At 51.0% G+C, this 56919-nt stretch carries 58 protein-coding genes and 1 tRNA gene (1 of these 59 only partly in view); 29 read left to right on the top strand and 30 right to left on the bottom strand.

Annotated elements, in window-relative coordinates; genetic code table 11:
* Both rpiA and ACJHW7_RS17255 read right to left on the bottom strand, forming a co-directional pair.
* A protein-coding gene (gene rpiA / locus ACJHW7_RS17260) for a ribose-5-phosphate isomerase RpiA (RefSeq protein ID WP_000189743.1) crosses the window boundary here: on the bottom strand, positions 1-557 show its 5' portion. The gene continues 103 nt to the left of window position 1, outside the view; the window shows 557 of its 660 coding nt (coding positions 1-557); it begins with the start codon at positions 555-557; its stop codon lies off the left edge, out of view.
* Between the two features lie 55 nt (positions 558-612).
* The gene (locus ACJHW7_RS17255) at positions 613-1509 is read right to left on the bottom strand and encodes a LysR substrate-binding domain-containing protein (protein ID WP_021557186.1); all 897 of its coding nucleotides are present in this window, start codon (positions 1507-1509) and stop codon (positions 613-615) included.
* A 100-nt stretch (positions 1510-1609) separates the two neighbouring features.
* On the opposite strand from ACJHW7_RS17255, the gene ACJHW7_RS17250 reads away from it, so the two are divergent.
* From ACJHW7_RS17250 to scpC, 8 genes are all read left to right on the top strand, one after another.
* Positions 1610-2239 (top strand): FMN-dependent NADH-azoreductase, encoded by a 630-nt coding sequence (locus tag ACJHW7_RS17250; protein ID WP_021557187.1) that lies wholly within the window; start codon positions 1610-1612, stop codon positions 2237-2239.
* A 16-nt stretch (positions 2240-2255) separates the two neighbouring features.
* Complete coding sequence (locus ACJHW7_RS17245) at positions 2256-2516, top strand: DUF1471 domain-containing protein (RefSeq protein WP_021557188.1); 261 nt, start codon at positions 2256-2258, stop codon at positions 2514-2516.
* Positions 2517-2578: 62 nt separating this feature from the next.
* Positions 2579-3904, top strand: a complete 1326-nt coding sequence (locus tag ACJHW7_RS17240) for a ferric reductase-like transmembrane domain-containing protein (RefSeq protein ID WP_021557189.1) — start codon at positions 2579-2581, stop codon at positions 3902-3904.
* A gap of 70 nt (positions 3905-3974) precedes the next feature.
* Positions 3975-4868, top strand: a complete 894-nt coding sequence (gene argP, locus ACJHW7_RS17235) for a DNA-binding transcriptional regulator ArgP (protein ID WP_000828351.1) — start codon at positions 3975-3977, stop codon at positions 4866-4868.
* Positions 4869-5071: 203 nt separating this feature from the next.
* Entirely contained in the window at positions 5072-7216 is a 2145-nt protein-coding gene (scpA, locus tag ACJHW7_RS17230; RefSeq protein WP_021557190.1) for a methylmalonyl-CoA mutase, read from the top strand.
* Positions 7209-8204, top strand: coding sequence for a methylmalonyl Co-A mutase-associated GTPase MeaB (gene meaB / locus ACJHW7_RS17225; RefSeq protein ID WP_000606515.1), 996 nt, complete (start codon positions 7209-7211; stop codon positions 8202-8204). Before scpA ends, meaB begins: the two co-directional genes overlap by 8 nt.
* A 10-nt stretch (positions 8205-8214) precedes the next feature.
* The gene (gene scpB, locus ACJHW7_RS17220) at positions 8215-9000 is read left to right on the top strand and encodes a methylmalonyl-CoA decarboxylase (RefSeq protein WP_000122080.1); all 786 of its coding nucleotides are present in this window, start codon (positions 8215-8217) and stop codon (positions 8998-9000) included.
* Between the two features lie 23 nt (positions 9001-9023).
* Positions 9024-10502, top strand: a complete 1479-nt coding sequence (gene scpC / locus ACJHW7_RS17215) for a propionyl-CoA:succinate CoA transferase (RefSeq protein ID WP_000449941.1) — start codon at positions 9024-9026, stop codon at positions 10500-10502.
* Here the strand turns inward: scpC and srsR are convergent.
* The 14 genes from srsR to tkt all read right to left on the bottom strand — a co-directional run bounded on the left by srsR (position 10499) and on the right by tkt (position 25858).
* The gene (srsR, locus tag ACJHW7_RS17210; RefSeq protein WP_000350806.1) at positions 10499-11395 is read right to left on the bottom strand and encodes a LysR family transcriptional regulator SrsR; all 897 of its coding nucleotides are present in this window, start codon (positions 11393-11395) and stop codon (positions 10499-10501) included. The two genes, scpC and srsR, sit on opposite strands and share 4 nt — an antisense overlap.
* 167 nt (positions 11396-11562) lie before the next feature.
* Complete coding sequence (locus tag ACJHW7_RS17205) at positions 11563-12303, bottom strand: oxidative stress defense protein (protein ID WP_000669834.1); 741 nt, start codon at positions 12301-12303, stop codon at positions 11563-11565.
* Between the two features lie 92 nt (positions 12304-12395).
* Entirely contained in the window at positions 12396-13031 is a 636-nt protein-coding gene (gene argO / locus ACJHW7_RS17200; protein WP_000493346.1) for an arginine exporter ArgO, read from the bottom strand.
* 138 nt (positions 13032-13169) lie between these two features.
* Positions 13170-14030: a small-conductance mechanosensitive channel MscS gene (gene mscS, locus ACJHW7_RS17195; protein WP_000389818.1), complete on the bottom strand. Its 861-nt coding sequence runs from the start codon at positions 14028-14030 to the stop codon at positions 13170-13172.
* Between the two features lie 357 nt (positions 14031-14387).
* On the bottom strand, positions 14388-15467 hold the full coding sequence (gene fbaA, locus ACJHW7_RS17190) for a class II fructose-bisphosphate aldolase (RefSeq protein ID WP_000034372.1): 1080 nt from the start codon (positions 15465-15467) through the stop codon (positions 14388-14390).
* A gap of 214 nt (positions 15468-15681) precedes the next feature.
* A complete protein-coding gene (gene pgk, locus ACJHW7_RS17185) occupies positions 15682-16845 on the bottom strand; it encodes a phosphoglycerate kinase (RefSeq protein WP_000111269.1) in 1164 nt (387 codons plus the stop codon).
* Positions 16846-16894: 49 nt separating this feature from the next.
* Positions 16895-17914: an erythrose-4-phosphate dehydrogenase gene (epd, locus tag ACJHW7_RS17180; protein ID WP_021557191.1), complete on the bottom strand. Its 1020-nt coding sequence runs from the start codon at positions 17912-17914 to the stop codon at positions 16895-16897.
* 284 nt (positions 17915-18198) lie between these two features.
* Complete coding sequence (locus ACJHW7_RS17175) at positions 18199-18912, bottom strand: nucleoside/nucleotide kinase family protein (RefSeq protein WP_072847842.1); 714 nt, start codon at positions 18910-18912, stop codon at positions 18199-18201.
* On the bottom strand, positions 18909-19418 hold the full coding sequence (gene fumE, locus ACJHW7_RS17170) for a fumarase E (RefSeq protein ID WP_000224123.1): 510 nt from the start codon (positions 19416-19418) through the stop codon (positions 18909-18911). The genes ACJHW7_RS17175 and fumE overlap by 4 nt, the downstream gene beginning before the upstream one ends.
* 21 nt (positions 19419-19439) lie before the next feature.
* Positions 19440-20405, bottom strand: a complete 966-nt coding sequence (glpX, locus tag ACJHW7_RS17165; protein ID WP_001625898.1) for a class II fructose-bisphosphatase — start codon at positions 20403-20405, stop codon at positions 19440-19442.
* Positions 20402-21679, bottom strand: coding sequence for a zinc-binding dehydrogenase (locus ACJHW7_RS17160; protein ID WP_021557193.1), 1278 nt, complete (start codon positions 21677-21679; stop codon positions 20402-20404). The genes glpX and ACJHW7_RS17160 overlap by 4 nt, the downstream gene beginning before the upstream one ends.
* A gap of 14 nt (positions 21680-21693) precedes the next feature.
* The gene (gene cmtA, locus ACJHW7_RS17155; RefSeq protein WP_000428802.1) at positions 21694-23082 is read right to left on the bottom strand and encodes a PTS mannitol transporter subunit IICB; all 1389 of its coding nucleotides are present in this window, start codon (positions 23080-23082) and stop codon (positions 21694-21696) included.
* 27 nt (positions 23083-23109) lie between these two features.
* Positions 23110-23553 (bottom strand): PTS mannitol transporter subunit IIA, encoded by a 444-nt coding sequence (cmtB, locus tag ACJHW7_RS17150; RefSeq protein WP_001625902.1) that lies wholly within the window; start codon positions 23551-23553, stop codon positions 23110-23112.
* A 313-nt stretch (positions 23554-23866) separates the two neighbouring features.
* The gene (tkt, locus tag ACJHW7_RS17145) at positions 23867-25858 is read right to left on the bottom strand and encodes a transketolase (RefSeq protein WP_000098609.1); all 1992 of its coding nucleotides are present in this window, start codon (positions 25856-25858) and stop codon (positions 23867-23869) included.
* A 277-nt stretch (positions 25859-26135) separates the two neighbouring features.
* Here tkt and loiP point away from each other — a divergent pair, with 277 nt between their 5' ends.
* On the top strand, positions 26136-26894 hold the full coding sequence (gene loiP, locus ACJHW7_RS17140) for a metalloprotease LoiP (RefSeq protein WP_000701842.1): 759 nt from the start codon (positions 26136-26138) through the stop codon (positions 26892-26894).
* A gap of 205 nt (positions 26895-27099) precedes the next feature.
* On the opposite strand, the gene speB is transcribed toward loiP, so the two are convergent.
* From speB to yqgD, 6 genes are all read right to left on the bottom strand, one after another.
* Positions 27100-28020, bottom strand: coding sequence for an agmatinase (speB, locus tag ACJHW7_RS17135; protein ID WP_000105566.1), 921 nt, complete (start codon positions 28018-28020; stop codon positions 27100-27102).
* A gap of 135 nt (positions 28021-28155) precedes the next feature.
* Entirely contained in the window at positions 28156-28887 is a 732-nt protein-coding gene (locus ACJHW7_RS17130; protein WP_000758914.1) for a lipoprotein, read from the bottom strand.
* A gap of 145 nt (positions 28888-29032) precedes the next feature.
* Positions 29033-31009 carry a biosynthetic arginine decarboxylase gene (gene speA, locus ACJHW7_RS17125; RefSeq protein ID WP_001295380.1) on the bottom strand — a complete coding sequence of 659 codons (1977 nt, stop codon included), beginning with the start codon at positions 31007-31009 and terminating at the stop codon, positions 29033-29035.
* Positions 31010-31017: 8 nt separating this feature from the next.
* Complete coding sequence (yqgB, locus tag ACJHW7_RS17120) at positions 31018-31149, bottom strand: acid stress response protein YqgB (RefSeq protein ID WP_001297406.1); 132 nt, start codon at positions 31147-31149, stop codon at positions 31018-31020.
* Between the two features lie 93 nt (positions 31150-31242).
* Positions 31243-31386 carry a protein YqgG gene (gene yqgG, locus ACJHW7_RS17115; RefSeq protein ID WP_001297404.1) on the bottom strand — a complete coding sequence of 48 codons (144 nt, stop codon included), beginning with the start codon at positions 31384-31386 and terminating at the stop codon, positions 31243-31245.
* Positions 31387-31496: 110 nt separating this feature from the next.
* Positions 31497-31748, bottom strand: coding sequence for a protein YqgD (gene yqgD / locus ACJHW7_RS17110; protein WP_001303651.1), 252 nt, complete (start codon positions 31746-31748; stop codon positions 31497-31499).
* A 55-nt stretch (positions 31749-31803) separates the two neighbouring features.
* On the opposite strand from yqgD, the gene metK reads away from it, so the two are divergent.
* The 8 genes from metK (at position 31804) to ruvX (ending at position 39027) form a co-directional block, all read left to right on the top strand.
* Positions 31804-32958, top strand: coding sequence for a methionine adenosyltransferase (gene metK, locus ACJHW7_RS17105; RefSeq protein WP_001062128.1), 1155 nt, complete (start codon positions 31804-31806; stop codon positions 32956-32958).
* A 436-nt stretch (positions 32959-33394) separates the two neighbouring features.
* The gene (galP, locus tag ACJHW7_RS17100; protein ID WP_001112301.1) at positions 33395-34789 is read left to right on the top strand and encodes a galactose/proton symporter; all 1395 of its coding nucleotides are present in this window, start codon (positions 33395-33397) and stop codon (positions 34787-34789) included.
* A gap of 76 nt (positions 34790-34865) precedes the next feature.
* The gene (locus ACJHW7_RS17095) at positions 34866-35363 is read left to right on the top strand and encodes a SprT family zinc-dependent metalloprotease (protein ID WP_000858396.1); all 498 of its coding nucleotides are present in this window, start codon (positions 34866-34868) and stop codon (positions 35361-35363) included.
* 94 nt (positions 35364-35457) lie between these two features.
* The gene (gene endA, locus ACJHW7_RS17090; RefSeq protein WP_000286497.1) at positions 35458-36165 is read left to right on the top strand and encodes a deoxyribonuclease I; all 708 of its coding nucleotides are present in this window, start codon (positions 35458-35460) and stop codon (positions 36163-36165) included.
* 79 nt (positions 36166-36244) lie between these two features.
* Positions 36245-36976, top strand: coding sequence for a 16S rRNA (uracil(1498)-N(3))-methyltransferase (rsmE, locus tag ACJHW7_RS17085; protein ID WP_001222509.1), 732 nt, complete (start codon positions 36245-36247; stop codon positions 36974-36976).
* A gap of 12 nt (positions 36977-36988) precedes the next feature.
* Positions 36989-37939 carry a glutathione synthase gene (gene gshB, locus ACJHW7_RS17080; protein ID WP_000593273.1) on the top strand — a complete coding sequence of 317 codons (951 nt, stop codon included), beginning with the start codon at positions 36989-36991 and terminating at the stop codon, positions 37937-37939.
* A gap of 108 nt (positions 37940-38047) precedes the next feature.
* Positions 38048-38611 (top strand): YqgE/AlgH family protein, encoded by a 564-nt coding sequence (locus ACJHW7_RS17075; RefSeq protein ID WP_001053178.1) that lies wholly within the window; start codon positions 38048-38050, stop codon positions 38609-38611.
* The gene (gene ruvX, locus ACJHW7_RS17070) at positions 38611-39027 is read left to right on the top strand and encodes a Holliday junction resolvase RuvX (protein ID WP_000017106.1); all 417 of its coding nucleotides are present in this window, start codon (positions 38611-38613) and stop codon (positions 39025-39027) included. Before ACJHW7_RS17075 ends, ruvX begins: the two co-directional genes overlap by 1 nt.
* A 190-nt stretch (positions 39028-39217) precedes the next feature.
* On the opposite strand, the gene ACJHW7_RS17065 is transcribed toward ruvX, so the two are convergent.
* Positions 39218-40198 carry a PilT/PilU family type 4a pilus ATPase gene (locus tag ACJHW7_RS17065; RefSeq protein ID WP_021557194.1) on the bottom strand — a complete coding sequence of 327 codons (981 nt, stop codon included), beginning with the start codon at positions 40196-40198 and terminating at the stop codon, positions 39218-39220.
* Positions 40199-40215: 17 nt separating this feature from the next.
* Here ACJHW7_RS17065 and yggS point away from each other — a divergent pair, with 17 nt between their 5' ends.
* The 5 genes from yggS to hemW are packed head-to-tail and all read left to right on the top strand — an operon-like array spanning position 40216 to position 43521.
* On the top strand, positions 40216-40920 hold the full coding sequence (gene yggS, locus ACJHW7_RS17060; protein WP_000997795.1) for a pyridoxal phosphate homeostasis protein: 705 nt from the start codon (positions 40216-40218) through the stop codon (positions 40918-40920).
* Between the two features lie 17 nt (positions 40921-40937).
* Complete coding sequence (gene yggT, locus ACJHW7_RS17055; protein ID WP_001094831.1) at positions 40938-41504, top strand: osmotic shock tolerance protein YggT; 567 nt, start codon at positions 40938-40940, stop codon at positions 41502-41504.
* The gene (yggU, locus tag ACJHW7_RS17050) at positions 41501-41791 is read left to right on the top strand and encodes a DUF167 family protein YggU (protein ID WP_001277222.1); all 291 of its coding nucleotides are present in this window, start codon (positions 41501-41503) and stop codon (positions 41789-41791) included. Before yggT ends, yggU begins: the two co-directional genes overlap by 4 nt.
* A gap of 7 nt (positions 41792-41798) precedes the next feature.
* The gene (locus ACJHW7_RS17045; RefSeq protein WP_001174746.1) at positions 41799-42392 is read left to right on the top strand and encodes an XTP/dITP diphosphatase; all 594 of its coding nucleotides are present in this window, start codon (positions 41799-41801) and stop codon (positions 42390-42392) included.
* Positions 42385-43521: a radical SAM family heme chaperone HemW gene (hemW, locus tag ACJHW7_RS17040; protein ID WP_000239930.1), complete on the top strand. Its 1137-nt coding sequence runs from the start codon at positions 42385-42387 to the stop codon at positions 43519-43521. The genes ACJHW7_RS17045 and hemW overlap by 8 nt, the downstream gene beginning before the upstream one ends.
* 68 nt (positions 43522-43589) lie before the next feature.
* Here the strand turns inward: hemW and ACJHW7_RS17035 are convergent, their stop codons facing one another.
* The 5 genes from ACJHW7_RS17035 to trmB all read right to left on the bottom strand — a co-directional run bounded on the left by ACJHW7_RS17035 (position 43590) and on the right by trmB (position 47884).
* Positions 43590-44597: a DUF1202 family protein gene (locus ACJHW7_RS17035; RefSeq protein ID WP_000745257.1), complete on the bottom strand. Its 1008-nt coding sequence runs from the start codon at positions 44595-44597 to the stop codon at positions 43590-43592.
* 116 nt (positions 44598-44713) lie between these two features.
* Positions 44714-45760, bottom strand: coding sequence for an L-asparaginase 2 (ansB, locus tag ACJHW7_RS17030; protein ID WP_000394107.1), 1047 nt, complete (start codon positions 45758-45760; stop codon positions 44714-44716).
* Between the two features lie 175 nt (positions 45761-45935).
* Complete coding sequence (locus tag ACJHW7_RS17025) at positions 45936-46655, bottom strand: DUF2884 domain-containing protein (RefSeq protein WP_000984796.1); 720 nt, start codon at positions 46653-46655, stop codon at positions 45936-45938.
* 183 nt (positions 46656-46838) lie between these two features.
* A complete protein-coding gene (locus ACJHW7_RS17020; RefSeq protein ID WP_001107564.1) occupies positions 46839-47165 on the bottom strand; it encodes a YggL family protein in 327 nt (108 codons plus the stop codon).
* Positions 47165-47884 carry a tRNA (guanosine(46)-N7)-methyltransferase TrmB gene (trmB, locus tag ACJHW7_RS17015; protein WP_000786911.1) on the bottom strand — a complete coding sequence of 240 codons (720 nt, stop codon included), beginning with the start codon at positions 47882-47884 and terminating at the stop codon, positions 47165-47167. Before trmB ends, ACJHW7_RS17020 begins: the two co-directional genes overlap by 1 nt.
* Positions 47885-48044: 160 nt before the next feature.
* On the opposite strand from trmB, the gene mutY reads away from it, so the two are divergent.
* From mutY to nupG, 4 genes are all read left to right on the top strand, one after another.
* Positions 48045-49097: an A/G-specific adenine glycosylase gene (gene mutY, locus ACJHW7_RS17010; RefSeq protein WP_001401208.1), complete on the top strand. Its 1053-nt coding sequence runs from the start codon at positions 48045-48047 to the stop codon at positions 49095-49097.
* Between the two features lie 27 nt (positions 49098-49124).
* The gene (locus ACJHW7_RS17005) at positions 49125-49400 is read left to right on the top strand and encodes an oxidative damage protection protein (protein ID WP_000091700.1); all 276 of its coding nucleotides are present in this window, start codon (positions 49125-49127) and stop codon (positions 49398-49400) included.
* 64 nt (positions 49401-49464) lie between these two features.
* Entirely contained in the window at positions 49465-50544 is a 1080-nt protein-coding gene (gene mltC / locus ACJHW7_RS17000; RefSeq protein ID WP_000760323.1) for a membrane-bound lytic murein transglycosylase MltC, read from the top strand.
* Between the two features lie 201 nt (positions 50545-50745).
* The gene (nupG, locus tag ACJHW7_RS16995; protein WP_001049791.1) at positions 50746-52002 is read left to right on the top strand and encodes a nucleoside permease NupG; all 1257 of its coding nucleotides are present in this window, start codon (positions 50746-50748) and stop codon (positions 52000-52002) included.
* Positions 52003-52051: 49 nt separating this feature from the next.
* Here the strand turns inward: nupG and speC are convergent, their stop codons facing one another.
* Entirely contained in the window at positions 52052-54187 is a 2136-nt protein-coding gene (speC, locus tag ACJHW7_RS16990; protein WP_001383513.1) for an ornithine decarboxylase, read from the bottom strand.
* Between the two features lie 162 nt (positions 54188-54349).
* Positions 54350-54433 (bottom strand): hypothetical protein, encoded by an 84-nt coding sequence (locus ACJHW7_RS16985; RefSeq protein ID WP_212734937.1) that lies wholly within the window; start codon positions 54431-54433, stop codon positions 54350-54352.
* Positions 54434-54585: 152 nt separating this feature from the next.
* Between ACJHW7_RS16985 and ACJHW7_RS16980 the strand changes: the two genes are divergently transcribed.
* From ACJHW7_RS16980 to ACJHW7_RS16970, 3 genes are all read left to right on the top strand, one after another.
* Entirely contained in the window at positions 54586-55293 is a 708-nt protein-coding gene (locus ACJHW7_RS16980) for a DUF554 domain-containing protein (RefSeq protein WP_021557195.1), read from the top strand.
* Positions 55294-55398: 105 nt separating this feature from the next.
* Positions 55399-55474 (top strand) — tRNA-Phe (locus ACJHW7_RS16975).
* Positions 55475-55671: 197 nt separating this feature from the next.
* Positions 55672-56919, top strand: a 1248-nt coding sequence (locus tag ACJHW7_RS16970; protein ID WP_410233567.1) for a tyrosine-type recombinase/integrase, incomplete at its 3' end; no start/stop codon positions are given.

Raw genomic sequence — 56919 nt, 5'->3', positions numbered from 1 at the left:
ATGGCGTTTTCCATCGCTATCGGGTCAAGGATTTCCATGCCGTGGACGTCGAGGATCACGTTGCCATTATCGGTCACCACGCCCTGACGGTATTCCGGACGACCGCCCAGTTTCACCAGCTGGCGCGCCACTGCACTACGTGCCATCGGGATAACTTCTACTGGCAGCGGGAATTTACCCAGAATATCAACCTGCTTGGAAGCGTCTGCAATACAGATAAATTTTTCTGCAACCGAAGCAATGATTTTTTCACGGGTCAGCGCCGCGCCGCCGCCTTTGATCATTTGCATGTGGCCGTTGATTTCATCTGCGCCATCAACGTAGATGCCAAGGCTGTCGACTTCGTTGAGATCAAAAACGTGAATGCCGAGGCTTTTCAGTTTTTCAGTGGAAGCATCTGAACTGGAAACGGCCCCTTCAATCTGGCCTTTCATTGTACCGAGCGCGTCAATAAAGTGTGCGGCGGTGGAACCTGTACCTACACCAACAATGGTGCCGGGCTGAACATACTGAAGTGCCGCCCATCCTACTGCTTTTTTCAATTCATCCTGCGTCATGATCGTTTCGCCTGTGGTATGAAATTTCACACGCATTATATACAAAAAAAGCGATTCAGACCCCGTTGGCAAGCCGCGTGGTTAACTCATCCATAAAATATCGCGCAATGGCAGGCATCCCCTTTCGCCCCGCAAATAAAGCATACAACGGTCTGGGTATGCCGCTCCACGGTGCAAACAGGCGCACCAGTTCACCGTTCGCAAGCCCCTGTTTACAGGCAAATTGAGGCAATAACGCCACGCCATTCCCACCAAGTACTGCTTGCAGCATGACGCGAAGGTTATTTGACTGCAAACGCGCCTCAGGCTGCAGCGTAATCTCCTGTTCGCCATTAATTAATTGCCACTGGCTCCCGCCATTGTTCGCCAGCCGAAGGATCCCGTCGACGTGGTTAAGATCTTCAATAGCTTTCACCTGCGGATGGCGGGCCAGCCACTGAGAACTGGCAACTAAAATATCAGCCTGGGTATGTAATTTTTTATAATGCAGCGTCGAGTCAGCAAGCGCGCCGGAAGCCGTAACCAGCGCAATATCAATGCCTTCAGCGACCATATCCACCGGGCGATTAATTGCCAGCAGTTGCACCTTCGCCAGGGGCCAACGGGCGATAAACTCACTGACAAACTCACCAAACCATGTTTCAGCCATAAATACCGGCGCGCTGACGCGCAGCATTCCCTGTGGGCTTTCCTGGGCGGCCATCACCACCGCTCTAGCCCGTTCCTCCTGCGCCATCAGCGCCCGACATTCGACAGCAAACTGTTCGCCTGCCGCCGTCAGGGCCAGACGCCGCGTAGTTCGCTGAATAAGCCGTACGCCAAGGCGCTCCTCCAGTGCAGCCATTCGTCGGCTTAATACCGATTTCGACACGCCCGCACGCAGCGCCGCCTGGCTGTAGCTGCCTTCATCGGCAATCAGGGCAAAGTAGTAATAATCATTCCAGTCGATCATGATTGTTCTATTTTCACAACAATGAAGTTCAATTATGTCTATTTAATCACCATATAAACAACAGTTAAACTTCTCTCATCGCAGAAATGAGAGCAAGCCCATGAAAATTCTTCATATCGACAGTAGCCCAATGCTTAAGCATTCAAGTTCGCGGAAATTAAGCCAGACGCTGGTAGAAGCGCTTTGCCAACACTTTCCTCAAGCCACAATTATTCATCGCGACGTTGGCCTGACGCCGCCGCCCCATTTGCGTGAAGAAACCTTTCTGGCGCTTTGCGATAAAGCAGAGTGCAAGAACGCACAAATTCAGCAGGAGGTGAATGATATCCACGCCGCTATTGATGAACTGGCATCGTGCGATGTGCTCATTATTGGCGCGCCGATGATTAATCACAGCGTTTCATCTGGCCTCAAAACCTGGATAGATCAGGTGTGTCAGGCTGGTTTAACGTTTCGTTTTAGCTCTGCAGGCGCCGTTGGGTTACTGAAGGATAAACCGACGTTTATTGTCTCGACGCGCGGCGGTATCTATTGCGATGAAGCACATCTGGCGCTGGATCATCAGGAAAGTTATCTGCAAGCCACGCTGAAATTAATGGGCATTACCAATACACATATTTTACGTGCAGAAGGTGTCGACAAAACCCAACCGGGACGCGAACTCGCCGAGCAAAATGCATTAGCGCAAATCCCTGATCTTATTACACAAGTATTTAATCATTACGTTTAATATAAAAGGAGTTATTATGTCTATTAAGCAAAATTTATTTACCGCGTTATTTCTTTGCACTCTCACAGGACATGCATTTGCAGCAACCGAGATACACAAACCGGACAATAATCTTGAACAGTTATCAAAAGTGAGCATGTCTACACACAATAGCAACCCAGCGGGCGTTGAAAGCCAAATCAAAGAGAAAGCGGAAGAGTTACAAGCCAGCAATTACTACATCAGTTCTTTCTCCGGTAAAAATTATATCCACGCCACTGTGATTTTCTATAAATAATCACTCTATTTAATGGGAGCATGGAACTGTTCTATGCTCCGCTGCCAAAATGAAATAAAAAAATGAAAAAAGCTAATCTTACAGGTACGTTGGTTTGCTTTGTCGCATGTATTATTTTTTTGTCATCCGGCGATATTTTTCGTGAAAAGCCAATCGCGCTAATATGGTTCATTCGACAAAACACACTCTTTTTTACGGGAACCCTTGCGTGGTGTCTGATGACGCTGACGATGTGCTTATCGTTGCGTTCATCATGGCTTAACAAGATGCTGGGCGGTCTGGATAAAGCATGGCGATTACATAAGTGGGCAGGAATATGCGCCATCGCTTTTGCTTTCGCCCACTGGCTGGATGAAAAATTACCCCAGTTATTCGTCGCCTTTGGCTGGCTTACTCACCCTGGTAAAATCGTTGATATTAACCTGACGCCAGTACAAGAAAATTGGCTTCATGCGGGATTGTTAGCGGGTGAATGTGCAATGTTTATTATGATAGCGATGGTTTTCGTGTCTCTAAGCAAAAAAGTTCCCTATCATTTATTTCATCTTGTTCACCGTTTGTTCCCCGTTTTTTATCTGGCAATTGCTTTTCATGTATTTACTGCACTGTTTAAATCATATTGGTGGGAAACTCCTGCTGCGTATTTATTAATTTTAATTACTATCCCAGGCGTCTTTGTGGCTTTCATTTCGCTGCTGAAATTAAACGGTAATAAAAACAAGCATCAGGCCACCATTAAAAGTATTGTTAACCATCCGGGACAAATTACCGAAGTCATACTGGAGCTGGAACATGCCATCGACTATTCTCCGGGTCAGTTTGCATTCTTAACGTTCGCACACAGTAAAGAGTCTCACCCTTTTACTATCGCTTCATATGCAATAGAGAAGAACACGTTGCGCTTTGCCATCAAAAATTTAGGGGATTATACCTCGACTCTGGCATCCTCGATAAAAATCGGCCAGTCCGCTCTCGTTGAAGGGCCATGGGGAAAGTTTGATTTTACTCTCCCTTGCTCCCGCCAGGTATGGATAGCTGGAGGCATCGGCATTACCCCCTTTATCGCCCAGCTTGAGTATCTGAACCAGCATGGCGCGTCCCGTGTTCCTGTGGATCTCTGGTATTGCGTCAGCCGAAGCGAGGATGCATGGTATGTTGATAAACTTACCTCACTTTGTGCCCAGGCCAGTGTCACACTGCATCTGCTTGATGCGCATAAAGGTGAGCGCCTACAGTCGCACTATCTTACTGATAAAATAGCAAATAAAGGTGACACCCATTTCTGGTTTTGCGGCCCACAGAGTTTTGCCAAAGCGCTCAGCAAAGGGTTATATGAAAATGGGATTGCCAGCCAAAACTTCCATTACGACCGCTTTTGTATGCGTTAAATGCTCTGTACCCAACGCAAAATTATGTCATAGTGCAGGAAAAAGCATTTACCAGGAGCAGACAACAGCAATGAAACGCCCGGACTACAGAACATTACAGGCACTGGATGCGGTAATACGTGAACGAGGATTTGAGCGCGCGGCACAAAAGCTGTGCATTACACAATCAGCCGTCTCACAGCGCATTAAGCAACTGGAAAATATGTTCGGGCAGCCGCTGTTGGTGCGTACCGTACCGCCGCGCCCAACGGAACAAGGTCAAAAACTGCTGGCACTGCTGCGCCAGGTGGAGTTGCTGGAAGAAGAGTGGCTGGGCGATGAACAAACCGGTTCGACTCCGCTGCTGCTTTCACTGGCGGTCAACGCCGACAGTCTGGCGACGTGGTTGCTTCCTGCACTGGCTCCTGTGTTGGCTGATTCGCCTATCCGCCTCAACTTGCAGGTAGAAGATGAAACCCGCACTCAGGAACGTCTGCGCCGCGGCGAAGTGGTCGGCGCGGTGAGTATTCAACATCAGGCGCTGCCGAGTTGTCTTGTCGATAAACTTGGTGCGCTCGACTATCTGTTCGTCAGCTCAAAACCCTTTGCCGAAAAATATTTCCCTAACGGCGTAACGCGTTCGGCATTACTGAAAGCGCCAGTGGTCGCGTTTGACCATCTTGACGATATGCACCAGGCCTTTTTGCAGCAAAACTTCGATCTGCCTCCAGGCAGCGTGCCCTGCCATATCGTTAATTCTTCAGAAGCGTTCGTACAACTTGCTCGCCAGGGCACCACCTGCTGTATGATCCCGCACCTGCAAATCGAGAAAGAGCTGGCCAGCGGTGAACTGATTGACTTAACGCCTGGGCTATTTCAACGCCGAATGCTTTACTGGCACCGCTTTGCACCTGAAAGCCGCATGATGCGTAAAGTCACTGATGCGTTACTCGATTATGGTCACAAAGTCCTTCGTCAGGATTAATCCATCAAATAATGCCTGATAGCACATATCAGGCGTTGTCCTCACTTCTTTTTGTATTCCTTGAATCACATCACAAAATAGACAAATCTCAGGCGGCAAAAAACGACGTCTGAATGCATTTTTTTTGCTGGCGACAAACCCACGTAAAAAGCTCACCGTAGGCGCAAATACCCTCATTTTGATTGCGTTTTACGGAGCAAATAATGTCTAACGTGCAGGAGTGGCAACAGCTTGCCAACAAGGAATTGAGCCGTCGGGAGAAAACTGTCGACTCGCTGGTTCAGCAAACCGCGGAAGAGATCGCCATCAAGCCGCTGTATACCGAAGCCGATCTCGATAATCTGGAGGTGACAGGTACCCTTCCTGGTTTGCCGCCCTACGTTCGTGGCCCGCGTGCCACTATGTATACCGCCCAACCGTGGACCATCCGTCAGTATGCTGGTTTTTCAACAGCAAAAGAGTCCAACGCTTTTTATCGCCGTAACCTGGCCGCCGGGCAAAAAGGTCTTTCCGTTGCGTTTGACCTTGCCACCCACCGAGGCTACGACTCCGATAACCCGCGCGTGGCGGGCGACGTCGGCAAAGCGGGCGTCGCTATCGACACCGTGGAAGATATGAAAGTCCTGTTCGACCAGATCCCGCTGGATAAAATGTCGGTTTCGATGACCATGAATGGCGCAGTGCTACCAGTACTGGCGTTTTATATCGTCGCCGCGGAAGAGCAAGGTGTTACACCTGATAAACTGACCGGCACCATTCAGAACGATATCCTCAAAGAGTACCTCTGCCGCAACACCTATATTTACCCGCCAAAACCGTCAATGCGCATTATCGCCGACATCATCGCCTGGTGTTCCGGCAACATGCCGCGATTTAATACCATCAGTATCAGCGGTTACCACATGGGTGAAGCGGGTGCCAACTGCGTGCAGCAGGTAGCATTTACGCTCGCTGATGGGATTGAGTACATCAAAGCAGCAATCTCTGCCGGACTGAAAATTGATGACTTCGCTCCTCGCCTGTCGTTCTTCTTCGGCATCGGCATGGATCTGTTTATGAACGTCGCCATGTTGCGTGCGGCACGTTATTTATGGAGCGAAGCGGTCAGTGGATTTGGCGCACAGGACCCGAAATCACTGGCGCTGCGTACCCACTGCCAGACCTCAGGCTGGAGCCTGACTGAACAGGATCCGTATAACAACGTTATCCGCACCACCATTGAAGCACTGGCTGCGACGCTGGGTGGTACTCAGTCACTGCATACCAACGCCTTTGACGAAGCGCTTGGTTTGCCTACCGATTTCTCAGCACGCATTGCCCGCAACACCCAGATCATCATCCAGGAAGAATCAGAACTCTGCCGCACCGTCGATCCGCTGGCCGGATCCTATTACGTTGAGTCGCTGACCGATCAAATCGTCAAACAAGCCAGAGCTATTATCCAACAGATCGACGAAGCCGGTGGCATGGCGAAAGCGATCGAAGCAGGTCTGCCAAAACGAATGATCGAAGAGGCCTCAGCGCGCGAACAGTCGCTTATCGACCAGGGCAAACGTGTCATCGTTGGTGTCAACAAGTACAAACTGGATCACGAAGACGAAACCGATGTACTTGAGATCGACAACGTGATGGTGCGTAACGAGCAAATTGCTTCGCTGGAACGCATTCGCGCCACCCGTGATAATGCCGCCGTAACCGCCGCGTTGAACGCCCTGACTCACGCCGCCCAGCATAACGAAAACCTGCTGGCTGCCGCTGTTAATGCCGCTCGCGTTCGCGCCACCCTGGGTGAAATTTCCGATGCGCTGGAAGCCGCTTTCGACCGTTATCTGGTGCCAAGCCAGTGTGTTACCGGCGTGATTGCGCAAAGCTATCATCAATCTGAGAAATCGGCCTCCGAGTTCGATGCCATTGTTGCGCAAACGGAGCAGTTCCTTGTCGACAATGGTCGTCGCCCGCGCATTCTGATCGCCAAAATGGGCCAGGATGGGCACGATCGCGGCGCGAAAGTGATCGCCAGCGCCTATTCCGATCTCGGTTTCGACGTAGATTTAAGCCCGATGTTCTCTACACCTGAAGAGATCGCCCGCCTGGCAGTAGAAAATGACGTTCACGTAGTGGGCGCATCCTCACTGGCTGCCGGTCATAAAACGCTGATCCCGGAACTGGTCGAAGCGCTGAAAAAATGGGGACGCGAAGATATCTGCGTAGTCGCCGGTGGCGTCATTCCACCGCAGGATTACGCCTTCCTGCAAGAGCGCGGCGTGGCGGCGATTTATGGTCCAGGTACACCTATGCTCGACAGTGTGCGCGACGTACTGAATCTGATAAGCCAGCATCATGATTAATGAAGCCACGCTGGCAGAAAGTATTCGCCGCTTACGTCAGGGTGAGCGTGCCACACTCGCCCAGGCCATGACGCTGGTGGAAAGCCGTCACCCGCGTCATCAGGCGCTAAGTACGCAACTGCTTGATGCCATTATGCCGTACTGCGGTAACGCCCTGCGACTGGGCGTTACCGGCACACCCGGCGCGGGGAAAAGTACCTTTCTTGAAGCCTTTGGCATGTTGTTGATTCGTGATGGATTAAAAGTTGCGGTTATTGCGGTCGATCCCAGCAGTCCGGTCACTGGCGGTAGCATTCTCGGGGATAAAACCCGCATGAATGACCTGGCGCGTGCCGAGACGGCGTTTATTCGCCCGGTACCATCCTCCGGTCATCTGGGCGGTGCCAGTCAGCGAGCGCGGGAATTAATGCTGTTATGCGAAGCGGCGGGTTATGACGTAGTGATTGTCGAAACGGTTGGCGTCGGGCAGTCGGAAACGGAAGTCGCCCGCATGGTGGACTGTTTTATCTCGTTGCAAATTGCCGGTGGCGGCGATGATCTGCAGGGCATTAAAAAAGGGCTGATGGAAGTGGCTGATCTGATCGTTATCAACAAAGACGATGGCGATAACCATACCAATGTCGCCATTGCCCGGCATATGTACGAGAGTGCCCTGCATATTCTGCGACGTAAATACGACGAATGGCAGCCACGGGTTCTGACTTGTAGCGCACTGGAAAAACGTGGAATCGATGAGATCTGGCACGCCATCATCGACTTCAAAACCGCGCTAACTGCCAGTGGTCGTTTACAGCAAGTGCGGCAACAACAATCGGTGGAATGGCTGCGTAAACAAACCGAAGAAGAAGTACTGAATCACCTGTTCGCGAATGAAGATTTCGATCGCTATTACCGCCAGACGCTTTTAGCGGTCAAAAACAATACGCTCTCACCGCGCACCGGCCTGCGGCAGCTCAGTGAATTTATCCAGACGCAATATTTTGATTAAAGGAATTTTTATGTCTTATCAGTATGTGAACGTTGTCACTATCAACAAAGTGGCGGTCATTGAGTTTAACTATGGCCGCAAACTTAATGCCTTAAGTAAAGTCTTTATTGATGATCTTATGCAGGCATTAAGCGATCTCAACCGACCGGAAATTCGCTGTATCATTTTGCGCGCGCCGAGTGGATCCAAAGTCTTCTCCGCAGGTCACGATATTCACGAACTGCCGTCTGGCGGTCGCGATCCGCTCTCCTATGATGATCCGTTGCGTCAAATCACCCGCATGATCCAAAAATTCCCGAAACCGATCATTTCGATGGTGGAAGGTAGTGTTTGGGGTGGCGCATTTGAAATGATCATGAGTTCCGATCTGATCATCGCCGCCAGTACCTCAACCTTCTCAATGACACCTGTAAACCTCGGCGTCCCGTATAACCTGGTCGGCATTCACAACCTGACCCGCGACGCGGGCTTCCACATTGTCAAAGAGCTGATTTTTACCGCTTCGCCAATCACCGCCCAGCGCGCGCTGGCTGTCGGCATCCTCAACCATGTTGTGGAAGTGGAAGAACTGGAAGATTTCACCTTACAAATGGCGCACCACATCTCTGAGAAAGCGCCGTTAGCCATTGCCGTTATCAAAGAAGAGCTGCGTGTACTGGGCGAAGCACACACCATGAACTCCGATGAATTTGAACGTATTCAGGGGATGCGCCGCGCCGTTTATGACAGCGAAGATTACCAGGAAGGGATGAACGCTTTCCTCGAAAAACGTAAACCTAATTTCGTTGGTCATTAATCCCTGCGAACGAAGGAGTAAAAATGGAAACTCAGTGGACAAGGATGACCGCCGATGAAGCGGCAGAAATTATCCAGCATAACGACATGGTGGCATTTAGCGGCTTTACCCCAGCGGGTTCACCGAAAGCCCTACCCACCGCGATTGCCCGCAGAGCTAACGAACAGCATGAGGCCAAAAAGCCGTATCAAATTCGCCTGCTGACGGGTGCGTCAATCAGCGCCGCCGCTGACGATGTACTTTCTGACGCTGATGCTGTTTCCTGGCGTGCGCCATATCAAACATCGTCCGGTTTACGTAAAAAGATCAATCAGGGCGCGGTGAGTTTCGTTGACCTGCATTTGAGCGAAGTGGCGCAAATGGTCAATTACGGTTTCTTCGGCGACATTGATGTTGCCGTCATTGAAGCATCGGCACTGGCACCGGATGGTCGAGTCTGGTTAACCAGCGGGATCGGTAATGCGCCGACATGGCTGCTGCGGGCGAAGAAAGTGATCATTGAACTTAATCACTATCACGATCCGCGCGTTGCAGAACTGGCAGATATTGTGATTCCTGGCGCGCCACCGCGGCGTAATAGCGTGTCGATCTTCCATGCAATGGATCGCGTCGGTACCCGCTATGTGCAAATCGATCCGAAAAAGATTGTCGCCGTCGTGGAAACCAACTTGCCCGACGCCGGTAATATGCTGGATAAGCAAAATCCCATGTGCCAGCAGATTGCCGATAACGTGGTCACGTTCTTATTGCAGGAAATGGCGCATGGGCGTATTCCGCCGGAATTTCTGCCGCTGCAAAGTGGCGTGGGCAATATCAATAATGCGGTAATGGCGCGTCTGGGGGAAAACCCGGAAATTCCTCCGTTTATGATGTATTCGGAAGTGCTACAGGAATCGGTGGTGCATTTACTGGAAACCGGCAAAATCAGCGGGGCCAGCGCCTCCAGCCTGACAATCTCGGCCGATTCCCTGCGCAAGATTTACGACAATATGGATTACTTTGCCAGCCGCATTGTGTTGCGTCCGCAGGAGATTTCCAATAACCCGGAAATCATCCGTCGTCTGGGCGTCATCGCTCTGAACGTCGGCCTGGAGTTTGATATTTACGGGCATGCCAACTCAACGCACGTAGCCGGGGTCGATCTGATGAACGGCATCGGCGGCAGCGGTGATTTTGAACGCAACGCGTATCTGTCGATCTTTATGGCCCCATCGATTGCTAAAGAAGGCAAGATCTCAACCGTCGTGCCAATGTGCAGCCATGTTGATCACAGCGAACACAGCGTCAAAGTGATCATCACCGAACAAGGGATCGCCGATCTGCGCGGTCTTTCCCCGCTTCAACGCGCCCGCACGATCATTGATAATTGTGCACATCCTATGTATCGGGATTATCTGCATCGCTATCTGGAAAATGCGCCTGGCGGACATATTCACCACGATCTTAGCCACGTCTTCGACTTACACCGTAATTTAATTGCAACCGGCTCGATGCTGGGTTAATGGTTTGTCCCGTCACGATCTTCAGCAATATGCTGAAGCATCGTGGCGGTATAACGATGATTTCTGATTGAATAAAGATATTCCTGCATATACATCGGCCTGTGCGGCGCATCAAAATATTTCAGCGTTGCCGGATTCACCAGTCGCCAGGCAAAATGCGGGATCACCGTCAGAAAATGTCCGCGCTCCACGGCGCTGATTTTGGCCATAAAACTGTAGGGACGATAAATAATGGTTGGATTGATCCCACAAGGTCGCATATTAGCATCAATCATTGCTTCGAAGTTAGCCCGGTTTTGAAAGCGCATTTGTAGCCAGGGCAGCTCCTGAAGCAGCTCTTGCTCTTGACGCTCTTCATAACGGCGAGAAACGAGAAAGCCCAATCGCAGCGGTGGTAGTTCACTGATAGTCAGGTTTTCCAGTTCCTGAACTCGTGCAGATACATGCTGTGGGGAGATAATAAAATCTAACTGGCGGTCAAAAAGATTATCGATAACGCCGTTTTCGCTGAACTCAACTGGCTGGGCGGTCACGCCTTCATACTTATCTCCGAGACTAATCAACTGATCGAAAATAATTGTCGGATAAGTATTATCTATGCCAATCACAATTTCTCGTGAACGACGCCCTGAGTTATGGATTTCATTATCAATCGCAGAAAGCCGTTGATAAACCGGGAACAGTTTTTGATACAGTTCCTGTCCGGCTTTATTGAGGCTGATATTATTATCTTTGCGGGTAAATAGCGTATAGCCAATTTGTTCTTCCAGCGCGGCAATGCTTTTACCAAATGGCGAAGCCGTCATATGGATTTTTTCTGCCGCCCGGGCAATATTATTGGTTTGCGCTAATAAAATGAAATTGCGCATCTTTTTCGAAATAAAAATGTCCATCCCCCCTCCCCCGCATCCTTGTCCGCTTAACCGTTTCAGTCAGCCTATCCTTGATGAAACCGCGAGCAAAGATAGGTGATTACGTCATGGTTTTACAGAAAATTACAGAAAAAGGAGGCAATATCGGGTAAAGGCATTAGCCCGACGAATACGTCGGGCTACAAGTATTATTGTGCTGCAGGTGTTTTAGCGGGTTGTTGATCCACAGGTTCTAACTGGAAGACCACATCGACCTGATCATCAAACTGAATAGCGGCCTGCTCGTAAGTTTCCTGGGCTGAGACCGGCGCGGCATCGGCTTTCATCATCCGCACCATTGGGCTGGGCTGATAGTTGGAAACATGGTAGCGCACGCTATATACCGGCCCCAGTTTACGATGAAAGCCGTTCGCCAGTTCCTGCGCCTGATGAATCGCGTTATCAATCGCTGCCTTACGTGCTTTGTCTTTATAGGCATCCGGCTGCGCCACGCCCAGCGACACAGAACGAATTTCGTTAAGACCCGCCTTCAGCGCGCCATCCAGCAAGGAATTCAGTTTGTCTAACTGACGGAGCGTGACTTCCACCGTTCTCACAGCGCGGTAGCCTTTAAGGATACTTTTACCATCCTGATAATCATAATCTGGCTGGGTGCGTAAGTTCGCTGAGCTGATATCTTTTTTCGCGATCTGATTGAGTTCAAGGAAGGAAATGTATTGTGCGACGCGCTCATCCGCCTGTTTCTTGGCAGTAGCGGCATCCTTTGCGGCCACATTGACTTCAATCGCAAGAGTGGCAATGTCTGGCACCGCATCCACGCTTGCCGTACCGGAGGTGACAATATGCGGTCCATCCGGCAATTCGTTAGCCTGCGCTGCCATCCCGCTAATACCCATTAATGCCGCCAGGGCGATAACTTTGAACTTCACGTTAGTCTCTCCGTGTTATTTGACTTGCCTAAAATTCAGGACCTCTGGAGGCAAGCTTAGCGCCTCTGTTTTATTTTTCCATCAGATAGCGCCTAACTGAACAAGGCTTGTGCATGAGCAATACCGTCTCTCGCCAGCTGCAAGGCTATAAACCACATGACACATCCCACTACCAGATTGATAATGCGCTGTGATTTTGCCGTGCGCAGGCGCGGTGCCAGCCAGGCTGCGAGAATAGCCAGACCAAAGAACCACAGGAAAGAGGCGCTAATTGTCCCGAGCGCAAACCAACGTTTTGGTTCGACGTCAAGCTGACCGCCAAGGCTGCCCAGTACAACAAAAGTATCCAGGTAAACATGCGGATTCAGCCAGGTCACTGCCAACATGGTGGCGATAATTTTCCATCTTCCTTGCTTCAGGACTTCGGCACTGGCTAACTCAATATTACTGCTCATCGCTGTTTTAAAAGCGCCAAAACCATACCAGAGCAAGAAGGCTACGCCGCCCCAGGTGACCAGCGCCAGCAACCACGGCGACTGCATCAATAACGCGCTGCCACCAAAAATCCCGGCGCAAATCAGGACCAAATCGCTGATAGCGCAAAGTAAGGCAATCATAATGTGGTACTGACGACGAATGCCCTGATTCATCACAAAAGCATTTTGTGGACCGAGCGGTAGGATCATAGCTGCGCCAAGCGCAAGACCTTGAAAGTAATAAGAAAACACGTTTGGTATTCCGAATTAAGTATCTGATGCAGAGACTATATCGCGGGATTGTTATTAGCGGAAATTGATAATATTAATTGGCAATCAGAAAAACTAATAAGAGAGAGGCCAGAGAGTATTATCTGGCCTCAGCGTTGATTACGCAGCTTTGTCTTCTTTCACCCGCTTAAAGTTCACATCCATTTGCGGGTACGGGAAGCTGATACCGGCGGCATCAAATTCACGTTTAATACGCTCCAGCACATCCCAGTACACGTTTTGCAGATCGCCACTGTTGCTCCAGACGCGGACCACGAAATTAATCGACGATGCACCAAGTTCGTTCAGGCGCACAGTCATTTCGCGATCTTTCAAAATGCGATCTTCAGACTGGATAATATTGGTCAGGATCTGCTTAACCTGATCGATATCGGAATCATACGCCACGCCAATAATAAACTCGTTACGGCGAACTGGCTCGCGGGAGAAGTTAATAATATTTCCGGCAATAATTTTACCGTTCGGAATAACGATAATTTTACCGTCTGCAGTACGCATGGTGGTGGAGAAAATCTGCACACTCAGCACAGTACCGGCTACGCCGCCGAGGTCAACATATTCTCCGGCACGGAACGGGCGGAACATGACAAGTAACACGCCAGCGGCCAGGTTAGACAGTGACCCCTGCAAAGCCAGACCAACAGCTAAGCCTGCGGCACCGAGTACAGCAATGACGGACGCGGTTTGTACACCCACGCGTCCCAGTGCAGCGATTAGCGTAAAGGCGATAATACCGTAACGGACTAATGCAGAAAGAAAATCAGCAACAGTGGCATCGATTTTACGGGAGATCATCAGGCGATTCACCGCGTTGGAAATCATCCGCGCGATAATCAAACCAACGATGATGATCGCGAGTGCCGCCACGATGTTTACTGCATAACTTAGCAGCAGCGCCTGGTTAGCCACCAGCCAGCTTCCCGCGCCGTTTATGCTATCGACAACATTCAAATCTTCCATTCAATATTCCTTTTCAACTGACTCAAAATGGAGAAATACACTCCGCCGCCTTATGACGGGCAGTCTGACAAGGGTAAACAATAAAGCATAATTTTGCCAAATAGATCACAGATTTCTCATCTGTATCACCTTGCTTTTGGCGAAAAAATCCCCGCAGAGCGGGGCTCAGACAGATATCAATGTGCGCTTTGTCATGCCGGATGCGGCGTGAACGCCTTATCCGGCCTACAAAAACCTGCGAATTCAATATATTGCAGGATACGTGTAGGCCTGATAAGCGTAGCGCATCAGGCAATTTTTCTTTTGGCGAAAAAAAGACCCGCAGAGCGGGCCTTGAGATAAGCAGAAAGGAATGACTTACAGAACGTCGATCGCGTTCAGTTCCTGGAATGCTTTTTCCAGACGAGCGATCATCGAAGTCTGACCGGCACGCAGCCATACGCGCGGATCGTAGTATTTCTTGTTCGGCTGATCTTCGCCTTTCGGGTTACCCAGCTGACCCTGCAGATAAGCTTCGTTCGCTTTGTAGTAGTTCAGAACGCCTTCCCAGGTTGCCCATTGGGTATCGGTATCGATGTTCATTTTCACTACGCCGTAGCTTACGGAGTCTTTGATTTCCTGAGCAGTAGAACCGGAACCACCGTGGAATACGAAGTTCAGGCTGTTGTGCGGCAGGTTGTGTTTCTTAGAAACATATTCCTGAGAATCACGCAGGATGGTCGGAGTCAGAACTACGTTACCCGGCTTGTAAACACCGTGTACGTTACCGAAGGACGCTGCGATGGTGAAACGCGGGCTGATTTTGCTCAGCTCGGTGTATGCGTAATCAACGTCTTCCGGCTGGGTGTACAGTGCAGAAGCGTCCATGTGACTGTTGTCCACGCCGTCTTCTTCACCACCGGTGCAACCCAGTTCGATTTCCAGAGTCATGCCGATTTTGGACATGCGCTCCAGGTATTTAGAGCAGATTTCGATGTTCTCTTGCAGAGATTCTTCAGACAGGTCGATCATGTGAGAAGAGAACAGCGGCTTGCCGGTAGCAGCGAAGTGTTTTTCACCCGCGTCCAGCAGACCGTCGATCCACGGCAGCAGTTTCTTCGCGCAGTGGTCAGTGTGCAGGATAACCGGAACACCATAATGTTCAGCCATCTGGTGAACGTGATGCGCACCAGAGATCGCGCCCAGGATAGCAGCACCCTGCGGAACGTCAGATTTCACGCCTTTACCAGCGATAAAGGAAGCACCACCGTTGGAGAACTGAACGATAACCGGCGCTTTAACTTTAGCAGCGGTTTCCAGTACGGCGTTGATGGAGTCAGTACCGACGCAGTTTACTGCTGGCAGTGCGAAGTTGTTTTCTTTTGCTACCTGGAAAACTTTCTGTACGTCATCACCAGTGATTACGCCAGGTTTTACGAAATCAAAAATCTTAGACATGTCTCTTGTCCTGTATCGTCGGGCCTTATACTCGTCATACTTCAAGTTGCATGTGCTGCGTCTGCGTTCGCTCACCCCAGTCACTTACTTATGTAAGCTCCTGGGGATTCACTCTCTTGTCGCCTTCCTGCAACTCGAATTATTTAGAGTATGAAAAAATGCGTGCTCTAAAAGCGCGCTGAAACAAGGGCAGGTTTCCCTGCCCTGTGATTTTTTACTTCTTAGCGCGCTCTTCGAGCATCGCTACTGCAGGCAGTACTTTACCTTCCACGAATTCGAGGAATGCGCCGCCGCCAGTGGAGATGTAGGAGATTTTGTCAGCAATGCCGAACAGGTCGATTGCTGCCAGAGTGTCGCCGCCGCCAGCGATGGAGAACGCTTCGCTGTCTGCGATAGCGTTAGCCACGATTTCAGTACCTTTGCGGAAGTTCGGGAATTCGAACACGCCAACCGGACCGTTCCACAGAATGGTTTTCGCATTCTTCAGGATTTCAGCCAGTTCCTGAGCGGAAGCATCACCGATATCCAGGATCTGCTCGTCAGCTTTCACGTCGTTAACAGATTTCAGGGTAGCCGGAGCGGTTTCAGAGAACTCGGTTGCTACGCGAACATCAGACGGAACCGGGATGTTGCAGGTGGTCAGCAGACGTTTTGCTTCGTCAACCAGGTCAGCTTCGTACAGGGATTTACCCACATCGTGGCCTTGTGCCGCGATAAAGGTGTTAGCGATACCACCACCAACAATCAGCTGGTCAGCGATTTTAGACAGGGAGTCCAGAACGGTCAGTTTGGTAGATACTTTAGAACCACCAACGATAGCCACCATCGGGCGAGCAGGTTCTTTCAGTGCTTTACCCAGCGCGTCCAGTTCAGCTGCCAGCAGCGGGCCTGCGCACGCAACGTCAGCGAATTTACCGATACCGTGAGTAGAAGCCTGCGCGCGGTGAGCAGTACCGAATGCGTCCATTACGAACACGTCACACAGTGCAGCGTATTTTTTGGACAGGGTTTCGTCGTCTTTCTTCTCGCCTTTGTTGAAGCGAACGTTTTCCAGAACAACCAGTTCACCTTCAGCAACGTCAACGCCGTCGAGGTAATCTTTAACCAGACGAACCGGGTTAGACAGTTTGTCTTTCAGGTAGTTAACAACCGGCAGAAGAGAGAATTCTTCGTTGTACTCGCCTTCGGTAGGACGACCCAGGTGGGAAGTTACCATCACTTTTGCGCCTTGTTTCAGGGCCAGTTCGATGGTCGGCAGAGAAGCACGGATACGCGCGTCGCTGGTTACTTTCCCGTCTTTTACTGGTACGTTCAGATCCGCACGGATAAATACACGTTTCCCAGCAAGATCCAGATCGGTCATCTTAATTACAGACATGGTGAATCCTCTCGTTGATTCTAAAAGTTTTGCAGACGCTGCTTGCGTCTTACCTGAAAGCAACAGTAGCCATAGCTAACGTCGTGTCGAGCATTCGGTTAGCAAAGCCCCATTCGTTATCGCACCAGACCAACGTTTTGATCAGGTGTGCGCCACTGACCCGGGTTTGGGTGCCATCGACAATGGCACTGTGCGGATCGTGGTTAAAATCTACAGAGACCAACGGCAATTCCGTATAGTCAACTATACCATGAAATGCACCTTGTGCTGCTTTTTGCAGCAACAGGTTGACTTCATTGGCTTTTACAGGTTTCTTCACCGTCACGCTTAAATCGATTGCCGTCACATTTATGGTTGGCACACGTACCGCAATCGCTTCAAAGCGATCGTTAAATTGCGGAAAAAATCGTGTGATACCGGCGGCCAGTTTAGTATCGACCGGAATGATCGACTGGCTGGCTGCCCGGGTGCGACGCAGGTCAGGATGGTATGCATCAATAACCTGTTGATCGTGCATGGCGGAGTGAATTGTGGTCACAGTGCCGGACTCAATACCGTACGCATCATCTAACAATTTGATGACGGGAATTATGCAATTCGTGGTACAGGAAGCGTTAGAAACGATGCGGTGTTCCGAACGAAGTTGATCCTGATTGACGCCGTAAACAACGGTCGCGTCGAGATCGTTACTGCCAGGATGTGAAAAGAGCACTTTTTTAGCCCCGGCGGCAATGTGCGCTTCGCCATGCTCGCGGGAGCCATATACGCCGGTGCAGTCGAGGACTACATCAACGCCAAGTTCACGCCAGGGGAGCGATTGCAGTGAACGTTCATGCAATACGCGGATGGCGTCATCACCAACAAAAAGTTGATCGCGTTCCTGTCGTACTTCCCATGCAAAACGGCCATGGCTGGTGTCGTATTTCAACAAATGCGCCATGCCCGCAGCATCCGCCAGTTCGTTGATTGCCACCACGGTAATTTCCGCCCGGCGTCCGGATTCATACAAAGCACGAACCACATTACGCCCGATGCGACCGAAGCCATTTATCGCTACGCGTACGGTCATAGATCTCCTGCAAGGTTTTCCCTGAGCAAATTTGCCAGACAGAGTAATCCAGCAAATCGTCCGGGGAAACCTTACCTGTCGCAAACTGCGACTGATTGGTTAATTGTCGAACATTTAATCGACTGAAACGCTTCAGCTAGGATAAGCGAAACGTGGAATAAAAGGAATGATTGTCCAGTCAAAGAAGACATTTATCTGACTCACATCACACTTTTATCCCCTTTTGTGGGAAGCTTTATTCCAGGCTGGCGTAATAATAACCCTGCAATAACTGGAATAAATTGTCAGCTTGTGAAGTGATACCGGCCTTCTTCAGTCATCTCTACTATCAGATTGGCCTGACGACTATTCATCAGCACACGCTCGACATTGGGGCCATCGGTTCGGGCATAAAATGCTTCGGCTTCTTGCCGCGATAATCCTCCCGCAATTTTACGACTAATCAAGCGCTCCCGCAGAATTTGAGCAGGTGCATGAATAAAAATAGAAAAATCGCAGAAAGATGCCAACTCCAGCCACTTTTCATCATCCAGTAATAGCCAGTTTCCTTCGACGATGACGAGTGGTGCGGTAACGTGCAACGCATCTTCAACAGGATCATGCTTTTGTCGATCATACTGCGGCCACGTACAATCCCCTTCCACGACCTGGCGCAGATTTTCCGCCAGTTTCGCTACGTCAAATGTCTCTGGTGCGCCTTTGAAGGGGCGCAATTGATGCGCATCCAGCCAGCTATTGTAATGGTGAAAACCATCCATCGGGAGCGTCTGAATAGCGGGCAGCTCCGGGTCTTGTTGCGCGAGATATGCCCAGAAGGTGGTTAGGGTAGATTTACCCGTCCCCGGCGGAGCGCAAAGAAAAACCACGGTTCGGCGCTGCGGATTTACCGTCTGTAAGGCCGCCAGCATACGCAGCAACGGTTTATGCACGCGTTCTATCTCTTCATCATGGTACTGCGCTTGCACGTTCAGCCCATTCACCGTTAATTCAATTTTCACGGCGTTAATTCCTTTAAGGTGGTCGTTACTGCCAGCGTCAGCGCCGTTTTGACCATCCCGCTAAAACGCGCCTCTGACCAGACGGCGAAATCAGCGAACTTCATCGCTTTTAACGCGTCATAGAGCATCGCATTGCGGGTTATGCTATTGACGTTGCTGATAAAATCCCAGGTCATGTCATCGGCAAATCCGGGCGCTTCATCCTGTTCGTTCAGGTAATGCCAGAACTGGGAAAAATGCGTGATATCGGCGTACAGCCATTTATCCATTTTCCCCAGCGCATAAATCAAACGCAGCGCAACATCAATATCGTCAAGCGGGCCGCTTTGGGCGAGTAACGGCTTCACTGCATATTCCACGATCTCTTCATCGTTATCGACAAACAGCGACGGCAGAAACTGGCGTATCCCCTGGAGCAAAATAGAATGCGCAGTTTTCATAAATGAAAATAAATTGTCCTGTGCATCCAGTTGCTCAAGCACATCATCTTCTGTCAGCGTCGCCATTGGTCTTCCGATAGATCACCATCAATGCAGGGAGTCTATTATATTACACGTTTGGTCCGCGCCGCCGATCAGTAATGTCTGCGTCCGCACCCCATTCGCCGTCTGTTGGATACCGTTCACCAGCTCACCGCCCGTCACGCCCGTAGCGCTAAAGAGGATATCGTTCCCCCTCACCAGTTCATCGAGCGAGTACACACGGTTAACGTCAACGCCCATTGCCTTGCAACGCTTGCGCTCCTGCTCTGCAATCTGCCGATTTTCCGTGTAATCCCCTTTAGCCTGACAAAAGTCAATCAGCTCGGCCTGCATATCCCCGCCTAATGCTTTAACGGCACAGGCAGAAATCACGCCTTCCGGCGCACCGCCGATGGTGTACATCACATCGTAAGGATTATCCTGCCAGCAGGTCAGCACGCTGGCGGCAACATCGCCATCCGGCAGGGCAAAAACCTTCACGCCCAGCTGTGTTGCTTCTTCAATCGCGGCACTCAGACGCGGTTTATCCAGCGTAACCATGCGCAGCTTGTCCAGCGGTTTACCTAACGCCCGCGCCACGTTACGCAAGTTGTCCGCCAGAGGCAAAGACAGATCAATCGCCCCGGCAGCCAGTCGATTAACAACCAGCTTTTTCATATACATATCGGGCGCATGTAACAGGCTATCTCGAGGGGCGAAAGCCATGACCGCCAACGCATTGCTCTGCCCCATCGCTACCATCCGCGTGCCTTCGATCGGGTCAACCGCGATATCGACTTCTGGCCCATCGCCTTTGCCCACCTTTTCGCCAATCCACAGCATCGGCGCATGGTCAATTTCTCCTTCGCCGATAACCACTCGTCCACGAAAAGCGACGTCGTTTAATGCCTGGCGCATCGCGGTGACCGCCAGGCCATCAATTTTATTTTTGTCGCCACATCCGGTTTGCGGCCAGGCAGCCAACGCTGCCTGTTCCGTAACGCGAAATAATGGCCACGCCAGGGACATCATTGCGCGGCCTCCCCGATATCAACGCCAAATTGTGCCAGCAGATATTTCTCGGCCTGTTCATTCCAGATGCCGTGCGTTTCCTCAACCAGCCGCGCCAACTCTTTAAACAGCGGATCGGTTTTGCCTTTTTCGGCAAAATCGGCAATGGCAGTGAGCGGCATGGTCACGCCGTTATAAATGAGTTTTTTACCGCCAGGGATATCCGGCAGATTGAGCACGGTTTCTGGCACCGCATCCAGGCCACCGATATGGGTCACCATAAACGACGGCTGTAACTGCCTAGTGGCGCTAAGGGCAATCGCCTCTTTCATGTCGTCCGTTGAACCGCCGGATGTACCGACGACGTGCGTGCTGTTGTAATGAACGTTGTAGAAATTAAACGGCACTTTGAAGTTTTTATCCGTCGGCCCGGCAAAGAAGTTCAGACAGCCATCTTCCGCCAGTAATTCATCAGCCATCTCAACGACAGCAGGCACCGCCGCATAAACAAAAATGTCATCGAACCCGGCATCTCCTGTCAGCGCCCGCAGCATCTGGACAGGATCGCTCATCCCTTTGGTATTCACATACACCAGCTCAATGCCTTTACTGGCCGCCAGTTCCACCGGCAGCAGCTTCTGTACCTGCGCCAGACGTTTGTCGTCGATATCGACCACCACCACCCGCGACGGTTGTATGCCGCCGTTAATGGCGTAATCGATAGCGCCAATGCCCATCGGACCTGCACACGCCAGCAGTGCAATATTGCCGCCAGGTTTGACGCCCATGCGATGCTCATAAACATATTGCGTGGTGTGATAATTGGCATGATAAGCACCAATAATGCAGCACATAGGCTCTGCCAGCGACGCCGCAGCAAAATAAGAGCCGTGATACGGTAATACGCAGCCCAAATTAATGGCGATTTCGGGAATAATCATATAAGTGGCATTGCCGCCAAAATATTCGTAGCTGTAGCCCGCTGAATATCCGCTTGGTAACCCCATCGCCGGTTGCAATACAAAACGCTGGCCTTTTTTATATTTGCCAGTGAGATTTTTACCCACTTCGACAATAACCCCGGCACATTCATGCCCGGTAATGACCGGATGATTTTCTAAATCGTCGGGTACGCGTTTATGTTCACTACCGAGTAACGCCGCTTTCCAGGTGGATAAACAGACGCTGTCAGAAATCACACTCACCAGTAATTCATTATCGGTAATTTCTGGCAGTTCAAATTCGCGCAGACGGACATCCCGCTTGCCATAAATAGCAGCAACTTTGGTTTTCATTTTTATCTCTGTAATCAGTGTTTATGTTCGGCGGTTAATTGATTAAATAAAGTGTCGAGTTTTGGATCGCCAATATAGTTATTAATCAATATCAGTGGTTTATCCGTCACACGTTTCACGCGCCCTTCCAGACTGGCATGAGTAACGACGATATCCGCATCCGCAGGCACGTTTTCTATGGCGTAATGTTTTACTTCAATTGCCAGCCCCGCTTTTTCCAGGCGTTTACGGAAGGTGGTCGCGCCCATCGCACTGGAGCCCATCCCCGCATCGCAAACAAAGGCGATACGCTTAACCCTGCTTAACGAGAATGCACCCTCTTGTTTCATCGCCTTAACCGCATTGGCTGACTTAGCAAACTCATCTTCGCTCTCCGTTTCCACCGTTTTTTCCATCTTCAGTATCAGCGAAGTGATAGCAAAGGACACCAGGGTACCTACCGTAACACCGGCAATTGTCGCCAGGAACGAACCTTTCGGCGTCAGCGCCAGGTAAGCAAAGATAGACCCCGGACTTGGGCCAGCCACCAGACCACCGTCCAGTAAGTTAAACATCCAGGTGCCAGACATACCGCCCGCAATCATGGCAATAATAGTCAGCGGCTTCATCAGCACATATGGGAAATACAGTTCGTGGATCCCACCGAGGAAGTGAATAATCATCGCCCCGGGCGCAGAACGTTTACTCATCCCTTTACCAAACAAGGTAAACGCCAGCAGCAGCCCCAGGCCCGGACCTGGGTTAGAGGCCACCATAAAGAAGATGGATTTACCGTTAACCGAAGCCTGTTGCATTCCCAGCGGATAATAGACGCCCTGATCGATCGCATTATTAAGGAAAAGCACTTTCGCCGGTTCATTGATGACTGACAGCAGAGGCAGATAACCCGCATGTACCAGCGCCTCGATACACTCTTTGACGAAAGTATTGGCAATTAACACCGCCGGGCCGATCACTTCAAAACCCAGCAGACAAAGGAGCATCCCCGCGATACCTAATGAGAAGTTATTGATAACCATCTCAAAACCGGCAGGTATGCGTTTTTCCAGTGCCTTATCAACATATTTTATGACCAGACCACCGAGCGGCCCCATAATCATTGAGCCAAGGAACATCGGGATCTCTGCGCCGACGATCACACCAATAGTACCTATTCCGCCCATGACCGCGCCGCGTTTACCGCCGACCAGATGACCACCGGTAGAACCAATCATCACGGGCAATAAATAGGTAATCATCGGGCCGACAATTTTGGCGAAATGTTCGTTAGGCAGCCAACCGGTGGGAATAAATAACGCAGTAATAAAACCCCAGGCAATAAAAGCACCAATATTGGGGATGACCATTGCAGTCAAAAAGCCCCCAAAAGCCTGGACCTTTGCACGAGCAGACTTGTTTTCCATAATATTATCCTGTAGAGGAGAGAGTAATTATCCGCGGCTGATAATGTCCGCTAATTGTTTTTCTGATGATGCTGTTAAGAGTTGTTCGAGTATTTCTTCTTCGCACAGTAATTCACTTAACGCCTGAATAGCGCCAATGTGCGAATCGGCATCGGCAGCAGAGAGTCCGATGAGTAATTTAATTGGTTCGTCATTCCCCGGAAAATAAACACCTTGTTCAAGTAATGTCAAAGACATCCCGGTTTTAAGCGCCCCACATTCCGGTCGCGCATGAGGCATTGCCACGCCTGGTGCGAGAATATAATAAGGGCCATTGTTAATGGTGGAATCTTTAATTGCCTGAATGTAAATCTCGCTGATATAGTTTTTATCCAACAATGATACCATCGAGAAATCGATAGCTTCCTGCCAATCTTTTGCTGAATGTATAACTGAGATTGATGATTCTGGAAAATAATCACTAAGCCGCATAAATTATCCTTATTTTATTTTTAGGGTACCGTCCGGCGGTAAAAATAAAATACTCGTGCGGTTTAATGAAAGCAATTGAGCAGGGAAACCGGTGTTTTGAAAACAGTGAATTATTAATTTCTTATATAACATTGAGTTATAGATATAACAACAAATGTCAACACGCATATCGTGATGCATATTACATAATTGATATTTATTGCATATAAATATTTGTGATCTACAACACGCTTTATCTATTGCTTGTCCGCAAACGGACATATCAAGGTAATAAAAAAGGTCGCCGAAGCGACCTTTTTACCCGAAATGCTAATTACAGCAGTTCTTTTGCTTTCGCAACGACGTTGTCGACGGTGAAGCCGAACTCTTCGAACAGCAACTCTGCCGGAGCTGACTCACCGAAGGTGGTCATACCGATGATAGCGCCATTCAGGCCAACATACTTGTACCAGTAGTCAGCAATACCCGCTTCCACCGCAACGCGTGCAGTAACCGCTTTAGGCAGTACAGACTCACGGTAAGCCGCGTCCTGCTTGTCGAATGCGTCGGTAGACGGCATGGAAACCACGCGCGCTTTCACGCCTTCGGCAGTCAGTTTTTCGTATGCAGCGACAGCCAGTTCAACTTCAGAACCAGTAGCGATGAAGATCAGTTCCGGCTGGCCGGCACAGTCTTTCAGCACATAACCACCGCGCGCGATGTTTGCCAGCTGCTCTTCAGTACGTTCCTGCTGCGCCAGGTTCTGACGGGAGAGGATCAGCGCGGTCGGGCCGTCCTGACGCTCAACGCCGTATTTCCACGCTACTGCAGATTCAACCTGGTCACACGGACGCCATGTAGACATGTTCGGGGTCACGCGCAGAGAAGCGACCTGCTCAACCGGCTGGTGAGTCGGGCCGTCTTCGCCCAGACCGATGGAGTCGTGGGTGTAAACCATCACCTGACGCTGTTTCATCAGCGCAGCCATACGTACGGCGTTACGTGCGTATTCGACAAACATCAGGAAGGTGGATGTGTACGGCAGGAAGCCACCGTGCAGGGAGATACCGTTAGCAATCGCGGTCATACCGAACTCGCGAACACCGTAGTGGATGTAGTTACCCGCAGCATCTTCGTTGATTGCTTTAGAACCAGACCACAGGGTCAGGTTAGACGGTGCCAGGTCAGCGGAGCCGCCGAGGAATTCCGGCAACAGCGGGCCGAACGCTTCAATAGCATTCTGAGACGCTTTACGGCTGGCGATTTTCGCCGGATTAGCCTGCAGTTTAGCAATGAACTCTTTCGCTTTTGCGTCGAAGTCAGACGGCATTTCGCCTTTCATACGGCGGGTAAATTCAGCGGCTTCTTGCGGATAAGCTTTCGCGTAAGCAGCGAATTTCTCGTTCCATGCAGATTCTTTCGCCTGGCCTGCTTCTTTCGCATCCCACTGCGCATAGATTTCAGACGGGATTTCGAACGGCGCGTATTTCCAGCCCAGCTGTTCGCGGGTCAGAGCGATTTCTGCATCACCCAGCGGCGCACCGTGGGAGTCGTGAGTACCGGCTTTGTTCGGGGAACCGAAACCGATGATGGTTTTGCACATCAGCAGGGACGGTTTGTCAGTCACTGCGCGCGCTTCTTCTACTGCGCGTTTGATGGATGCTGCGTCATGACCGTCGATGTCGCGAATAACGTGCCAGCCGTAAGCTTCGAAACGCATTGCGGTGTCGTCGGTGAACCAGCCTTCAACGTGACCATCGATAGAAATACCGTTGTCATCGTAGAACGCAATCAGTTTACCCAGCTTCAGCGTACCCGCCAGAGAGCAAACTTCGTGGGAGATGCCTTCCATCATGCAGCCGTCGCCCATGAAGGCGTAGGTGTAGTGGTCGACAATGTCGTGGCCCGGACGGTTAAACTGCGCCGCCAGCGTTTTTTCTGCAATCGCCATACCTACTGCGTTGGCAATACCCTGCCCCAGCGGACCGGTGGTGGTTTCCACACCAGCGGTGTAACCCACTTCCGGGTGGCCCGGAGTTTTAGAGTGCAGCTGACGGAAGTTTTTCAGTTCTTCCATCGGCAGATCGTAACCGGTGAGGTGCAGCAGGCTGTAGATCAGCATGGAGCCGTGGCCGTTGGACAGCACGAAGCGGTCACGGTCAGCCCAGGACGGATTCTGCGGGTTGTGTTTCAGGAAATCACGCCACAGGACTTCGGCAATGTCAGCCATACCCATAGGGGCACCCGGGTGACCGGATTTGGCTTTCTGTACTGCGTCCATGCTCAGCGCACGAATAGCATTGGCAAGCTCTTTACGTGAGGACATTTTGACTCCAGATCGGATGATGAAGGGCACGCCCTTAACGACTTGACGACAGCGCGTTTTGGGCTACGCCGGAAAATTTGCCAACAATTTACCGCAAGCCGCGCGTCATGTACATGGAACATCCTTTTGCCGCTTCAGAAATCTCTGGATCATGCTCGCATGTTGCGCAATCTACTCGCCCGTCCGCTGCGCTTTTCCTTATACTGAGACTGAGCGTCGGTTCACCTGCAAACGGCGCATTTATAGAATAATCCTGACCTTGTGCGGAAGAAAAAACATGAAAATTCGCGCCTTATTGGTAGCAATGAGCGTGGCAACGGTACTGACTGGTTGCCAGAATATGGACTCCAACGGACTGCTCTCATCAGGAGCGGAAGCTTTTCAGGCTTACAGTTTGAGTGATGCGCAGGTGAAAACCCTGAGCGATCAGGCATGTCAGGAGATGGACAGCAAGGCGACGATTGCGCCAGCCAATAGCGAATACGCTAAACGTCTGACAACTATTGCCAATGCGCTAGGCAACAATATCAACGGTCAGCCGGTAAATTACAAAGTGTATATGGCGAAGGATGTGAACGCCTTTGCAATGGCTAACGGCTGTATCCGTGTCTATAGCGGGCTGATGGATATGATGACGGATAACGAAGTCGAAGCGGTGATCGGTCACGAAATGGGGCACGTGGCGTTAGGCCATGTGAAGAAAGGGATGCAGGTGGCACTTGGTACAAATGCCGTGCGAGTAGCTGCGGCCTCTGCGGGCGGGATTGTCGGCAGTTTATCTCAATCACAACTCGGTGATCTGGGCGAGAAATTAGTTAATTCGCAATTCTCCCAGCGCCAGGAAGCAGAAGCCGATGATTATTCTTACGATCTTCTGCGCCAACGCGGCATCAGCCCGGCAGGTCTTGCCACCAGCTTTGAAAAACTGGCAAAACTGGAAGAAGGTCGCCAAAGCTCAATGTTTGACGACCATCCTGCATCCGCCGAACGCGCCCAGCATATTCGCGATCGCATGAGCGCGGATGGGATTAAGTAAAGCCTGGTGGTGTCGAACGTAGGTCAGATAAGGCGTTCACGCCGCATCTGACATGAATGGCACATTTGTTACCTTGTGCGCATTGCCGGATGCGATGCTGGCGCATCTTATCCGGCCTACGGGTGCCGAACGTAGGTCGGATAAGGCGTTCACGCCGCATCCGACATTAATGGCACGTTTTACCCGTGCGCATCGCATCTGGTGCTTACTCGCCCTTTTTCGCCGCCTGAATATACAGCATTTCCAGCGCCAGCGTTGCCGCTGCCAGAGCGGTGATTTCCGACTGATCGTATGCCGGAGCCACTTCCACTACGTCCATCCCAACGATGTTGAGATCTTTCAGGCCGCGTACCAGTTTAATGGCGCGATCGGAGGTCAGACCGCCAATTACCGGCGTACCGGTTCCCGGCGCAAATGCAGGATCCAGGCAGTCGATATCAAAGGTCAGGTAAACCGGCATATCACCCACAATTTGTTTCACCTGGGCGATAACGTCATCCACGCTGCGATCGTTCACCTGGCAGGCGTCCAGCACGGTAAAGCCGTTGTCTTTATCGAACTCAGTACGAATACCAATCTGCACGGAATGATTCGGGTCGATCAGACCTTCTTTCGGCGCGGTATAGAACATGGTGCCGTGGTCAAATTCACAACCGTTAGCGTAGGTATCGGTGTGGGCATCAAAGTGTACCAGCGCCATTTTGCCGAAATGCTTCGCATGTGCACGCAGCAGCGGCAACGTAACAAAGTGGTCACCACCGAAGGAGAGCATACGCTTACCGGCAGCCAGCAGCTTCTCGGCGTGTGCCTGCAGTTTTTCGCTCATCTCACGGGCATCGCCGAAGGCATATACCAGATCGCCGCAGTCCACCACGTTCAGACGCTCGCGCATGTCGAAATTCCACGGGAAGCGGTTGTGTTCCCAGGCCAGGTTAGTCGAAACCTGGCGAATCGCCGCCGGGCCGTGACGACCACCGGCACGGCCAGAGGTGGCCATGTCGAACGGCACGCCGGTGATCACCCAGTCGGCATCGCTGTCATACGGCTGGAAGTTCATCGGCAGGCGTAAAAAACCAAAGGCGTTGGAAACCAGTGAGTTATCGTATTGATGACCTAAGGTGCTCATGGATGGACTCCTATTACAAAGTCGATATAAAAAAACCCTTCCGCGTCGTTAGGCCCGACGAGGAAGGGTTGGATTTGCGAAACACAAGTTTGTGCTAATTATCGCCTTAAATGGGCGAGGCATCAAGCGAGGTTGCTATTTCCGACACGGTGGCGGCGCATAGCCATTGTTATCTGCCGGAAAGGCTTGTCCAGAGCACGGCGGCAGCGCGTTTTGCGCCTGGCCTTGTAATTCAAAGGCGGCAAAGCCTATTACACCGGTATTACGCACATCGCCTTGCGCCGAATTGGCTGCGTAGGAATCAGCAACGTTGGCGAACTGAAAAGCCGCTTCGGTATGTTTATCTTTGCGGAATCCTTTAATCGCTAACGAATCTCCGGCATTCACAATATAGCCGTTGTTATTCAGCGAACCTTGCTTGCCGTTCAGCACATCCAGGCCATCAACCGTAGCAACGATCTCGTAGTTGGTGTTACGACTGTAATTACGGACATATAATTGATAATTCATTCCGACTCTGGCATGGACAATATAGCGTGGTTCATTATTGGATGAATCATAAACACGCGTAATAGGTAGAGAATTAAAATTACCATCGCGAATAGCATATTCCAGTTCGTTAATACGAATGCTATAAACGCGGTCGTAGCCGGAAGGAACATTAGTCGAATAACTAATAACGATCATCTCCGCCGGATCGCGCCAGGCTCGCTCAGCAGATACGCCCTGAACCGTTGAGTGCACATCCCCACCCCAGGCGGTGCCGACATTGCCCGATGCACTGCTATTATACTGCGCATTACTGGAACAACCGGCCAGCAGCACGATTAATGCCACCAACGCGCTACGTACTTTCCATTTTTTCATAACCGTTCCCTCTGCATTTAATTAATGCAGCGATTGTAGGGAGATTATTTAATAAGAAAAGCAGCTAAATTATTTTTAAGAATATATAAAAAGAAAGCGGACCGATTTACGTAAATAAATCGACCCGCCAGCAGAATAATCTTAATTATTCATCTTCAAGATAGGTATAACCGTACAAACCTGCCTCGAACTCTTCAAGGAACTGTTGTTGCAGTTCAGCATCAAGATCGGTTTTCTTCACTTGATCACGGAACTGAGTTAACAGCGTTTTCGGATCGAGCTGTACATATTGCAGCATGTCCGCCACGGTATCGCCTTCGTCAGACAGTTCCACTTCTACACTACCGTCAGGGAAGACGAACACGTCAACCGCTTCGGTATCACCGAACAGGTTGTGCATGTTGCCGAGGATCTCCTGATATGCGCCGACCATAAAGAAACCGAGCATCGGCGGATTCTCTGGATCGTACTCCGGCATAGGCATTGTCGTGGCAATACCATCACCATCGATATAGTGGTCGATAGCACCGTCAGAGTCACAGGTAATATCCAGCAGCACAGCGCGGCGTTCCGGCACTTGATCCAGCCCTTCCAGCGGCAGAACCGGGAACAACTGGTCGATCCCCCACGCATCCGGCATCGACTGGAACAGCGAGAAGTTGACGTACATTTTGTCCGCCATACGTTCCTGCAGCTCGTCGATAATCGGACGATGAGCACGGTTTTGCGGATCCAGCTGCTTTTGCACTTCATGGCACATGCTCAAATAAAGCTGCTCAGCCCATGCACGTTCTTGCAGGCTAAAGGTGCCGGAAGAGTAGCCGATATGAATGTCGTGCAGATCCATCTGACTGTCGTGTAACCATTCACGCAGAGAACGGCGAGTTCCCGGTTCGTGCATCTCCTGCCAGGTTTCCCACATGCTTTGCAGCGCGCGCGGCGCATCTTCTGCAGGCGCGGTCGGCACCGTGTATTCGTTACGTTCCACGCCGATGATATTAGACACCAGCACGGTGTGATGCGCAGTCACTGCACGCCCCGATTCAGTGATTACCGTCGGATGCGGCAGACCATTTTCTTCACACGCATCACCAATCGCCCAGATGATGTTGTTGGCGTATTCATTGAGGCCATAGTTTACGGAGCAGTCAGACTGCGAACGGGTGCCTTCATAGTCCACGCCCAGACCGCCGCCGACGTCGAAGCACTGAATATTGACGCCCAGCTTGTGCAGTTCCACATAGAAACGCGCGGATTCACGAACGCCCGTGGCGATATCGCGAATATTCGCCATCTGCGAACCGAGGTGGAAGTGCAGTAGTTGCAGGCTGTCGAGACGCCCGGCTTCACGCAGGGTTTCAACCAGTTGCAGTACCTGAGTCGCAGCCAGGCCGAACTTCGATTTTTCCCCGCCGGAAGACTGCCATTTACCCGAGCCCTGCGAAGCCAGACGTGCACGCACGCCCAGACGAGGAACGACATTCAGACGTTCTGCTTCATCCAGCACAATGGCGATTTCTGACATCTTCTCAATGACCAGATAGACCTTGTGCCCCATCTTCTCGCCAATTAATGCCAGGCGGATATATTCGCGGTCTTTATAACCGTTGCAGACGATGACGCTACGGGTCATGCCAGCATGTGCCAGCACTGCCATCAACTCGGCTTTGGAACCGGCTTCCAGACCCAGCGGTTCGCCCGAATGAATCAGGGACTCAATCACGCGACGGTGCTGGTTAACTTTGATCGGATAAACAAGGAAGTAATCGCCGTTATAGCCGTAGGATTCCCGCGCACGTTTGAACGCGGCGTTAATGGAACGCAAACGGTGCTGCAGGATCTGTGGGAAACAGAACAGTGCAGGCAGACGCTGGCCCTGTGCTTCACGAGTTTTCACTAACTGCGCGAGATCGACGCGAGCTTCCGGGACGTCCGGGTCCGGGCACACGCTGATGTGGCCCAGCTCGTTAACGTCATAGTAGTTATTGCCCCACCAGGCAATATTGTAAGTACGCAGCATCTTGCTGGCTTCCTGGGAGCTCATTGCAACCTCCTGCATGGAGCGTAGTACACCGTGTTCGCCCGCTGACGAAGGCAAACCCATAGACATGTCGTCAGACATAGCGAACCTCAAATTATTTTATTAAGTGTAAAACAGTTAACGACTATCGCAGCCTGGAACTGCGATAACAACCCATAAGCACATGGATTTTCCAGCAGTGAATGCTGACGCTCCAACTGCGCAACCGGTTTCTTTTTCATAACATTATTAAGCACATAACCGAACGTAAGTGTGACAGTTCGGCGAAACCACGAGAAAACTCTTGTTTTTACAAGAGCGCCCTTGTTCAGTCCTCAGTAACTGTAACCAGCTCTTGAATCCTGAGAAGCGCCGAGATGGGTATAACATCGGCAGGTATGCAAAGCAGAGATGCAGAGTGCGGGGAACGAATCTTCACCAGAACGGTGAGACAGGTTAAGCAGCAGACAACGGTTCATTATTTCGTATCACCTCCACGGCCGCCTGTTAAGACGAACCCACAAGCCAAAACTCTGATTTCAACCCGGCTGGAAGTGGCAACACGAAAGAAACGTCGTGTGCTTTTTATTTAAGCCGCGCGCCGCGTTTTATACCCCACAATGGCAGAAAATTGCAAAAGATAAATACGCAGAATGCCGGCATTGTCAGGAAAAATTTCCAGCCACGTTTTTAACAGAATGAGACACGATTCAAAAAAAAGTGGAAATCGGGTGAAGAATTGACCTAAAATAGCCATCCAGATGTTAATCCATCCATACCGATTAACACTCAGACTGCCAGTGTTTTTAACCTGCAGAGTCGTGGTAGGATCCGCTACCACAGAAAATCCACACAACAGTTTGAGCTAACCAAATTCTCTTTAGGTGATATTAAATATGGCAAAACACCTTTTTACGTCCGAGTCCGTCTCTGAAGGGCATCCTGACAAAATTGCTGACCAAATCTCTGATGCCGTTTTAGACGCGATCCTCGAACAGGATCCGAAAGCACGCGTTGCTTGCGAAACCTACGTAAAAACCGGCATGGTTTTAGTTGGCGGCGAAATCACCACCAGCGCCTGGGTAGACATCGAAGAGATCACCCGTAACACCGTTCGCGAAATTGGCTATGTACATTCCGACATGGGCTTTGACGCTAACTCCTGTGCGGTTCTGAGCGCTATCGGCAAACAGTCTCCTGACATCAACCAGGGCGTTGACCGTGCCGATCCGCTGGAACAGGGCGCGGGTGACCAGGGTCTGATGTTTGGCTACGCAACTAATGAAACCGACGTGCTGATGCCAGCACCTATCACCTATGCACACCGTCTGGTACAGCGTCAGGCTGAAGTGCGTAAAAACGGCACTCTGCCGTGGCTGCGCCCGGACGCGAAAAGCCAGGTGACTTTCCAGTATGACGACGGCAAAATCGTTGGTATCGATGCTGTCGTGCTTTCCACTCAGCACTCTGAAGAGATCGACCAGAAATCGCTGCAAGAAGCGGTAATGGAAGAGATCATCAAGCCGATTCTGCCCGCTGAATGGCTGACTTCTGCCACCAAATTCTTCATCAACCCGACCGGTCGTTTTGTTATCGGTGGCCCGATGGGTGACTGCGGTCTGACTGGTCGTAAAATTATCGTTGATACCTACGGCGGCATGGCACGTCACGGTGGCGGAGCATTCTCTGGTAAAGATCCATCAAAAGTGGACCGTTCCGCTGCGTACGCAGCACGTTATGTTGCAAAAAACATCGTTGCTGCTGGCCTGGCCGATCGTTGTGAAATTCAGGTTTCCTACGCAATCGGCGTGGCTGAACCGACTTCCATCATGGTAGAAACTTTCGGTACCGAGAAAGTGCCTTCTGAACAACTGACTCTGCTGGTACGTGAGTTCTTCGACCTGCGCCCATACGGTCTGATTCAGATGCTGGATCTGCTGCACCCGATCTACAAAGAAACCGCAGCATACGGTCACTTTGGTCGTGAACATTTCCCGTGGGAAAAAACCGACAAAGCGCAGCTGCTGCGCGATGCTGCCGGTCTGAAGTAATCTTTCTTCACCTGCTTTCAAAGGCCAGCCTCGCGCTGGCCTTTTTCTTTTACCTCACCGCGGTGGATAGGCGTTCACGCCGCATCCGGCAAAAAAACCGCCTGCACAATAACATCATTCTTCCTGATCACGTTTCACCGCAAATTATCATCACAACTGAAACCGATTACACCAACCACAACAGACAAAGATTTGTAATATTTTCATATTATTATTCGGTTTTCACAGTTGTTACATTTCTTTTCAGTAAAGTCTTAATTGCAGATAACAGCGTTTAATCTATGATGATATAACTCAATTATTTTCATGCACTTAAATCATAACTAAGATAAATGTTAGTGTAAGCGATTACACTGATGTGATTTGCTTCACATCTTTTTACGTCGTACTCACCTATCTTAATTCACAATAAAAAATAACCATATTGGAGGGCATCATGCCTGACGCTAAAAAACAGGGGCGGTCAAACAAGGCAATGACGTTTTTCGTCTGCTTCCTTGCCGCTCTGGCGGGATTACTCTTTGGCCTGGATATCGGTGTAATTGCTGGCGCACTGCCGTTTATTGCAGATGAATTCCAGATTACTTCGCACACGCAAGAATGGGTCGTAAGCTCCATGATGTTCGGTGCGGCAGTCGGTGCGGTGGGCAGCGGCTGGCTCTCCTTTAAACTCGGGCGCAAAAAGAGCCTGATGATCGGCGCGATTTTGTTTGTTGCCGGTTCGCTGTTCTCTGCGGCTGCGCCAAACGTTGAAGTACTGATTCTTTCGCGCGTTCTGCTGGGGCTGGCGGTGGGTGTGGCCTCTTATACCGCACCACTGTACCTCTCTGAAATTGCGCCGGAAAAAATTCGCGGCAGTATGATCTCGATGTATCAGTTGATGATCACTATCGGGATCCTCGGTGCTTATCTTTCTGATACCGCCTTCAGCTACACCGGTGCATGGCGCTGGATGCTGGGTGTGATTATCATCCCGGCAATTTTGCTGCTGATTGGTGTCTTCTTCCTGCCAGACAGCCCACGTTGGTTTGCCGCCAAACGCCGTTTTGTTGATGCCGAACGCGTGCTGCTACGCCTGCGTGACACCAGCGCGGAAGCGAAACGCGAACTGGATGAAATCCGTGAAAGTTTGCAGGTTAAACAGAGTGGCTGGGCGCTGTTTAAAGAGAATAGCAACTTCCGCCGCGCGGTGTTCCTTGGCGTACTGTTACAGGTAATGCAGCAATTCACCGGGATGAACGTCATCATGTATTACGCGCCGAAAATCTTCGAACTGGCGGGTTATACCAACACCACCGAGCAAATGTGGGGGACAGTGATTGTCGGCCTGACCAACGTACTTGCCACCTTTATCGCAATCGGCCTTGTTGACCGCTGGGGACGTAAACCAACGCTAACGCTGGGCTTCCTGGTGATGGCTGCTGGTATGGGCGTACTCGGTACAATGATGCATATCGGTATCCACTCTCCGTCGGCGCAGTATTTCGCCATCGCCATGCTGCTGATGTTTATTGTCGGTTTTGCCATGAGTGCCGGTCCGCTGATTTGGGTACTGTGCTCCGAAATTCAGCCGCTGAAAGGCCGCGATTTTGGCATCACCTGCTCCACCGCCACCAACTGGATTGCCAACATGATCGTTGGCGCAACGTTCCTGACCATGCTCAACACGCTGGGTAACGCCAACACCTTCTGGGTGTATGCGGCTCTGAACGTACTGTTTATCCTGCTGACATTGTGGCTGGTACCGGAAACCAAACACGTTTCGCTGGAACATATTGAACGTAATCTGATGAAAGGTCGTAAACTGCGCGAAATCGGCGCTCACGATTAATCTCCTCAGGCTTCCTCCCGTCGCGGAGGAAGCCGCCTCTTGCAGTCATCTTTTCTTCGCTCTATCCTCTGCCGCTATGAAAACATCCCGTCTCCCTATCGCCATCCAACAGGCCGTTATGCGTCGCCTGCGGGAAAAACTCGCCCAGGCCAACCTGAAGCTAGGGCGTAACTACCCGGAGCCAAAACTCTCTTACACCCAGCGCGGAACCTCCGCCGGAACAGCCTGGCTGGAAAGCTATGAAATTCGCCTCAATCCCGTTTTGCTGTTGGAAAACAGTGAAGCCTTTATTGAAGAAGTGGTGCCGCACGAACTGGCACATTTGCTGGTATGGAAACATTTCGGCCGCGTAGCGCCACATGGCAAAGAGTGGAAGTGGATGATGGAAAGCGTGCTGGGCGTTCCCGCCCGTCGTACGCATCAGTTCGAACTGCAATCCGTGCGTCGCAACACCTTCCCCTACCGCTGTAAGTGCCAGGAGCATCAGCTTACCGTACGCCGCCATAATCGCGTAGTTCGTGGCGAAGCCGTCTATCGCTGTGTTCACTGCGGCGAACAACTGGTCGCAAAATAACCATCTGAACTATCAGGAACTTTCCTGATCTGGCTGATTGCATACCAAAACAACTTTCGCTACGTTGCTGGCTCGTTTTAACACGGAGTAAGTGATGTACCGTTATTTGTCTATTGCTGCGGTGGTACTGAGCGCAGCATTTTCCGGCCCGGCGTTGGCCGAAGGTATCAATAGTTTTTCTCAGGCGAAAGCCGCGGCGGTAAAAGTCCACGCTGACGCGCCCGGTACGTTTTATTGCGGATGTAAAATTAACTGGCAGGGCAAAAAAGGCGTTGTTGATCTGCAATCGTGCGGCTATCAGGTGCGCAAAAATGAAAACCGCGCCAGCCGCGTAGAGTGGGAACACGTCGTTCCCGCCTGGCAATTCGGTCACCAGCGCCAGTGCTGGCAGGACGGTGGACGTAAAAACTGCGCTAAAGATCCGGTCTATCGCAAGATGGAAAGCGATATGCATAACCTGCAGCCGTCAGTCGGCGAGGTGAATGGCGATCGCGGCAACTTTATGTACAGCCAGTGGAATGGCGGCGAAGGCCAGTACGGTCAATGCGCCATGAAGGTCGATTTCAAAGAAAAAGCTGCCGAACCACCAGCGCGTGCACGCGGTGCCATTGCGCGCACCTACTTCTATATGCGTGACCAATACAACCTGACACTCTCCCGCCAGCAAACGCAGCTGTTCAACGCATGGGACAAGATGTATCCGGTTACCGACTGGGAGTGCGAGCGCGATGAACGCATCGCGAAGGTGCAGGGCAATCATAACCCGTATGTGCAACGCGCTTGCCAGGCGCGAAAGAGCTAACCTACACTAGCGGGATTCTTTTTGTTAACCCCTACCCCACGCGTACAACCGCGTGGGGAGACGACGCGGATTTTTAACTATGCGTATCCCCCGCATTTATCATCCTGAACCACTGACCAGCCATTCTCACATCGCGCTTTGCGAAGATGCCGCCAACCATATCGGGCGCGTACTGCGCATGGGGCCGGGGCAGGCGTTGCAATTGTTTGACGGCAGCAACCAGGTCTTTGACGCCGAAATTACCAGCGCCAGCAAAAAAAGCGTGGAAGTGAAGGTGCTGGAAGGCCAGATCGACGATCGCGAATCTCCGCTGCATATTCACCTCGGTCAGGTGATGTCGCGTGGTGAAAAAATGGAATTTACGATCCAGAAATCGATCGAACTCGGTGTAAGCCTCATTACGCCACTTTTTTCTGAGCGCTGCGGCGTTAAACTGGATAGTGAACGTCTGAACAAGAAGCTCCAGCAGTGGCAGAAGATTGCAATTGCTGCCTGTGAGCAGTGTGGTCGTAACCGGGTGCCGGAAATCCGTCCAGCGATGGATCTGGAAGCCTGGTGTGCAGAGCAGGATGAAGGACTGAAACTGAATCTTCACCCGCGCGCCAGTAACAGCATCAATACGTTGCCTTTACCGGTTGAACGCGTCCGCCTGCTGATTGGCCCGGAAGGCGGTTTATCGGCAGATGAAATTGCCATGACTGCCCGCTATCAATTTACTGATATCCTGTTGGGACCTCGCGTTTTGCGTACAGAGACAACTGCGCTCACCGCCATTACCGCGCTACAAGTACGATTTGGCGATTTGGGCTAACGGAGAAGAATAATGATCAAGCTCGGCATCGTGATGGACCCCATCGCAAACATCAACATCAAGAAAGATTCCAGTTTCGCTATGTTGCTGGAAGCACAGCGTCGTGGTTACGAACTTCACTATATGGAGATGGGCGATCTGTATCTGATCAATGGCGAAGCCCGCGCCCATACCCGCACGCTGAACGTGAAGCAGAACTACGAAGAGTGGTTTTCGTTCGTCGGTGAACAGGATCTGCCGCTGGCCGATCTCGATGTGATCCTGATGCGTAAAGACCCGCCGTTTGATACCGAGTTTATCTACGCGACCTATATTCTGGAACGTGCCGAAGAGAAAGGGACGCTGATCGTTAACAAGCCGCAGAGCCTGCGCGACTGTAACGAGAAACTGTTTACCGCCTGGTTCTCTGACTTAACGCCAGAAACGCTGGTTACGCGCAATAAAGCGCAGCTAAAAGCGTTCTGGGAGAAACACAGCGACATCATTCTTAAGCCGCTGGACGGTATGGGCGGCGCGTCGATTTTCCGCGTGAAAGAAGGCGATCCAAACCTCGGCGTGATTGCCGAAACCCTGACTGAGCATGGCACTCGCTACTGCATGGCGCAAAATTACCTGCCAGCCATTAAAGATGGCGACAAACGCGTGCTGGTGGTGGATGGCGAGCCGGTACCGTACTGCCTGGCGCGTATTCCGCAGGGGGGCGAAACCCGTGGCAATCTGGCTGCCGGTGGTCGCGGTGAACCTCGTCCGCTGACGGAAAGTGACTGGAAAATCGCCCGTCAGATCGGGCCGACGCTGAAAGAAAAAGGGCTGATTTTTGTTGGTCTGGATATCATCGGCGACCGTCTGACTGAAATTAACGTCACCAGCCCAACCTGTATTCGTGAGATTGAAGCAGAGTTTCCGGTGTCGATCACCGGAATGTTAATGGATGCCATCGAAGCACGTTTACAGCAGCAGTAACCCACCTTAGCGAGAAGGATCTCGTTGAGACTCTGAGTGACAGCGCCCTTCTTTCCACGCATACTGGGCGCTGTTGCTTTTTTGAACCAGGAAACAGAACCTCTGACAATGAATTTACAGCATCACTTTCTTATTGCCATGCCTGCTCTCCAGGATCCGATTTTCCGTCGTTCCGTGGTCTACATTTGCGAACATAATACCAATGGTGCAATGGGGATCATCGTCAACAAGCCGCTGGAAAATCTCAAAATTGAAGGGATTCTGGAAAAGCTGAAGATCACGCCGGAGCCGCGTGATGAATCAATCCGTCTGGATAAACCGGTTATGCTCGGCGGCCCACTGGCTGAAGATCGCGGGTTTATTTTGCATACTCCGCCCTCTAATTTTGCTTCCAGCATTCGCATTTCAGACAACACAGTGATGACCACTTCCCGCGATGTGCTGGAAACGCTCGGCACCGATAAACAACCGTCTGACGTATTGGTGGCTCTGGGCTATGCCTCCTGGGAGAAAGGTCAACTGGAACAAGAAATTCTCGATAACGCGTGGCTAACCGCCCCGGCAGATCTGAATATTCTGTTCAAAACGCCGATTGCCGACCGCTGGCGCGAGGCGGCAAAACTGATTGGTGTGGATATTCTCACCATGCCTGGTGTGGCAGGACACGCCTGATGAGTGGAACCTTACTCGCCTTCGACTTCGGCACCAAAAGCATTGGCGTAGCGGTCGGCCAACGCATTACCGGCACCGCTCGCCCTTTGCCTGCAATTAAAGCACAGGACGGTACGCCGGACTGGAACATTATCGAGCGTTTACTGAAAGAGTGGCAGCCGGACGAAATCATCGTCGGTTTGCCGCTGAATATGGACGGTACCGAGCAACCATTGACTGCCAGAGCGCGTAAATTTGCCAACCGTATTCATGGTCGTTTCGGTGTTGAAGTAAAGCTCCATGACGAGCGTCTTAGCACCGTGGAGGCACGTTCCGGTCTGTTTGAACAGGGCGGCTATCGGGCGCTCAACAAAGGCAAAGTTGACTCTGCCTCTGCGGTTATTATTCTCGAAAGCTATTTCGAGCAGGGATATTAAGGCGATTTAAAAGCCTGGCGGAGTGTAAATAATATCATCGCGCCTTACGCCTTATTGCCGGATGCGGCGTGAACGCCTTATCCGGCCTACATGTGGCAGCGGTTGTAGGTCTGATAAGACGCGCAAGCGTCGCATCAGACGTTTATTGCCTTTGTAGGCCCGATAAGCTTGCACATCGGGCATGGCAACGTCACAAACGCCCTTCCCCCACTCGCTGCTGATAACTCTGCTGAAACGTTATCATCCCCACCTGCTGCCCGGTTTGAATAACATGCGGTAACTGGTGGGTTTTCCCTTCGCGAATCAAATTCCCCACCGCGGGTGTGTTAATCAGCAATTCAAACAGCGCCACGCGTCCTTCCTGTTTATCCACTTCCAGCTTTTGTGACAACACTGCCCGTAAACTACCTGCCAGTTGATTACGTACGGGGTCTTTTTCCTGCGCCGGAAATGAATCCACCAGCCGCTCAACTGCCTGCGCCGCACCACGCGTATGTAATGTTGCCAGCACCAAATGCCCGGTTTCTGCCGCCGTCAGCGCCAGACGGATTGTCTCGCTGTCACGCAGCTCTCCGAGCAAAATCACATCAGGATCTTCCCGCAATGCGGCCCGCAATCCCGATGCGAACGTCATACAATTCAAACCGATTTCCCGCTGCTGGATCAAACATCGCTGGCTGGCATAGAGATATTCAACAGGATCTTCCAGCGTCAGAATATGCGCATCGGCATGTTGATTGAGATAGCCAACCATTGCCGCCAGCGTGGTGGATTTACCACTCCCCGTCGCCCCCGTCACCAGAATCAGGCCATTCTCGCTCTTGAGTAATTCCGGCAATACCGGTGGTGCGCCAAGCTGTTCGAGCTGCGGGCAGCACGAAGGTAACAACCGTAACGCCAGAGAAATACCTTGCCGTTGTGCGAACGCACTGCCGCGCAATCGCTGGTTTTCCGCCAGCGACACGGCAAAATCCAGCTGACCATTTTCCAGCAATATTGCCCGCTGATCGTCATCCAGCCACTCCCGCAGTAGCTCTTCGACGTCCGGCGCATCAAACGGCGCAGCTTCCATTAGCCCGCGAATGCGCCATCGTGCGGGCCAGGCGCTGCACAGGTGTAGATCCGAGACGTTATGCTTTACACTAAGGGCCACAATTTCTTCCATATTCATACTAAGATCCTCGGAAAATGAACGATATTGCGCATAACCTGGCACAGGTCCGGGACAAAATCTCAGCGGCTGCAACGCGTTGCGGCCGTTCTCCAGAAGAAATTACGCTGCTTGCAGTCAGTAAAACAAAACCTGCGAGCGCCATCGCAGAAGCCATTGATGCCGGGCAGCGTCAATTTGGTGAAAACTACGTTCAGGAAGGGGTAGATAAAATTCGCCACTTTCAGGAACTGGGCGTAACAGGATTAGAATGGCATTTTATTGGCCCGTTGCAGTCTAATAAAAGCCGCCTGGTGGCAGAGCATTTCGACTGGTGTCATACCATCGACCGTTTGCGCATTGCTACCCGCCTCAACGATCAGCGCCCGGCAGAACTTCCCCCTCTTAACGTACTGATTCAAATTAATATTAGTGATGAAAACAGTAAGTCCGGGATTCAACTGGCAGAACTGGACGAGCTGGCAGCTGCGGTCGCTGAACTACCGCGTTTACGTCTGCGCGGGCTGATGGCAATCCCTGCGCCTGAGTCAGAATATGTAAGGCAGTTTGAAGTTGCACGCCAAATGGCTGTAGCATTTGCCGGACTGAAAACGCGCTACCCGCATATCGACACGCTCTCTCTGGGAATGTCGGACGATATGGAAGCCGCCATTGCGGCAGGTAGCACGATGGTTCGTATCGGCACTGCAATTTTTGGTGCGCGTGATTACTCTAAAAAATAAGGAATTAAAGGAACGCCATGAATACGTTGACTTTCCTGCTTTCAACGGTCATTGAGCTGTATACCATGGTGCTGTTATTACGCATCTGGATGCAGTGGGCTCATTGTGATTTTTACAACCCCTTCTCACAGTTTGTAGTGAAGGTAACGCAGCCAATTATCGGGCCACTGCGCCGCGTTATTCCGGCAATGGGACCCATTGACAGCGCCTCGCTGCTGGTTGCCTATATTCTCAGTTTTATCAAAGCCATTGTGCTGTTTAAAGTGGTGACCTTCCTGCCAATCATCTGGATTGCCGGTTTACTGATTCTGCTGAAAACCATCGGCCTGCTGATTTTCTGGGTCCTGCTGGTGATGGCGATTATGAGCTGGGTAAGCCAGGGTCGTAGCCCGATTGAATACGTGCTGATTCAGCTGGCCGATCCGCTGCTGCGCCCGATTCGCCGCCTGCTACCAGCAATGGGTGGGATTGATTTCTCGCCGATGATCCTCGTTCTGCTGCTGTATGTCATCAATATGGGTGTCGCAGAAGTATTACAGGCAACCGGAAACATGCTGCTGCCGGGGCTGTGGATGGCGTTATGAGTGCCGTAACAGTTAATGATGACGGTCTGGTTTTACGGCTCTATATTCAGCCGAAAGCCAGCCGTGATTCTATTGTCGGTTTACATGGCGACGAGGTAAAAGTCGCCATTACCGCGCCACCGGTTGACGGTCAGGCCAACAGCCATCTGGTGAAGTTCCTCGGTAAGCAATTCCGGGTTGCCAAAAGCCAGGTGGTGATTGAAAAAGGCGAACTTGGCCGCCACAAACAAATTAAAATCATTAATCCGCAACAAATCCCGCCAGAAATCGCGGCGTTAATTAATTAGGTATCCTATGCAAAAAGTTGTCCTCGCAACCGGCAATGCCGGTAAAGTGCGTGAGCTGGCGTCGCTGCTTAGCGACTTCGGTCTTGATATCGTGGCCCAAACAGACCTCGGCGTAGATTCCGCTGAAGAAACCGGCCTGACCTTTATCGAAAACGCGATTCTGAAAGCGCGCCATGCGGCAAAAGTGACCGGTTTACCGGCAATTGCCGACGACTCCGGTCTGGCGGTAGATGTACTTGGCGGTGCGCCGGGGATTTACTCCGCGCGTTATTCCGGTGAAGACGCGACCGATCAAAAGAATCTGCAAAAACTGCTGGAAACACTGAAAGACGTACCGGACGACCAACGTCAGGCGCGTTTCCACTGCGTGCTGGTATATCTGCGTCACGCGGAAGATCCGACTCCGCTGGTGTGCCACGGTAGTTGGCCGGGCATGATTACTCGTGAACCAGCGGGTACTGGCGGCTTTGGTTATGATCCAATCTTCTTCGTACCTTCCGAAGGGAAAACCGCTGCCGAACTGACCCGCGAAGAAAAGAGCGCCATTTCCCACCGTGGTCAGGCATTGAAACTGCTGCTGGACGCTTTACGTAATGGTTAAATTACCGCCGCTGAGTCTCTACATTCACATCCCGTGGTGCGTGCAGAAATGCCCGTACTGCGATTTCAACTCTCACGCGTTGAAAGGAGAAGTGCCGCACGACGATTATGTTCAGCATCTGCTTTGCGATCTGGACAATGATGTGGCTTACGCTCAGGGCCGTGAAGTAAAGACAATCTTTATTGGCGGTGGTACGCCGAGCCTGCTTTCCGGCCCGGCGATGCAAACGCTGCTGGACGGCGTGCGTGCGCGTTTGCCGCTGGCAGCGGATGCAGAAATTACTATGGAAGCGAACCCAGGCACGGTAGAAGCGGATCGCTTTGTCGATTATCAGCGTGCTGGTGTGAACCGCATCTCTATTGGTGTGCAGAGTTTTAGCGAAGAAAAGCTGAAACGACTTGGGCGTATTCATGGCCCGCAAGAAGCGAATCGAGCGGCAAAGCTGGCGAGCGGGCTGGGGCTGCGTAGCTTTAACCTTGATTTGATGCATGGGCTGCCGGATCAATCACTGGAAGAGGCGCTTGGCGATCTACGCCAGGCCATTGAACTGAATCCGCCGCATCTTTCCTGGTATCAACTGACCATCGAACCCAATACGCTGTTTGGTTCGCGACCACCGGTGCTGCCGGACGATGACGCGCTGTGGGATATTTTCGAACAGGGGCATCAGTTATTAACCGCAGCGGGTTATCAGCAATATGAAACTTCCGCTTACGCCAAACCCGGTTATCAGTGCCAGCACAATCTCAACTACTGGCGATTTGGTGACTACATCGGTATTGGCTGCGGCGCGCACGGCAAAGTCACCTTCCCGGATGGTCGCATTCTGCGTACCACCAAAACGCGTCACCCGCGTGGTTTTATGCAAGGAAGGTATCTGGAAAGCCAGCGTGATGTCGAAGCCGCAGATAAGCCGTTTGAGTTCTTTATGAATCGCTTCCGTCTGCTGGAGGCCGCGCCGCGCATGGAGTTTAGCCAGTATACTGGCCTTTCTGAAGAAGTTATTCGCCCACAGTTAGAAGAGGCTATCGCTCAGGGTTATCTCACAGAATGTGCGGATTACTGGCAAATAACGGAACATGGGAAGCTGTTTTTAAATTCGCTGCTGGAGCTTTTTCTGGCGGAGTAAATTTGTATTGCCGGATGCGGCGTGCGTGTACGCAGCATCCGGCCACAACTCATGCGTTATCGCAAAAATTACTTAATCACCCCATTGCGCCGCAGTTGTTCGGTATCTTTTTTCCAGCGTTCATTAGCCTGGTTGATATCGTCAATTTTCATCAAAATCGCGACTTTTTTACTGTTTATTTCTGAAACTTTCATCGTTAAAGGATATTGCCCTTTTTCGAGCGTTATCCAGTCATCCTGCAATTTACGGCTAAGTTTTTGTGATTGCAGAAAAGTCTGTCGCCGTTGTTCGTTGATATCGAAATCTCGCTTCTGCTGAATCGGCACTTCATAACACTCTTCACTCTGTTTATGACATGCCGCAATCGCCGGTTGATAAACCTCTTTGTCATATTTAACCGCGAACGCCTCGCTATCATTCTGTTTATTAAACTCATCACGCTGTTGGTGAATTTTTTTAAAGGCGTCTTCGCGGGTCATTTGCTTACCGTTTGCATCTTTTCCCCAATATGCATCCGCTGCTTTCTGCGCCGCCACCATTTGCTTATCAAGCGCTTTCACTTCCTTTTCCAGCGCAGGAATCGAGTTCTTCTGGGTATTCAACGCAGACTCAAGCTGACTAAAGCGATAATTGAAATCTTCGCTATTCACGATCAGATATTTATTATTCGTTTTGATATCGTCGACCACCCGCCCACGATCGCTGGCTGCCGCCTGAAAAGAGTAAAAGTTCACCGACCAGCCAGACGCGGGCGTTCCTTTACTGGTTAACATCGCCGAGAATTTTACCGGTTTATCTTTCGTCCAGGTCTGTTCGAGCAGTTCGTAATCTGCCAACTGACCGACCCAGGTATAGAGATCGTCACTGGAAGAGACATCGCCTTCCGCTGACCAGGTGGCCTGATTACCCTTAGCATCAAGATTTTTTAAGGTGATGGCATCAAGCTTGAGAATGCCGTGATACTGCTTTTTGAATTGAGCTTTTAAGATATTTTCAGTTGGCGGTTCGCCATCTGCCCAGACATTACCAGTCATCAACACAAGCAGCGCCGTGCCAACAATCCATTGCTTTTTCACCCGAAAACCCTCGCGCGGAATAATTTATTCCGGTGATTATCATCAGGGTAATAAAAATTGGCAATGGACGTAAGTCTGAAGTGAAAAAGCCCCGGCACGATACCGGGGCGAGGTGGTTAGTACTGATTGAAGATCTGCTGGATCTGCTGCGGATCTTTGGTTTGCGTCAGAGCCAGTTGCAGCAGAACGCGCGCTTTTTGCGGGTTCAACGTGCCAGAGGCGACGAAGCCGTATTTCGCATCATCCACTTCGGCATCCTGAGTGGTAGCGCCCGTCGGTACGCGGGAAGAACGCACGACTGCAGTGCCGTTTTTCGCGGCGGTCGCCAGAGTGTCAAATACGGTTTTATACAGGTTGCCGTTACCCACACCAGCGCTAACGATGCCATCATAGCCCGCATCTACCAGTGCTTTAGCCGGAAGATCGGATGCGTTAGCGTAGTTATAAACAATGCCGACTTTCGGCAGTTCATTCAGCTTAGAGACATCGAACGGCGTGTCGCTGGTGTGCTTACGTGCCGGGGTACGTTGGTAGTCAATCTTACCGTTGTGAATGTAACCCAGAGGACCGTAGTTAACAGACTTGAAGGTCGCTACGTCGGTGGTGTTGGTTTTGGTGACATCCCGCCCATCCAGTACGGTGTCGTTCATCACCACCAGCACGCCACGATTAGCGGAGGCTTTATCAGCTGCAGTCACTACCGCGTTATACAGGTTGAATGGACCGTCTGCGCTCATGGACGTGGACGGGCGCATTGCGCCGACCATCACCACCGGTTTGTCGCATTTCACCGTCAGGTCGAGGAAGTAAGCGGTTTCTTCCATCGTGTCGGTACCGTGAGTAATGACGAAACCGTCGGTTTTATCGCAGTCGGTGTTAATTTTTTTCGCCAGTGTCAGCCAGACATCATCGTTCATGTCCTGGGAGCCGATATTCACTACCTGCTCGCCTTTAACGTTCGCAATGTCCTTCAGTTGCGGCACCGCATTAACCAGATTTTCTACGCCAACTTTACCCGCTGTGTAGTTAGATTTGGTTGCGGAGTCACCACCACCGGCAATGGTCCCGCCGGTTGCTAAAATGGTGATATTGGGTAATGCCAATGCTGCACCACTAAAACCCATAACCAGTGCGGCAAGTGCCGTCTTTTTGAAAAACTCCATTTCATTCCTCCAGTTACGTGAACGCTACGCATTATCCCTTAGCTTTGCATGGGAAATTTGACGTTAAACAATTTACAACGTGAATATATTTTGGAGATCTACAAAGTTAGAGGCAGGTAACAAAACGAAGAATTAAACGGCATAAAAAAGTATTATACCGTCTTAAAATAGAGGATTATTTTAAATTCCCGACCAGGGCTTTGCGGCTATCTTCCAGAGTCACAACGCGGCTACAAACATCTTTGCCAAACTGCTGGAAATCTTTTTCCTGCTTTTTCCACTCGGTTTGGATTGAGGATTGCAGACCGCCCAGACTTCCCAGCACATTCTGTAATGGGTTGCCGCCGCTTTTCAGCACCGCTTTCGCGCCCATTTCATTAATGCTGTCCTGTAAAATTCCGCCCATTGCCTGATTCACTAATTGCTGGCCTTCAGCGCGAACCTGATCAATGGCTTTATAGTGGAACGTCAGGCCATCGCTGCGCGTTTCGATAATACGGTTCATCTGCTCTTTCAGCTGCGCATCAAGTTTGGTCAGACGGCTGCGCATTTTGCTGCTTTCGCCCATCTCCTGAACGATAATTTTATCCAGAGCAATACGGGCTTTCTCGACGCGGCTTTTCGCGCCTTCATCAATCCACGGCAGCGTGCTACGTAGTTCAGCCTGATAATCCTTCGCCTGCTCGCGCTGGGCGGCATTCAGGGAATATTGCTTACCGTTATACATCACGTTGCCGTCTGGCGTGATCACCAGATTGCCGTTTTCGCCCTTCACCTGCACGGTTTGCGGGCTGACAATCACATCGTCACGCGGCGTGACGCTGCACTGGTAGTCGGCGTGAGCGGTCATTGCCGTCACTGAAAGTGCTGCCGCCAGCAGCATTTTGCGCATCATAGTCTTCCCTCAAGAACAAATCAGGCCAGCATTTGCTGGCCCCAGATTGATAACAAAGTACGCGTTTTCCATGCCGGATGCGGCGTAAACGCCTTATCCCGCCTACTCGATCGTGCATCTTTGTAGGCATGATAAGCGTAGCGCATCAGGCAGTTTTGCATTTGTCATCGCCCGTATGCTTTCTTAGTCCCACCAAACGTCGAAAAGTTCGCTGGTGCGTACCTCATCCAGTTTGCGCTCTTCCAGCCACTTACGCACAATCGCCTGATGTTCTTCGGTGCATTTGCCGATTTCCTGCATGCAGATCAGACCTTCCCAGGCCAGATAACCGCTGCCGTCAAAGGCCAGTTTGTTCGGTTCGATAACCTCGTTAATAAAATCATCAACGGTTTTATCAATCTGTTCTTCCGATGTACCTTCCGGGAATCGCCATGCCACCGAAAATCCTAATTCCTGGAATTCGTCGATGTGCATTTTTTTACGCAGACGACGGCTACGGTTCTTTGCCATTATTTCACCCTCTCGAACATTAAGTCCCATACTCCGTGACCAAGACGATGACCACGTTGTTCAAATTTCGTCACCGGACGTGATGCCGGACGCGGTACGTAATCATTGCTCTCTGACAGGTTTTTATAACCGTCAATAGAAGACATCACTTCAAGCATATGTTCCGCATAAGGTTCCCAGTCGGTCGCCATATGGAATACGCCCCCCAGCTGCAGTTTGCTTTTTACCAGTTCGGCAAACGGCACCTGAACGATACGGCGTTTATTATGGCGCGCTTTGTGCCACGGGTCAGGGAAAAAGAGCTGCACCATGCGCAATGAATTGTCAGGAATCATTTTATGCAGCACTTCAACCGCATCGTGACACATCACGCGCAGGTTGCTTAAGCCCTCTTCATGCGCAGAAGCCAGGCACGCACCAACGCCCGGTGAATGCACTTCAATGCCGAGGAAGTCCTGCTCGGGGCGATCTTTAGCCATTGCCACCAGCGACGCCCCCATGCCAAAACCAATCTCAAGCGTCACCGGCGCTTCACGGCCAAAAAGCGCGGGGAAATCCAGCATATCTTCGCTGAACTCAACGCCCATCACCGGCCAGTAGTTTTCCAGCGCATGTTCCTGGCCTTTGGTCAGTCGCCCCTGGCGGCGCACAAAACTACGGATACGGCGCAGTGGGCGGCCGTTTTCATCAAATTCCGGTGAAATGACGTCGTTTTTCATAAAGATTTAGTCGCTTGTGAAAGTGTTCTGAAAACGGGCATTATCCAAAGTTAGTTGCCGGATGCAAGCATGATAAGGCCGTGGCTGCGGAAAGTTCCGGTTTACACCCTGCCGTCGCTGTGCTGCAATCTGGCCCCCAACAACAGTGAATTCGGTGACCATGCAAGCGTCGCAATTTTCAGCCCAGGTTCTGGACTGGTACGATAAATACGGGCGAAAAACTCTGCCCTGGCAAATTGACAAGACGCCCTACAAAGTATGGCTCTCAGAAGTGATGTTGCAACAAACTCAGGTTGCGACCGTTATCCCCTATTTTGAACGCTTTATGGCGCGCTTCCCGACGGTGACCGATCTCGCCAATGCGCCGCTCGACGAAGTTCTCCACTTGTGGACCGGGCTTGGCTATTACGCCCGCGCGCGCAATCTGCATAAAGCGGCACAACAAGTGGCGACCTTACACGGCGGTAAATTCCCGGAAACCTTTGAGGAAGTTGCAGCACTGCCGGGCGTCGGGCGTTCCACCGCAGGCGCGATTCTCTCGCTTTCTCTGGGTAAGCACTTTCCGATTCTCGACGGTAACGTCAAACGGGTGCTGGCGCGCTGCTATGCTGTAAGCGGCTGGTCTGGGAAAAAAGAGGTCGAGAATAAATTATGGAGTTTGAGCGAGCAGGTGACGCCCGCGGTCGGCGTGGAACGGTTTAATCAGGCGATGATGGATTTGGGCGCGATGATTTGCACGCGTTCGAAGCCGAAATGTTCGCTCTGTCCGCTACAAAACGGATGTATTGCCGCCACCAACAATAGCTGGTCGCTTTATCCGGGCAAAAAACCGAAACAGACGCTGCCGGAGCGCACCGGCTACTTTCTCCTGTTACAGCACGAAGATGAAGTATTGCTGGCGCAGCGTCCGCCGAGCGGATTGTGGGGCGGTTTATACTGTTTCCCGCAGTTTGCCGACGAAGAAAGTTTGCGGCAGTGGCTGGCGCAACGGCAGATTGCTGCCGATAACCTGACGCAGCTGACCGCGTTTCGGCATACCTTCAGCCATTTCCACTTAGATATTGTGCCTATGTGGCTTCCCGTGTCGTCATTCACCGGCTGCATGGATGAAGGCAATGCGCTCTGGTATAACTTAGCGCAACCGCCGTCAGTTGGCCTGGCGGCTCCCGTGGAGCGTTTGTTACAGCAGTTACGCACTGGCGCGCCGGTTTAGCGCGTGAGTCGATAAAGAGGATGATTTATGAGCAGAACGATTTTTTGTACTTTCCTGCAACGTGAAGCAGAAGGTCAGGATTTTCAGCTGTACCCCGGCGAGCTGGGAAAACGCATCTATAACGAGATCTCCAAAGAAGCCTGGGCGCAGTGGCAGCACAAACAAACCATGCTGATTAATGAAAAGAAACTCAACATGATGAATGCCGAGCACCGCAAGCTGCTGGAGCAGGAGATGGTCAACTTCCTGTTCGAGGGTAAAGAGGTGCATATCGAGGGCTATACGCCGGAAGATAAAAAATAAAAACAGTGCCGGAGCACGCCTCCGGCAGCTTGCTTAAAAACAAACACAACACGCACCCGGAATGATGAAAAAATATCTCGCGCTGGCTTTGATTGCGCCGTTGCTCATCTCCTGTTCGACGACCAAAAAAGGCGATACCTATAACGAAGCCTGGGTCAAAGATACCAACGGTTTTGATATTCTGATGGGGCAATTTGCCCACAATATTGAGAACATCTGGGGCTTCAAAGAGGTGGTGATCGCTGGTCCTAAGGACTACGTGAAATACACCGATCAATATCAGACCCGCAGCCACATCAACTTCGATGACGGTACGATTACTATCGAAACCATCGCCGGGACAGAACCTGCCGCGCATTTGCGCCGGGCAATTATCAAAACGTTATTGATGGGTGACGATCCGAGTTCGGTCGATCTCTATTCCGACGTTGATGATATTACGATTTCGAAAGAACCTTTCCTTTACGGTCAGGTGGTGGACAACACCGGGCAGCCGATTCGCTGGGAAGGTCGCGCAAGCAACTTCGCGGATTATCTGCTGAAAAACCGTCTGAAAAGCCGCAGCAACGGGCTACGTATCATCTACAGCGTCACCATTAACATGGTGCCAAACCACCTTGATAAACGTGCGCACAAATATCTCGGCATGGTCCGCCAGGCGTCACGGAAATATGGCGTTGATGAGTCGCTGATTCTGGCAATTATGCAGACTGAATCTTCCTTTAACCCGTATGCGGTCAGCCGTTCCGATGCGCTGGGATTAATGCAGGTGGTACAACATACTGCCGGGAAAGATGTGTTCCGCTCGCAGGGGAAATCCGGCACGCCGAGCCGCAGTTTCTTGTTTGATCCTGCCAGCAATATTGATACCGGCACCGCGTATCTGGCGATGCTGAACAATGTTTATCTCGGCGGAATTGATAACCCAACATCGCGGCGTTATGCCGTCATCACCGCCTATAACGGCGGCGCAGGCAGCGTGCTGCGAGTCTTTTCGAATGATAAGATTCAGGCTGCCAATATTATTAACACCATGACGCCGGGCGATGTTTATCAGACGCTGACGACCCGCCATCCCTCTGCGGAATCTCGCCGTTATCTTTATAAAGTGAATACCGCGCAAAAATCCTACCGCCGCCGATAATTCCATTAACCGCCCCTGACGATGCTCAGGGGCAAAAATGTTATCCACATCACAATTTCGTTTTGCAAATTGGGAATGTTTGCAATTATTTGCCACAGGTAACAAAAAACCAGTCCGCGAAGTTGATAGAATCCCATCATCTCGCACGGTCAAATGTGCTTTTTCAAACACTCATCCGCATCACGATGTGAGGAAATTAACATGAATCTTAAGCTGCAGCTGAAAATCCTCTCTTTTCTGCAGTTCTGTCTGTGGGGAAGTTGGCTGACGACCCTCGGCTCCTATATGTTTGTTACCCTGAAGTTTGACGGTGCTTCTATTGGCGCAGTTTATAGTTCACTGGGTATCGCCGCGGTCTTTATGCCTGCGCTGCTGGGGATTGTGGCCGACAAATGGTTAAGTGCGAAATGGGTATATGCCATTTGCCACACCATTGGCGCTATCACGCTGTTCATGGCGGCACAGGTCACGACGCCGGAAGCGATGTTCCTTGTGATATTGATTAACTCGTTTGCTTATATGCCAACACTTGGGTTAATCAACACCATCTCTTACTATCGCCTGCAAAATGCCGGGATGGATATCGTTACTGACTTCCCGCCAATCCGTATCTGGGGCACCATCGGCTTTATCATGGCAATGTGGGTGGTGAGCCTGTCTGGCTTCGAATTAAGCCACATGCAGCTGTATATTGGCGCAGCACTTTCCGCCATTCTGGTTCTGTTTACCCTGACTCTGCCGCATATTCCGGTTGCTAAACAGCAAGCGAATCAGAGCTGGACAACCCTGCTGGGCCTCGATGCATTCGCGCTGTTTAAAAACAAGCGTATGGCAATCTTCTTCATCTTCTCAATGCTGCTGGGCGCGGAACTGCAGATTACCAACATGTTCGGTAATACCTTCCTGCACAGCTTCGACAAAGATCCGATGTTTGCCAGCAGCTTTATTGTGCAGCATGCGTCAATCATCATGTCGATTTCGCAGATCTCTGAAACCCTGTTCATTCTGACCATCCCGTTCTTCTTAAGCCGCTACGGTATTAAGAACGTAATGATGATCAGTATTGTGGCGTGGATCCTGCGTTTTGCGCTGTTTGCTTACGGCGACCCGACTCCGTTCGGTACTGTACTGCTGGTACTGTCGATGATCGTTTACGGTTGCGCATTCGACTTCTTCAACATCTCTGGTTCGGTGTTTGTCGAAAAAGAAGTTAGCCCGGCAATTCGCGCCAGTGCACAAGGGATGTTCCTGATGATGACTAACGGCTTCGGCTGTATCCTCGGCGGCATCGTGAGCGGTAAAGTTGTTGAGATGTACACCCAAAACGGCATTACCGACTGGCAGACCGTATGGTTGATTTTCGCTGGTTACTCCGTGGTTCTGGCCTTCGCGTTCATGGCGATGTTCAAATATAAACACGTTCGTGTCCCGACAGGTACACAGACGGTTAGCCACTAATTACGCAAAGAAAAACGGGTCGCCAGAAGGCGACCCGTTTTTTTTATTCTTACTTCAACACATAACCGTACAACCGTTTCATGCCATCCGCATCGGTTTCGCTATAAACACCTTGCAGCTCCGGCGAAAATCCCGGCAACAAATTCACCCCTTCTTCCAGTGCAAGGAAATAACGTTGAACCGCCCCACCCCAGACTTCCCCGGGTACCACGCAAAGCACGCCAGGTGGATAAGGCAACGCCCCTTCTACCGCAATTCGCCCTTCGGCATCACGAATCCGCACCAACTCCACGTCACCGCGAATATAAGCGCTATGCGCATCCTGGGGGTTCATCACCACTGACGGGAAACTCTGCTGGCGGAACATCGCTTTTTGTAGGTCTTTGACGTCGAAACTGACATACAGATCGTGCATCTCCTGACACAACTGGCGCAGGGTGTAGTCGCGATAGCGCACCGGATATTTGTTATAAACGCTCGGCAACACCTCAGCCAGCGGCGAGTCATCCTCAATATGCTGTTCAAATTGCGCCAGCATCGCCACCAGTTGTGCCAGCTTCTCTTGGCTTTCCGCCGGAGTTAATAAGAACAGAATGGAGTTGAGATCGCACTTCTCCGGCACAATGCCGTTCTCACGCAGATAGTGCGCCAGAATCGTCGCCGGAACGCCAAAGTCGCTATACTCGCCGGTTTCGGCATCGATACCTGGTGTAGTGAGTAACAGCTTGCACGGATCAACAAAATACTGATCCGCGGCATATCCTTCAAAGCCGTGCCACTTCGCCCCCGGCTCAAAACTGAAAAAACGGCGGTCGCTGGCTAACACTGATGTCGGATAATCCTGCCACAATTTGCCATCAACAACGGGCGGGATAAACGGGCGGAACAGCTTACAGCGCGCAAGAATAGCCTTGCGCGACTCAATACCCAACTCAACGCACTCAGCCCACAGCCGACGCCCACTCTCCCCTTCATGAATTTTGGCGTTAACATCCAGTGCAGCAAACAGCGGATAGAAAGGGCTGGTAGAAGCATGGAGCATAAAGGCGTTATTCAACCGCTTATGCGGGCAAAAACGCGCCTGTCCGCGGATATGGTTATCTTTTTTATGGATCTGCGACGTCTGTGAGAATCCCGCCTGCTGTTTGTGCACCGACTGAGTCACAAAGATCCCTGGATCGTTTTCGTTAAGTTCTAACAGCAGCGGCGAGCTATCCGCCATCATCGGGATAAACTGTTCGTAACCGACCCACGCGGAATCAAACAGAATGTAATCACACAGATGCCCAATGGTATCGATCACCTGACGGGCGTTATAGACAGTGCCGTCATAGGTTCCCAGCTGAATAATCGCCAGGCGAAACGGGCGCGGCAGGTCGGCTTTTTCTGGCGCAACGTCGCGAATTTGCTGGCGCAGATACTCTTCATTAAAACAGTGCGCATCAATACCGCCAATGAAACCAAACGGGTTGCGTGAAGCTTCCAGATAGACCGGCGTCGCCCCCGCCTGAATCAGCGCGCCGTGATGATTCGACTTATGGTTGTTACGGTCGAAGAGCACCAGATCGCCACGCGTTAATAGCGCATTCGTCACCACTTTATTCGCTGCCGATGTGCCGTTCAGTACAAAATAGGTTTTATCGGCATGAAAGACTTTGGCTGCGAATTTCTGCGCATCTTTCGCCGATCCTTCATGAATAAGCAGATCGCCCAATTTTACGTCAGCATTACACATATCGGCGCGAAAGACGTTCTCACCAAAGAAATCGTAAAAATGGCGTCCGGCAGGATGCTTTTTAAAAAACGCACCATGTTGATGCCCAGGGCAAGCAAAGGTGCTGTTGCCCATCTCAACGTACTGCGTCAGCGTGTCATAAAACGGTGGCAGCAAATTCTCTTCATACTGACAGGCTGCGGATTCCAGCTCCAGCCAATGCTGCTCGTTGCCGTTGATTACCGCCGTAACGCCCGCAGGTAATTCAACAGCATGTTCGGAATACAAAAACACCGGTAGATGAAAACCGGTGCGCTTAAGCAACGTAAGAATGCCACTGCGACTATCCGCAGCGGTAATGACGACTGCCGCGACGTCCGTAAAATCAGTATCTCCCAACGCCACCACGCGGCGATGAGTAGAAAGTCGGGATACCAGTTCACTACTGGCGGCAATATTCATTGATTTCATAAGCGCAAAACCCGTTTCGGGGAAGTAAGAATACCGGACAAGGTGTAAAACCCTGCCCCATGAGATATGGGTCAAACTGGTCACCAGCTCCGACCGCCAGACATCAGTAAAAGCAGAAACGCTCTGATTTTACTGTTGTCCTGCAGTGAACGTGCGTTAACTTCACCGCATGAGCAGTAGCATAAAAAGAGAAGGGTTTCGCGCGAAACGGCGATAAGCGAGAGAATGTAAGGAGATGGCGTGCATCGGGCAAACTCCGTACAGAGAGGAGAAAATTCGCGCAATCATGGCACCTTTCGCTAAGGCGTGCAAGCCAGGACTTTGCGACTAGACAAGCCATCAACAAGGCAAAAAGTTCATAATAAGAAAATCAAACAATACAGTTAACAGGAACTCTTGTGGTCATCGGCCCTTTTATCAACGCAAGTGCAATATTACTGGGTGGCATGCTCGGTGCACTGCTTAGCCAACGCTTACCGGAACGTATCCGCGTCTCCATGACATCAATTTTTGGTCTGGCATCGCTGGGGATTGGTATTTTACTGGTGGTGAAATGCGCCAACCTTCCGGCGATGGTTTTAGCAACCTTACTCGGAGCATTAATCGGCGAAATTTGTCTGCTGGAGAAAGGCGTCAATACAGCGGTCGCCAAAGCACAAAATCTGTTTCGTCACTCACGTAAGAAGCCAGCGCATGAATCTTTTATTCAGAATTATGTCGCGATTATTGTCCTGTTTTGCGCCAGCGGCACCGGGATCTTCGGGGCGATGAACGAAGGGATGACCGGCGATCCGAGTATTTTAATCGCCAAGTCATTTCTTGATTTCTTTACGGCGATGATCTTCGCCTGCTCGCTGGGTATTGCGGTATCGGTGATTAGTATCCCATTACTGATCATCCAGTTAACGCTGGCGTGGGCTGCCACGCTGATATTACCGCTGACCACACCGTCGATGATGGCAGACTTCAGCGCCGTAGGCGGTTTATTGCTGCTGGCAACCGGATTACGCATCTGTGGCATTAAAATGTTCCCGGTGGTCAACATGCTTCCAGCACTCCTTCTGGCAATGCCGCTTTCCGCCGCCTGGACCGCCTGGTTTGCCTGACAATGCGTGCAATAGCGGCAAAGTGATGATAGATTGTGCAGTCTGCAGTAAATTGAAGAAATTTGATTGACGAGACGAGGCGAATCAGGTTTAATGCGCCCCGTTGCCCGGATAGCTCAGTCGGTAGAGCAGGGGATTGAAAATCCCCGTGTCCTTGGTTCGATTCCGAGTCCGGGCACCAAATTCATATCAACGGACCTCCACGGAGGTCCGTTTTTCGTTTCAGAACGCCACAATTTAAGCGTTCTGCCTCCAAATCAATTCTACCGAACTCAACCAGATTCCCCCCACATCAACCTCATTGTGTGGGTATAATTGCGGGTATACCCCAGTTCGACAGAATTTGTACCCTCTTTAACGCATTCAGAAGGCTGAACTATGGCACTGACTGACGCAAAAATCCGGGCTGCAAAGCCCACTGACAAGGCTTATAAACTCACTGACGGGGCCGGCATGTTCCTGCTGGTTCATCCTAATGGTTCCCGTTACTGGCGTCTCCGTTATCGTATTCTGGGTAAGGAGAAGACTCTGGCACTTGGTGTGTATCCAGAAGTTTCTCTCTCCGAAGCTCGTACAAAACGGGATGAGGCCCGAAAACTGATTTCAGAAGGGATTGACCCTTGCGAACAGAAAAGAGTTAAAAAAGTTGTCCCTGATTTACAGCTCTCTTTTGAACATATTGCACGACGCTGGCATGCCAGTAATAAACAATGGGCACAATCACACAGCGATAAAGTACTCAAAAGCCTCGAGACACACGTTTTCCCCTTTATCGGCAACCGGGATATCACAACACTCAATACCCCGGATCTGCTTATCCCTGTTCGTGCTGCAGAAGCAAAACAAATTTATGAAATCGCCAGTCGTCTGCAGCAAAGAATATCTGCTGTAATGCGTTATGCCGTACAGTCAGGCATCATCAGATATAACCCGGCTCTGGATATGGCTGGTGCATTGACCACGGTAAAACGCCAGCATCGCCCTGCTCTGGATCTTTCACGCTTGCCTGAACTTCTGTCGCGTATTGACGGTTATAAAGGCCAGCCTGTCACCCGACTGGCAGTTATGCTGAATTTACTGGTTTTTATTCGTTCCAGTGAACTCAGATATGCCCGCTGGTCTGAAATTGATATTGACAATGCCAAGTGGACTATTCCAGCCGAACGCGAACCTCTGCCAGGCGTAAAATTCTCACACCGGGGCTCCAAGATGCGAACACCACATCTTGTGCCACTCAGCAAACAGGCTGTAGCCATACTGACAGAACTTCAGACATGGGCAGGTGAAAATGGTCTGATATTTACGGGTGCACATGACCCGCGTAAACCAATCAGTGAAAATACTGTAAATAAAGCCCTGAGGGTGATGGGGTATGACACAACCCAGGAAGTCTGTGGCCATGGATTCCGGGCGATGGCGTGCAGTGCATTGATTGAATCAGGTTTGTGGTCCCGCGATGCTGTGGAACGTCAGATGAGCCATCAGGAACGTAACGGTGTACGTGCTGCTTACATTCATAAAGCAGAGCATCTGGAAGAACGCCGCTTGATGCTACAATGGTGGGCCGATTTTCTGGATGCAAACAGAGAAAAATTTATCAGTCCATTTGAATATGCAAAGATTAAT

This window comes from Escherichia sp. WS1152 (genome assembly GCF_046487665.1).
GTDB lineage: Bacteria > Pseudomonadota > Gammaproteobacteria > Enterobacterales > Enterobacteriaceae > Escherichia > Escherichia coli.
The sequence above is the reverse complement of the archived record's forward strand: the minus strand, read 5'-3'. Positions and strand labels throughout refer to the sequence as shown.

What these genes read in the sequence shown, in the direction of transcription:
- ACJHW7_RS17255 (WP_021557186.1), bottom strand. Translation starts at nt 1,509, where the DNA reads ATGATCGACTGGAATGATTATTACTACTTTGCCCTGATTGCCGATGAA.
- ACJHW7_RS17250 (WP_021557187.1), top strand. Translation starts at nt 1,610, where the DNA reads ATGAAAATTCTTCATATCGACAGTAGCCCAATGCTTAAGCATTCAAGT.
- ACJHW7_RS17245 (WP_021557188.1), top strand. Translation starts at nt 2,256, where the DNA reads ATGTCTATTAAGCAAAATTTATTTACCGCGTTATTTCTTTGCACTCTC.
- ACJHW7_RS17240 (WP_021557189.1), top strand. Translation starts at nt 2,579, where the DNA reads ATGAAAAAAGCTAATCTTACAGGTACGTTGGTTTGCTTTGTCGCATGT.
- argP (WP_000828351.1), top strand. Translation starts at nt 3,975, where the DNA reads ATGAAACGCCCGGACTACAGAACATTACAGGCACTGGATGCGGTAATA.
- scpA (WP_021557190.1), top strand. Translation starts at nt 5,072, where the DNA reads ATGTCTAACGTGCAGGAGTGGCAACAGCTTGCCAACAAGGAATTGAGC.
- meaB (WP_000606515.1), top strand. Translation starts at nt 7,209, where the DNA reads ATGATTAATGAAGCCACGCTGGCAGAAAGTATTCGCCGCTTACGTCAG.
- scpB (WP_000122080.1), top strand. Translation starts at nt 8,215, where the DNA reads ATGTCTTATCAGTATGTGAACGTTGTCACTATCAACAAAGTGGCGGTC.
- scpC (WP_000449941.1), top strand. Translation starts at nt 9,024, where the DNA reads ATGGAAACTCAGTGGACAAGGATGACCGCCGATGAAGCGGCAGAAATT.
- srsR (WP_000350806.1), bottom strand. Translation starts at nt 11,395, where the DNA reads ATGGACATTTTTATTTCGAAAAAGATGCGCAATTTCATTTTATTAGCG.
- mscS (WP_000389818.1), bottom strand. Translation starts at nt 14,030, where the DNA reads ATGGAAGATTTGAATGTTGTCGATAGCATAAACGGCGCGGGAAGCTGG.
- fbaA (WP_000034372.1), bottom strand. Translation starts at nt 15,467, where the DNA reads ATGTCTAAGATTTTTGATTTCGTAAAACCTGGCGTAATCACTGGTGAT.
- pgk (WP_000111269.1), bottom strand. Translation starts at nt 16,845, where the DNA reads ATGTCTGTAATTAAGATGACCGATCTGGATCTTGCTGGGAAACGTGTA.
- epd (WP_021557191.1), bottom strand. Translation starts at nt 17,914, where the DNA reads ATGACCGTACGCGTAGCGATAAATGGCTTCGGTCGCATCGGGCGTAAT.
- fumE (WP_000224123.1), bottom strand. Translation starts at nt 19,418, where the DNA reads ATGGCGACGCTGACAGAAGATGATGTGCTTGAGCAACTGGATGCACAG.
- glpX (WP_001625898.1), bottom strand. Translation starts at nt 20,405, where the DNA reads ATGATGTCCCTGGCGTGGCCATTATTTCGCGTTACGGAACAGGCAGCG.
- ACJHW7_RS17160 (WP_021557193.1), bottom strand. Translation starts at nt 21,679, where the DNA reads ATGAAAACCAAAGTTGCTGCTATTTATGGCAAGCGGGATGTCCGTCTG.
- cmtA (WP_000428802.1), bottom strand. Translation starts at nt 23,082, where the DNA reads ATGGAAAACAAGTCTGCTCGTGCAAAGGTCCAGGCTTTTGGGGGCTTT.
- cmtB (WP_001625902.1), bottom strand. Translation starts at nt 23,553, where the DNA reads ATGCGGCTTAGTGATTATTTTCCAGAATCATCAATCTCAGTTATACAT.
- tkt (WP_000098609.1), bottom strand. Translation starts at nt 25,858, where the DNA reads ATGTCCTCACGTAAAGAGCTTGCCAATGCTATTCGTGCGCTGAGCATG.
- loiP (WP_000701842.1), top strand. Translation starts at nt 26,136, where the DNA reads ATGAAAATTCGCGCCTTATTGGTAGCAATGAGCGTGGCAACGGTACTG.
- speB (WP_000105566.1), bottom strand. Translation starts at nt 28,020, where the DNA reads ATGAGCACCTTAGGTCATCAATACGATAACTCACTGGTTTCCAACGCC.
- ACJHW7_RS17130 (WP_000758914.1), bottom strand. Translation starts at nt 28,887, where the DNA reads ATGAAAAAATGGAAAGTACGTAGCGCGTTGGTGGCATTAATCGTGCTG.
- speA (WP_001295380.1), bottom strand. Translation starts at nt 31,009, where the DNA reads ATGTCTGACGACATGTCTATGGGTTTGCCTTCGTCAGCGGGCGAACAC.
- yqgB (WP_001297406.1), bottom strand. Translation starts at nt 31,149, where the DNA reads ATGAAAAAGAAACCGGTTGCGCAGTTGGAGCGTCAGCATTCACTGCTG.
- yqgG (WP_001297404.1), bottom strand. Translation starts at nt 31,386, where the DNA reads ATGAACCGTTGTCTGCTGCTTAACCTGTCTCACCGTTCTGGTGAAGAT.
- metK (WP_001062128.1), top strand. Translation starts at nt 31,804, where the DNA reads ATGGCAAAACACCTTTTTACGTCCGAGTCCGTCTCTGAAGGGCATCCT.
- galP (WP_001112301.1), top strand. Translation starts at nt 33,395, where the DNA reads ATGCCTGACGCTAAAAAACAGGGGCGGTCAAACAAGGCAATGACGTTT.
- ACJHW7_RS17095 (WP_000858396.1), top strand. Translation starts at nt 34,866, where the DNA reads ATGAAAACATCCCGTCTCCCTATCGCCATCCAACAGGCCGTTATGCGT.
- endA (WP_000286497.1), top strand. Translation starts at nt 35,458, where the DNA reads ATGTACCGTTATTTGTCTATTGCTGCGGTGGTACTGAGCGCAGCATTT.
- rsmE (WP_001222509.1), top strand. Translation starts at nt 36,245, where the DNA reads ATGCGTATCCCCCGCATTTATCATCCTGAACCACTGACCAGCCATTCT.
- gshB (WP_000593273.1), top strand. Translation starts at nt 36,989, where the DNA reads ATGATCAAGCTCGGCATCGTGATGGACCCCATCGCAAACATCAACATC.
- ACJHW7_RS17075 (WP_001053178.1), top strand. Translation starts at nt 38,048, where the DNA reads ATGAATTTACAGCATCACTTTCTTATTGCCATGCCTGCTCTCCAGGAT.
- ruvX (WP_000017106.1), top strand. Translation starts at nt 38,611, where the DNA reads ATGAGTGGAACCTTACTCGCCTTCGACTTCGGCACCAAAAGCATTGGC.
- ACJHW7_RS17065 (WP_021557194.1), bottom strand. Translation starts at nt 40,198, where the DNA reads ATGAATATGGAAGAAATTGTGGCCCTTAGTGTAAAGCATAACGTCTCG.
- yggS (WP_000997795.1), top strand. Translation starts at nt 40,216, where the DNA reads ATGAACGATATTGCGCATAACCTGGCACAGGTCCGGGACAAAATCTCA.
- yggT (WP_001094831.1), top strand. Translation starts at nt 40,938, where the DNA reads ATGAATACGTTGACTTTCCTGCTTTCAACGGTCATTGAGCTGTATACC.
- yggU (WP_001277222.1), top strand. Translation starts at nt 41,501, where the DNA reads ATGAGTGCCGTAACAGTTAATGATGACGGTCTGGTTTTACGGCTCTAT.
- ACJHW7_RS17045 (WP_001174746.1), top strand. Translation starts at nt 41,799, where the DNA reads ATGCAAAAAGTTGTCCTCGCAACCGGCAATGCCGGTAAAGTGCGTGAG.
- hemW (WP_000239930.1), top strand. Translation starts at nt 42,385, where the DNA reads ATGGTTAAATTACCGCCGCTGAGTCTCTACATTCACATCCCGTGGTGC.
- ansB (WP_000394107.1), bottom strand. Translation starts at nt 45,760, where the DNA reads ATGGAGTTTTTCAAAAAGACGGCACTTGCCGCACTGGTTATGGGTTTT.
- ACJHW7_RS17025 (WP_000984796.1), bottom strand. Translation starts at nt 46,655, where the DNA reads ATGATGCGCAAAATGCTGCTGGCGGCAGCACTTTCAGTGACGGCAATG.
- ACJHW7_RS17020 (WP_001107564.1), bottom strand. Translation starts at nt 47,165, where the DNA reads ATGGCAAAGAACCGTAGCCGTCGTCTGCGTAAAAAAATGCACATCGAC.
- trmB (WP_000786911.1), bottom strand. Translation starts at nt 47,884, where the DNA reads ATGAAAAACGACGTCATTTCACCGGAATTTGATGAAAACGGCCGCCCA.
- mutY (WP_001401208.1), top strand. Translation starts at nt 48,045, where the DNA reads ATGCAAGCGTCGCAATTTTCAGCCCAGGTTCTGGACTGGTACGATAAA.
- ACJHW7_RS17005 (WP_000091700.1), top strand. Translation starts at nt 49,125, where the DNA reads ATGAGCAGAACGATTTTTTGTACTTTCCTGCAACGTGAAGCAGAAGGT.
- mltC (WP_000760323.1), top strand. Translation starts at nt 49,465, where the DNA reads ATGAAAAAATATCTCGCGCTGGCTTTGATTGCGCCGTTGCTCATCTCC.
- nupG (WP_001049791.1), top strand. Translation starts at nt 50,746, where the DNA reads ATGAATCTTAAGCTGCAGCTGAAAATCCTCTCTTTTCTGCAGTTCTGT.
- speC (WP_001383513.1), bottom strand. Translation starts at nt 54,187, where the DNA reads ATGAAATCAATGAATATTGCCGCCAGTAGTGAACTGGTATCCCGACTT.
- ACJHW7_RS16985 (WP_212734937.1), bottom strand. Translation starts at nt 54,433, where the DNA reads ATGCACGCCATCTCCTTACATTCTCTCGCTTATCGCCGTTTCGCGCGA.